We start from the raw sequence: 57,671 nt of genomic DNA, 5'->3' as shown, positions 1-57,671 counted from the left end.
GATGAACCTGCTTTAATCAAAAATGCAGCTACTGGATTGCCTGAACCCCATCCATCATGGTCAATCCAATAACCAATCCCCATTAATATTGCTGCAGCAGGTAACACTGCTACCGGTAACATCAATGATCGACCAATTTTTTGTAAATAAGCCTTCATTTCAACCACTCCCTAAAAAAATTTCTCCCTGCTCGTTGAACACTTGAAAATAACATAATCAGTAAAAGTTCATAAAAACATACTATACTATTTGAAATAGCTTCTTTACTTCTATTTTTTTCGTAATCTCTCAATATGAAGAGCGATATATCCTAACTCTTGCTCAGGTAATTCCACACCATGAATAAGGAATGTTTCCCTTGCCACTTCAGAAGCACAGCTATATGAAAGAGGAAATTTTTTCTTAATCATAGCTAGCATTTCATCATCCATCATATGAAGCTCATAATGATTTAACCTTGATAATGCAAAACGCAAATGTGTTGTTAATCGCTGATAAGAAATATCGTCTTCTTCAAATGTGATGTTAAGAATTCTCTTAATCGATTGCACCATATCTCTTACAATCGTTGTTTCTCTCACAGTTTGATGTAAATCACCTCCTTGAAGCTTCATTGTATGAATATGAAGGGCAATATAAGCCGCTTCATCAACTGACATTTCGACGCCACATTTTTCTTTAATATGTTGAATTGCCCATAAACCAATTTCGAATTCTTTTTTGTACAGTATTTTTATTTCCTGCAATAACTTATTTTTTAATTGAATGCCTTCACGCTCCCTTTCGATTGCAAACGAAAGATGATCGGTTAGTACAATGTGAATATGTTCGTTGAGTTTATTGCCAATTTGACTTTCCGCATATGAAATAATCTCCTCGGAAATTGTAAAATGCTCTTCTGGTATTCTGCTCAACAACTGTTCAAATTTTTTATTCTCCTTCATAACAAAAAGCTTTTCAATTTTGAGTGCACTAACGATATCATTTTTCTTCTTTCCAAAGGCAATTCCGGCTCCAACTGCTATTTGCTCTTGTTGCCCTTCTGTAATTACCACTACAGCATTGTTGTTCAAAATTCTTCTAATCTTCACCAGAACCCATCTCCTTCATCTCAATGATTCGTTATCATTCCTACTTTTGTGAAGCAGAAATCACTACTGTCTGACCAGCAACAGCCTCTTTCTCCCTCGTGAACGTAAGGCTTTTATCACTAGTTTGACTGTTTGTAATAACAATCGGTGTAATAATGCTTTTAGCATGTGTTTGAATATATTCCAAGTCCACATTCATTAATAACTGTCCAGCAGAAACTTTTTCACCAACTTCTACATGTACAGTGAAACCTTCTCCTTTTAGCGCAACTGTCTCTAATCCAACATGGATTAAGATTTCTGTCCCATCCTTAGCCAGAATACCAACGGCATGTTTTGTCGGAGCAATTTGAATAATCTCTCCTTCAACTGGTGATACGACATTACCTTGACTAGGTATAATTGCAATACCTTCCCCCATCATTTTTTGACTAAATACAGGATCTGGAACTTCTTCTATCGGAACAATTACTCCATTCACCGGTGTAAAGATTTCTAGTTTTGCTTTTTTGAATAACTTTCCTAACATTTCTAATCCCCCTATTATTAACCTGATAATTATTAAACATCGGTTATAACATTAAATAAACGAACAAAAGGCATGGGGGCTCAATAGACAGCTATATCCTAGCATCTACTGTACCTCCATGCCTGATCGAATCAGTCACATGTGATCTTTATTTAACTTTGAATTATACTAACATTAATATTTTGTATGTGCAACAATTTTGTTTCGACAATTCGCACTATGTAAATAATGTTTTATATTCATAAAAAATAAGCACTTATTACATTAACTATCATTCCAAAAACATCTTTCAAATTCGTTATGATAGAAAAACTAAATGGCTTATATAACTCATGAACAATAAAGAAATAGATAAATATAAGTATAGCGATATATTTAATACTCTCTTCTGCTAAACTTTCATTTTTATATGAAAACCACATATTTCGCGGACGAAAATTAGAAAATGGTTTAAAAAGCGGTACACTCGATACTGAAAAAAAATCGCCAACAATATGAAATAAGTACCCTAATGATATACCAATAGTGAAATTTGAAGTAAACAATAAACAAATAGCTGTAACGATACACCATGCCATTAATGAATGTGTAAAGCCTCGATGACCAAATAATTTACTAATAATTTTAGCTAATCCTAACGAACGCTGACCTACAAACGATTTTGGTTGGTCCAAGTCAGGCAAAAGACTCCCCAGTGTAATACCCGCTGCATACGTTACTGTAAAAGCAAACGAGCCACTGGCTTGTGTAGCTGCTATACCAGCACCAGCAGCTAAGCCCGTAATAATATGTGTTTTGTACATCATAATGCTATAAACCTTTCATCTTAAATTCTTTTAAGGAAGACGAAGGTTTGAAACTTAACTAATAACAAAAAAGATGAAAAACTTTAGCGAAAGTCTTTCATCCCACACTACAACATGTATTTTAGTAATGATTTCAATACTCTCAGATTCCATATCTGATTATATTAACATTTTTGAAAAAAATAACATTATTTTTGTCTTGAAAACATTATTCTGTCCACACAACACTATCCTGTCTTTTCTCATTTACAACCAATTGAAAAATATCTGGTCTAGCATAATGCCCTACCACATCAAAATCAAAATGACTTTCCGCTATTTTATCAAGATTAATTTCGCTATAAATAATTCGTTCTTCTCCAAATACAGGCTGTGCCAAATAATTGCCTAGCGGATCAACAATACAGCTACCACCACGACTTAATTCATTTGGCAACTGCTTAAACTCTTCTCTTGAAGCAATTTCCTCCGGAAACATCTCCTTCGTCGTATATTGATTACAAGATAGTACGAAGCATCTTCCTTCTACAGCAATATGCTGCATAGTTGCCAGCCATGAGTCACGTGGATCAGCTGTTGGAGCTATATAAATTTGGACACCTTTAGCATACATGGCCGCCCTTGCTAATGGCATATAGTTTTCCCAACAAATCAATGAACCAATTTTTCCATATGGTGTGTCAAAAACAGGAAGAGTACTGCCATCTCCCTCTCCCCAAATTAGTCTTTCTGATCCTGTTGGTTTCAACTTCCGATGCTTTCCAAGCAATTCTCCATTCGGTCCAAAAAACAATGCCGTACAATACAAAGTTCCCTGACTATATTCACTATCTTTTTCGATAACGCCCATCACTACGTATGCACCCGTTTGTTTTACCGCTTTTCCAATTTCCTCTGTTTCTGGACCTGGAACAGTAATTGCATTACGCCAATAATTTAAAAAATCTTTTCTTCCTTCATCCGATCTACTTCCAACAACCGCACCAAATGACATGCCTCTTGGATAGGCTGGAATAAATGCTTCAGGAAAAACAATGATTTTTGCATCTTGTTCTGCTGCTTCTTCTAGCAATCGAATTGTTTTTCTTACGCCTTTTTCTTTATCCATTATTTCAGAGCCAGCTTGTACAACTGCTACTTTAAATCGCTTTACTTTCTCCATAATTCCCATCCTTCCGTTTCTTTTTTAACAATTACTTCGAAAATTGCTTTTCGTATCTGTCTTAAATAAATGTATGATACTCTATACTAAATAAGCATCGTGTAACCGATCTTTCAATTATTAACTTGATTGTAAACGCATTCAATTATGAAGTGAAATATATAATTAGGATAGTAACTATTCCAAAATGGAATAATGAGGAGATAATATGAGTGTTCAATTTAAAGATTTAGAGGTTTTTATGAAAGTAGCTGAATTTCATAGTTTCACAAAGGCAGCCGAATTATTATTTATAGCTCAACCCTCTATTAGTAAATCTGTTCAAAGATTAGAAAGAGAGTTAAATGTCATATTACTTGATCGTTCAAGTAAAAATCTACGTTTAACCGATGCCGGAAAAATCGTTTTTGATAAAAGTAAAGCAATTCTTTTATCTATAGACAATTTATCTGTCTCAATAAATGACTTGTCCAATTTAGTAACAGGACATATTAAAATCGGACTTCCTCAAATTATTGGAGCGGTTTTCTTTCCTAAAATTGCTCAAGCCTTTAGTCACCAATATCCCGGCGTAAAACTAGAAATAAAAGAAGACAGTGGACCAGTTACTGAAAAACTTGTTGAAAAAGGGGGTTTAGATATTGGATTAATTGTGTTACCTATTATGAATGATCAACTAACAGTAACTTCTATTTATCAAGATGAATTTTGTTTATGCGTCTCTTCTACACATCATCTGGCTAACAAACACACTATCTCATTATTAGACTTAAAATATGAATCCTTCATTATGTTCGCGAAATCGTTTGCTTTACACAATTTAATTATGAACGCATGTAAAGACGCTGGATTCAACCCTAACATTGCATTCGAAAGCACTCAATGGGACCTTATTTTAGAACTCGTATCTGCACAACTTGGAATTGCTATTGTTCCACGAATTCTAGCTAGCAAATTAAATCAAGTAGAAATCGTCTCGATTCCAATCAAAAGTCCAATCATTGAATGGAATATTGGCTTCATTACTAGAAGAAACGCCTATCAATCTAATGCACTCAAAGAATTTATTAATACAATTAATACATTATACAATAATAGATGAAGGAGTTCCATCTACTGCACTACGAGAAATCATGCCCAATAAAAAGAGACCAGTTACAACAACTGATCTCTTACCTTACCTGGCAACGTCCTACTCTCACAGGGGGAAACCCCCAACTACCATCGGCGCTGAAGAGCTTAACTTCCGTGTTCGGAATGGGAACGGGTGTGACCTCTTCGCCATCATTACCAGATAAATTGGAGCGGATGAAGGGAATCGAACCCTCATCATCAGCTTGGAAGGCTGAGGTTTTACCACTAAACTACATCCGCATATTAAATTGAGAAAAACTATGGAGGAGGTAGAGGGATTCGAACCCCCGCGAGCCGTTAAGCCCCTGTCGGTTTTCAAGACCGATCCCTTCAGCCGGACTTGGGTATACCTCCATATAGTTATAATAATAAATGGTGCCGAGGACCGGAATCGAACCGGTACGGTAGTCACCTACCGCAGGATTTTAAGTCCTGTGCGTCTGCCAGTTCCGCCACCCCGGCAACATAATTACTTGGAGCGGAAGACGGGATTCGAACCCGCGACCCCAACCTTGGCAAGGTTGTATTCTACCACTGAACTACTTCCGCAAATAAATGTTGCATTTATCAATATAGAAATGGTGGAGGGGGGCAGATTCGAACTGCCGAACCCTAAGGAGCGGATTTACAGTCCGCCGCGTTTAGCCACTTCGCTACCCCTCCAGGCTAATAATACAAATGGTGCCGGCGAAAGGAGTCGAACCCTCGACCTACTGATTACAAGTCAGTTGCTCTACCAACTGAGCTACACCGGCAAAATAAATGGCGGTCCGGACGGGACTCGAACCCGCGACCTCCTGCGTGACAGGCAGGCATTCTAACCAGCTGAACTACCGGACCATTTATAAAACCTTACACCTGCCATGCGGTAGAAATAAATTCAAGAAATCTACTCACTTTGAAAAGGACCGGTGACGGTTTTTCTTTATTGCGGGGACAGGATTTGAACCTGCGACCTTCGGGTTATGAGCCCGACGAGCTACCGAACTGCTCCACCCCGCGACGATATATATGGTGGAGGATGACGGGATCGAACCGCCGACCCCCTGCTTGTAAGGCAGGTGCTCTCCCAGCTGAGCTAATCCTCCATTTTTTTAGCTTATAATTAAAAGTTGATAATGGATAGTTCCAAAAATACGGACTAAAACCTGTATTACCGAGGTAATAAAGGGTCTCCCCAACTACTTGACCAACTGTTCAATATTGTATATTATCAATAAGTTATTTACAACTTTGTAAGTTCGTAACTTATTTAACAACTTAAGGACAATTAATAATATATATGGTTTTATTATATTTTGCAATACCTTTTCTTAAAGTTTTAAAATTCAATCTTTTGCGCAGTCGTTTTCTTTAAAAGTGCTACATAACAAAAGAGATACATATTTTAAACTAATGTATTACTACCGAGGTGAAAAAAATGTTAAAAGACTTAAAGATTGTTTTAATTGGTGGAGATGCTAGACAAATAGAAGTCATTAAAACGCTTTATACATTGGAGGCAAAATTGTTTCTAATTGGCTTCGATAATATATCTCTTCCTTTTGACAATATAACGAGACTGAAATTAGATGAAATGGATTTCAGTTTAGCTGATGTTATTCTTTTTCCTGTACCAGGTATTGATATAAACGGAAAAATAGAAGCATCCTATTCAAACAATGAATTAATCATTTCAAAGGATTTCCTCTCTTCCACAAAAGAGGATTGTCTCATTTTAACGGGAGTGAAAACGCCTTTTATTTCCGAATTACTTTCAGTTAACAAAAGAAAAATGATTGCTCTCTTCGAAAGAGATGATATTGCTATTTTGAATTCCATTCCAACAGCAGAAGGAGCATTAATGCTAGCTATACAACATACAACAAGAACCATTCATGGATCCAAAGTATTAGTGTTAGGTTTCGGAAGGATTGGGTTTACTATAGCACGGATTTTCTCAAGTATCGGCGCAAATGTTAGTGTTATGGCAAGAAAACCAGCCCACCTAGCACGCATAATAGAAATGGGCTATACACCAATTACAGCAGAAACATTACTCGAACAAGTTTCTCAATACGATGTATGCATTAATACAATTCCTTCTTTAGTACTTAACGCCGAAGTGATTACGAACATGAATAAAAATTCACTTATTATTGATCTCGCTTCAAAACCAGGTGGTACAGACTTTGAATTTGCAAACAAACATCATATTAAAGCACTTTGGCCTCTTGGCCTACCGGGTAAGACTGCGCCACAAACTGCCGGAGAAATCTTAGCCCACACCATCATCGAAGTATTGAAAGATGCGGATGTTTACGCTATCCAAAAATGATATATTTTGCGCTCATGATTTAAATTACTCATTCAAAAACATAATACTTTCTATCAGTTTCAATTTTTTATAAAATAATACTACACTAGGTATTTTTTAATGTATTCTCTACCACCGCTTTTTGTTGTAGGGAATACATTTTATATATTCTTCATATAACGCCATAAGGAGATCTGTTTTGAATGCTATAACAATCGGAAATTTCACTTTACAAGTTGAGTTACTAACTTTCTTTATTACTATTTTTGCTGTTTCCTTCATGTACAAAGTCATTATGAAGAAAAGCATAGGTGATTGGTATTTCAATGCGATTATAATTTATATAATCATCTATAAAGGAAGCTATATTATTTTTCAATATGATTTATTTATGAAAACACCTCTATCCATTGTTTATTTTGATGGAGGCTGGAAGGGACAAATATTTGCAATCTTAGGTTTAGCGCTATATATGATGAGGATTACGAACAAAAAAACACATATGCTAAGTATTGACATAGTTCCAGCTTATTTCCTTTTCATCACCATCTATTCAATGATTCAGCAAGCTTTTGCAAGCCATTACATAGCTGCTTTCATTCAAATACTTATTTTAAGTGCATACATATGGATTTATATGAAAGTAAAGCTTGCGCATGAAAATCAAATGTTTATTTTTTTCATTTTAGTACAGGCTATTTTATTAAGCTTTTTTAACGGACTGTCGACTACCGATATTTTGATGCTTTGCTTAGGAGTCGCCCTATTCGTATTAAAGACATTGAAAGTGGAGGAACAATAATCGTGAAAAGAAAAATATTTAATACACTTATTCTCGTTGCTTTCATATTATTGATTGGGATTAACATATGGCAACATAATGGTAAGAACAAAGAAGTAACAGAAAAAGACTCAACCGCTGAAGTATCATCAACACCATCTGCTAAAATTGGAAATGAACAAGGACAAATGGCTCCTGACTTTACTCTAAATACTTTAGATGGGAAAGCCATAAAATTATCTGACTTACGAGGTCAAAAAGTCATTTTAAATTTCTGGGCAACTTGGTGCCCTCCATGTAAAGCTGAAATGCCACATATGCAGAACTTTTATGAAAAAAATAAAGACAAAGATGTTACTCTAATTGCCGTAAATTTAACAAATCAAGATAAAGGCATTGAAACGGTTCATAATTTTGCTAATGATTATAAACTTACATTCCCTATTCTTCTAGATGAACAAGGAGCTGTTGGAAGCACCTACCAAATAATGACCATTCCAACAAGCCTGTTCATTGATGAAAAAGGAAAAATTCAGCAAAAGGTTGTTGGACCAATGGATGAGGAAACCATACAAAAATATTTAAGTAAATTATAAAAAAACGAGCCTAAAATGAGTATCTATTACTCAATTTTGGGCTCGTTTTTTTGTAACAACTACTCTCATTTCATTATTTCGCATTTTTCTAAAAGTTTAAGAAATGCTGTTGTTTTAAATAAGTCTCTTCGATGAATGAAATTTGTTGTAACACAAGCATACTCCTTAGGTAAGTGAATACCACGTAACTCTCCAGTAGCAAGTTTATCTGATACAACAGAATACGGAACAAGAGATATACCCATTCCCGCTGACACACAGCCGATAATAGCATCTAACGATCCAAACTCCATAATTCTTGATGAAACTAAGCCATGATCTAGACACCATTTTTCAAGCTTAGTACGATATGTACATCCATTTCGAAAAACAAGTAGCTTCGTATTTTCATAATCAATCGCTTCACAATGAGCAGCGGAAACAAGCACAAGCTCTTCTTCTACATATGGAATAGCCATTAAATCAGGATGTTGTACATTTCCACCAATAAATGCCCCTTCTAACTCATACGATAATACACTCTCAATCATTTGAGCAGTTGTTCCTGTTTCTAATAAAATCTCTACATTAGGATACTCACGAGAATAACTTGCTAATATACTCGGCAATCTGACTGCAGCTGTCGTTTCCATTGAACCAATACTAACAGAACCTTGTGGAATATCACAATTCTGCACAGCCTTCCTTGCTTCATGCATAAGAAAATGAATTTGTTCCGCGTAGTTTAATAAGGTTAGACCAGATGATGTTAATGTAACGCCTCGGCTATGTCGATGAAATAGCACAGTTTCTAATTCCTCTTCAAGCGCTTTAATTTTTGTCGTAACGTTTGATTGCACATATTGTAATGCTTTAGCCGCCTTTGAAATACTTCCTTCCTTCGCTACTGTTCGAAACACCTCTAAACTTGAAAAATCCATCTTCCCACCGCCTGCTATCAATAATAGTGATAGGTTCTTTCATAATCATTCATTATCCATAATATTCAGTTTACTTTATAATCAATCTTAAGAAAAGGAGAGATTTTCCATGAATAAACAATCATTTTCATATATCATAGGTGGAATATTGTTTCTAATTATCGCGATGGGGATAAGTCGGTTTGCTTACACACCTATACTTCCTTTAATGAAAGATGCGATTGGATTCTCTGCGAGTACTGCAGGTTATCTCGCTTCAAGTAATTATATTGGCTATTTAGCTGGCGCATTACTAGCTGGAATTATTCGAGGTAACAAGAAACATATATTGTTATGGAGTATCATTATTAATATTTTTTCTATTTTATTTATGGGCATGACTGATAATCTTGTAATCTGGTTTATTCTTCGATTTTTGGCTGGTATTTCGAGCGGCTTCATTTTTGTTTTAACTTCAAGTATTATGCTAGATTATTTAGCCTCAAAAAAGCTCGCACATTGGTCTGGTCTTATCTATAGTGGAGTAGGAATAGGTATTGTAATCTCAGGTCTTTCTGTACCACTCTTACACACTTTCTTCGCTTGGAAAGGAACATGGATTGGCTTAGGACTTCTTACAATTTTATTGGGAGCTATCGCCATTTTTCTTTGGAAAAGCTTGCAACCTATTAAGCATTCAGAAAGGATTGTAGATAATCAAGGAACATTGAATAGATACCTTCCATGGCTCATTATCGCTTATGGCTTACAGGGCTTCGGGTACATTGTGACCGCAACATTTATTGTGGAAATTGTTCATAGTATTCCTTCTCTGCAATCTTTCTCATCGTACACATGGGTTTTAGTAGGTATAGCAGCAATTCCATCCACTTTCTTATGGATTTCCATTATGAATAAACACAATGCCGTTTATACCCTTTGCTTTGCTTTCGTACTACAAATCATCGGTGTAGTATTACCTGTTTTCTCACAATCCATATTAAGTATTTTCGTGGCTGCCATTCTATTCGGTTTAACCTTCATGGGAATTACTACAATGAGTACAGCATATGCTCGACAATTATCTCCTACGAATAGTCATAAAGTTATTGGGATTATCACTTCCGTTTACGCCTTCTTCCAAATGATAGGCCCAACAATCGGTGGGAGCCTCGCTTCATACACAGGCAATTTTAAATTGGCTTTATTATTAGCTGGTGGTTTAGAGGTAATGTCAATCATTATATTATTGACTGGGAAATGGTATACTTCTCGTCAAAAACAAGCTGCATTAATTACAAAAACATAGAAATATGCACAAATTAAGGGTGAGCATCTCATGCTCACCCCTCTCTCTTACAGCCTTGGATCAATTTCTTTTTCCTTTTTCGTTTCAAAAAGCATATTTGCCACAACCTGCTTATAGGCTGTGTTATCTACACTAATCTCACTCCATTTATACGACAGCATTTCCTCTGCTAATGCGTACTCTTTTAATGAAGTTCGTAATTTAACTGCCGTGTTTTTTTGTTTAATTAACTTACTATATTTATGCGGTAATTTGTAATCATATCCGTACACTAAAGTTAAATAGTTTTCATTACGCACTTTTAAAAATGGAACTACACCGTTCTTCATAGCTTCAGGCTTGATAACAACACCTTCCATATGACGGTCTACCGTTAACGTTTTGAAGAATTGTAGAGCTTTCTCATAATAGTGCTCATCCTTGAAATCAACTATATGAAAATCATCATTACTAACAAAGGAGAACATTTCTGAAGCTTTTAAAAACGGTCTTTCTTCACTGCCATCCTGTTTAACTATCTTTAAAATAGTAAATGGCTTTAATGTAACCTGACCTTTTTTAGCATAGTAATCCAACTGTTCATTAAAAGTTGTTAATGAATGTACTTGTTCTTCTAAAGCTACATACTGAAAGTCCTTCATGTTTTTATACGTTTGATACATAGGTCCATATTTTTTTACAAGTTCTTTTTTCGATAACTCTTTAGAATCTTGCTCAAAATGACTGTTATGATAACTTGTAGATAATTCTTGCCACTTCATCTCAAAACCAGTGTTTTGTAGAAAAGAAATTTCTGTATCAATAGCTTTACTATAGCTATTAAATTGTTCTTCAATTAAACCCTCGCCTAAAGCACGCCACGGCATTAACTCACAGTCTAACAACATTAGTTCAATATTTTGCTCCTGCATATATGAAATAAATTTATTATGTTGCTCCTGCAAAGCTTGTGTTATATCAATATTATTGATTCTATATCCGTTTCTACTAACCGCATAACTTTGTTCTAAATCTTGATGTAAATAGACATTGCAACGTGATCCCATATATTTCGGCTGCAAAACGACTTGCTCTATGCCTTTCTTTTTAAAATAACGCAATCCTTTTTGCAATGATTCCAAAACATCATTTTCTTCATCCTTATCGGCCGGAGACATCGTACCCGATATATAATTGACTTTATTCTTTAATATATACTCTAATCTTCTTTGATCATTTGCATCTAAAGTTTCAATCGCTACATTCTCTTTTTTAGCAAATAATAAAGGAAGCTCTTTTCTAATAGCTTGCTTTGATTTTACTTGTTTAAATACAGGTCTGTTGTAACGAATCATAACAGAAGATAGCTTATTACCATCTGCGCATCCTGTATCAAGATTGATTTTATTATTTATGGTTACTATTTCTTTACAGGCAACATGACCATATATATGGTATGGAGCATTGGATGACGATTCTTCTTTCATAAATTGTAATTGTGGCTCAAGAGCTTCATCTCGATTTACTCTAAAGTTTCGTTGCTCTCGTAATGAAGTAGCATCCACTTTACCTATATATTTATTCTCACAAGGAGCGTGAGTTGCATAATAGGATGATCGATCGATACCAATATATCGATAAAACTCTCTTGAATTCTCAACTAAAGAATAAAACAGTTTCTTTAATTCTTCATCATCTTCTAGAACTTCAATACTTGTAAAATACTTTTCAATCGTTTCTTGGCCGACCATATTTCCTTTCAATTGACCCTTTAAATATTTATAAACAAAGTTTTCGTGATTTCCTTTTACTAATAAAAAATGCTCTTGATTATGATAAATAAAATCAATCGTCTCTTTCGTACGGCGACCTTTATCAATCCAATCTCCATTAAGAATAATTCGATACTGCTTTGTTTTTTCCGTTCCATGCAACGTCTGTCCATCAATTACATATCCATAGTGTACTAATAACGCTTTTAAATCATCGATGCTCTCATGCACATCACCAATAACAATATAACGATAATCATGATCCAATAAATGAAAAGCATATTGTTCCCAATTACGAATGTCCACCGTGTATAAAGGGTTCGCTTCACGTCGATCCCAATTATAGAAATCCTTTGCTTTAATACGATGAACAGCATTATATTTCTTTCTTGTTAAACTCTTCATCACGTCACGTTTCAACCTTTGAACATGGTTCTCTACAATTTTCTTATCACAATTTGTTGAGAAATAATCTTTATAATCGTCATAGTCAAAAAGGATCACTTCAATATTATAATGATGCTCAAGTGCAACTTGTCTTACTTCTTCTCTGAAGTCATCAGACAAACCTGTCGTATCCACAATGACAAAGTCAGCATTAATAGGAAATGCTGTTACAGCTCGTAATCTTTGGAATAATAATTCAAAGGCTTGCTTACTACTTTCCAGCATAATTTGACTATGTTTGTGATAGTTGTACCCTAATAATTGCTGTCTTATTTCATCTGAAGAGATATACTGTACATTGCTTCGATAATTCTTATTTTCATGCTCCATTTGTAATTGTGGCATTAATATCTCTTTAGCAAAAGTCGTTTTACCCGATTCGGATGCACCTACCATAAGAAAAATAGTATGCATATTCGTTGTAATCATCATTGTGAATCACCTACTTTCTTAATGACAACACCTTGAGTTGTATGAATACCGTTGACACTATCACCAATTTCCAGAAATGACAGTTCTACGTTATATTCTCCTACTATATCTTTAATCCATTGTTGGAATTCAACAGTTGTCATTTCCCACTTATGATCCTCATGTCGGAAGCCTTCTAATTCATAATATGTATTAAATTCACGATTTGGAGTGGTTAAAATAAAACAATCAAAAGTGATCCTTTTAAGTACTTGTTGAACCATTGCCCGAGCTTCCTCCAATTGCATATGTTCAACGACTTCCGTTAATAACACATCAACTTTCTTACTATCATAAGTTTGTAAATAAGAATCCAAAGCAGAGTATGTTGTAATATTGCTAATTCCTTTACGTTTCATTTTCTTTCTTACAATATGTAATAGCTCTTTGTCAATATCAATAGCATGATATTCGTATTGCTCCAGCTTTTGAGCAAATGGAATAGCATAAGCTCCTTCACCACAACCAATGTCCACTATTTCTTTGTTGAAAGATAGCATTTGTTCAATTGCTTGCTTTCTTTGGTCAGCAGTACTTCCATATTGAAATTTCAAAACCCCCTCTGTAGATTGCTCTAATTTATGACGAAGATTTTTAAATTGACGTCGCTCTTTAATAACATTTTTCACAAATAAATAGCGAATAAAATATGGACTATTCAATTCATTCATAATATCAATATACTTATTTGCTAATTCATCTGGCACATCTAAATGCTCTTTGCCCATCATTGCTAAAAAGAGAAAAAATAAAATAGAGTATTGAAGCAAACTATGTAAGCTTTGGTTTGTACTAATTTTTATTTGATAGTTATTTTGACAAATTGGTGTTGCTTCAATATGAAATCCTTGAAAATGTCTCTTAAAAATCTGGAAGTATCTTTCACCTTGCATATACACCATATTGACGCTAAAAGTATGAATATATCCTGATACATCTCGTTCGTCACTCTTTTTCAAAAGATGAGAAAAAAATTCATTAATAGCATTCAAAGGAAATAATGGTGTATTGTATCTTGAAAGATTTAAGTATTCATAGAACTCTTGGTGATATTGCTTAAATGAAATATCATTGTCACCATCTTTGAAATAAATATTATAGGTTTGTTCATCAGAATACCATCCGCAGGCGATGCCTTTTCTTATACCACGCAATGTCATCTCTGCATTTGGATTCTTCTTTATGACAAATGAAAACGATGGGTTTTCAGAAGTTAGACTTACTATTGCCATCTCATATTCCCCCTCATTTTAAGAATTCCATTTTTCTTTTTAGTAACCATTTCGTAGCAAAGTCTACTAATGGTTTTTGTGGAATCAGTCGGCATTCTGCCATACCCACTTTTCCTATGGAAACTGGATAGTTCTTTTCAAATTCAGATCCAATTTCATTGAAGGGTTCCACATCATATATAAAGTCTTCATATTCTTTCCATACACGTACATTATTTTCAATGATGGGTGATCCTTGTTGACAAGAATAACAAGAATCAGCAAAACATTCTGCTAAGTGTAACGATGTATTATTATCATAACCAACACCAATCAATAATATAGAAGCATTAAGATTATATAATTTCTGTAGTGGCGATTCTTCACATAAAGAAAAAGCTAGTGAATGTTCACTAGTTATATAATGACTATGTTTCCCCCAAGCTGCAAAGCTACAGGTTGGATGATAAGATCTCACTACTCCCTCATATGTTCGAAAGCACTCTACGATTTTTCCCATTGCGAGTGTTGGCGTAGTTTGCGGATCAAACGGTGGCATTTCAGCACGTATAGTTTCCCACCATTCTTCAGGAACTGGTGGGTTATCCCAATAAGATGGCTCACTTAAATCCGATGAATGAGTAGGCATAACAATGGTTCCCTCTTCACCAACTACTTCCATAAGTGCCTCTACAACAGCTATAGGACCACCACATACCCATCCTAACGACTTTAAAGAAGAATGAACTATAATGCTCATACCTTTCTTTATTCCTAAGTCACTAAATTCTTTTATTAAACTATGTGTGGTATTTGGAGTTTTCATGGGCTTTATTTGTCTCTTCATCATCTCTGTCCTCCTCCTCACATTCATGGTAAGTATAACATACAAAAAGCCTGCCAAATCACAATGATTCAGCAAGCTTCCGGAAATATTACTATTCTCTTAAAACTCTCACAATTTGCAAATGTCTATTCTTCTGTAAATCTACTATTTGATTATCTTCTAACTTAATTAAAGAGCATATTGGATGATATGGAGAATTTAATATAACTGTACCTACATTACCATCTGTTAACTTTACTTTCTTCCCAATTAATGAATCTAACATTTTCGTTATGAAAACTATTAAAACTTCTGTATCGAAACGCCCGGAAGCCTCATCCTGCATTTTCATAATAACCTGATAAAATGGCATTGCCGGTCGATACGCCCGCTCAGAAGAAAGGGCATGAAACACATCAGCCACTGCTACAATTTTAGCATAAGGATGGATTTGTGAACCATTTAAGCGAAATGGATAGCCGCATCCATCCACTCTTTCATGATGCTGTAAAGCTGTAATGGCTACTCCTTCAGGTAAATGCTTCGTTCTACGTAATAATCCGTAACCATATAAAGTGTGTTTCTTTATTTGTTGAAATTCCACATCATTTAGTGGAGTTTTTTTATGTAATAAATATTGTGGAACTTTTGTTTTTCCGATATCATGAAGCAAGCCCGCCAATTCTATTTCTCTTCGTATTTCTTCACTAATACCTAACCACTTACTAATTAACCCCGCAATCACACCGACACATATATTATGTCTAAAAGTATATTCATCTTTTTGCTGTAATTCATCGAATAAATGAAACACGTGAGGAATATCTGTAGCCATTTCAATCATAGGAACAATTTCTTCTTTGATTTCAGCAATAGGTATCTCATCTCTATTCTTCACAAATTTAAAAATTTCAGACATTTGTAAAGTAGCTTCTTCTACATTTCTAGATATTTCTTCAATCTTCGATGTTTCACTTCTAATAATGTTATCGACTAAATTTGGTTCAAATGGCGGCATAACATAGTCTTCATCCTGATAGTTAAGCAGTAGTTGATCAATTTCTTCATGTGTTAGAGGAGTAATTTTTTTCTCTAATGAAAATTCGTTATTATGTGACATACTATCACACCATTCTTTTTTCTTTTTATACTACCAGTTTTTACCTGACAAACCAATGTTTTTTAGATATTCTGTTATCTGTCACATATATTCAACTTTTGACCAAAGTCTTTCAATCGCTCTCCAACAGTACAGGACGACAAGCAATATTTATGTGCGTATGTTCTACCGTAATCCTTCTTATGATGATTGTAAAGAAAACATCCATTACAATACAATGTTAATGTCTCTTCAATTTGTTGTAAAACTATTTTTCTTTCTTGTTTCCTATTCATGTGTCACCCTTTATTAGTCAAGCTTCATCACACTGTTTATAGAAGTCCCTTCTAATGCTTGTGAAGCCAGTGCATCTGCTTCTTTGTTTTCCTTTCTAGAAATCGGTTCATATATTGGATGAATGCCAAGCTTATTCATTTTCTCTTCAATTCGATCTAGCCATGAATTAAAAAGATCATCAAAACAAGGCCATTCTCCCGAAAGCTGTTGCAACACAACATGTGAGTCGCCTTTAAATGTACATGTTTGATGATGAACCCCCATCTCTTCTAATATACATAAACTTTCATAAAAAGCCGCATATTCAGCTTCATTACTCGATATTAATTGTTCCATACGTTTATTTTGCCTTCTTCGGTACGCCACATTATTTTGGGAGTAATAAATAATTACCCCAAGACCCGCTAATCGTTCATCCTTCATATAACCACCATCAAAGTATACAGCGATATCCTGTGGCTCCTCTTTAATTTCTGTAAGCAGTTTCGTCAATTCTTTCTTATTCCATACCGTTTCTCTTTCATCGTAAAATTCAATTTGATGCGCTCTCCCCGTCTTTTCTAAATCCTCACAAATAATAAGCGCATCTCTTCCACTCAAATAATCTGATTGAAACGTACAGGATGGTTTTTTCGCATGTTTATACGTCCAAGTCATGTATACTTTCATCGTAATTCAGCACCCCTTTCCTCTTTAATGCGTGTATCTTCAAATGATATTATATTTAATTTTACTACAATTGCTGGTTTTATATACTGAAATTAGAAAAACCGGCACCGGTCCTTTTTGATTGGCTCTTACTCCTTGCTTCACTTCCAAGCAAAAAGGAGCCATGCGACAGGCATAAGGCGAGCTGTTCTTGAAAACTCGCTCCTAATTTTCAAAACAGATTGACTTATGGCCCGAGCATGGCAGGTGTAAGGTTAAACATCACGCAAAAAAAGAGCCTCTTATCAAGGCTCACATTCATATATAAGTCATTCTTTTATTTTTTCTCAATAAATCCTTTAATAATATTCTCCAACATCTCTTCATTCATATCCAGAACCGGCTTATTCGCTTGTCTTAGTACATATGCTGTTTTCTCACATGGGAAATAAATATTACGGCCTAAGTAATTAGAGAATACAGATAATGGTTTATTAAATTCACGTTCATCATCTCTTAATTGATGTTCACAATCAGGATGCACAATTCCTAGATTCGGAAGTTCCATGTAACCTTTTACCAACTGTACAACAGCATCTTGTTTTGGTGGATTTGGGTTTGTAATATTTAATATATCACGATTTTCACAATATTGTAGAGCAGCAACTAACACAGAGGATACATAATCTACTGGAACAATATTTGACGCTACTTCACAATCCATAATTAAACGAAATGGTAGCGTTTGTAGTTCTGGTTTTCTGTTTATTTTTCGTTTTAAAACATTTAAACTCTTTAATATACCGTATAAACCAAAGCTCGTTTCCGCTTGGCCTGTAACAGAATCCCCGATGATGATTGCTGGTCTTAAAATAGCAACAGATATTTGATTGCTATAAGAAACTACTAAATGCTCAGCTTCACATTTCGTTCTTTCGTAGCTATTAACAAATTCTCGATTTGGCGAATATAAGGCCTCTGCTCCTTCTGTTTCTTTTCCTATAGTATAAGCTGTACTAACATATAGAAACTTTTCGCATTGCACTCTTACAGCGAAATTGAGAACATGCTTTGTTCCCATAACATTTACTTCATACGTTAATGCTTCATCTTTCTCATCAAATGATAAAAGAGCTGCCATATGATAAATAGCATCTATTTTGCCTTCTAAACTTTGTATCTTTTCCTCAGTTAAACCTAAATTTCCAGATGTTATATAACCTTCAATAATTTGTATATTTGCTTTTTGTTGATCACATATTATGTCTTTCATAAAACGATCTAGTTTTTTCGCATTTCTTACAAGCAATAATAACTCATGACCTTCTTTTAATAGGTCTTTGGCTACTCTCTTACCTAAAAAACCATTCGCTCCTGTCAATAATACACGCATGTTATCTACACTCCTAATAGTGCTAATTTACCACTACTAGTTTACCTTATTTCTACTATCGTTAGGATAGAAATATCGTATATACCCACAGGGAATTATTAGTAACTTCACGTTACAAAGTTCATAATAAAGCCTGATAACTATTCGTTACCAGGCTTTATTCCAATCTATTATCTTACCATCACAAATCCTCTTACGGTTTCTGACTCCTTAATATGAAGTCCTTCAATTACCTTAATAGTTTGATCACCATCAATGAATGCATCCATTTCTTGCTCAGAGGCAAACCATTTATAATAATCTTGACCATCCTTTGAATACGTTAATAAATATGGATTTTTTCTCATAGCATTTCCTCCTAATTTAAATCTTAATTATTTTACTTCCACAAAATCCATAAGAATAAACATATTTACAGAAAACTCATACATTTACACCACACAAGGTAGACATTTTTTCCCACCAATGTTACTATTTTCATTAAAACAATAGGGGAAATAGCATACATATTCTCTAATGAGGTGATCAAAATGAAGTCTATTAAGCATTCTTTAGTCATTCTACTATCCATATTAATTGGAACTTTACTACTAATCAATTTAGCTGTCCTATACTATAATTCATCCATTTCTGTTAAACAAACATTTAAAGAGCAAGGATTATTAAATGCCTCTCGTACTGTAGCAGAGCTTGATTCAAGCCTGTATGAGGATTTTCTAGAAACCCCCGTCACAAACAAGACATACAAGCAGTTTCAGAATGAACTAATTGATTACAAGGTAAAACAAGGTGCGATGTATATGTATACCTTAGCAGTAGAAAACGGAACGATTAAATATATGATTGATGGAGAAGCGAAAGCAGAAGATACTATATCAATTGGAGAAAAGAACACAGTCATATCAATGAAAGATATTGAGCCTGCATTACAAGGTGAACCCAGTAGCACAGATATTATAAATGATGCTGAATTTGGTGACTATATGACATCTTTTGCACCGATTAAAAACAAAGATGGTAAAGTAATCGGCATATTAGGAATCGATACCAAAGCGGAAATTGTCTCTTCTGTAAAAAAAGACGTCTTAAAAAACTCAATTCCTATTATATTTTCGATTTCTATTATTATTACTGCTATTATTCTTGTAATTGTCTATATGTATATTACGAGAAAGCTTAACCCGCTAACTCATCTCACCAATGTTGCCAAAGCCATTACATCTGGCGAGCTCGCCAAAGCAAAGCATATGTTTAAAGAAAATACGTATTCTTCTAAGAATGAAATCGGACAACTCTATACCATTATTCAAAAGATGACACATACATTGGAAACCATTATTAAAGAAATTGTCTCCATGTCTTCCAAATTAAACGAAGAAAGTACTACATTAAATAATACCTTCTGTGAAATAAATGAAGTTACACGCCAAGTATCTATGTCTATGGATGAAATGGCTATGAGTACCGAATCTCAAGCAAATGCATCTACACATATTTCAAATGACATGCATGAATTAACTAGTTTCATAGATGATACAAATAACCAAGGTGACTACTTGCAAAATTTAACGACAGCAGTACTACACAATTCTCATCAAGGAAATGATTTGATTCATTTATACAACAAACAAATGGAAGATATATACAATATTGTTTTGAATTCAGTGGAAGAAGTTAAAAAAGTCGAAGCACAAAATAAAGAAATAACTTCATTGATGTCGCTTATAAGTGATATTGCTGAACAAACTAATCTCCTAGCTTTAAATGCGTCTATTGAAGCTGCTAGAGCTGGTGAACACGGCAAGGGATTTGCAGTTGTTGCAGATGAAGTTAGAAAATTATCAGTCGGAGTCTCTCAATCAGTAAGTGAAATTAACGAAATATTCAAACACGTATATACAAACTCTCAAAGAATGATAACGGTCTTGCAGTCTGGACTACAAACCGTTGATAGTGGCAGAAACACACTTCATCAAACAAATAAAGCATTTGAAGAGATCGCATCTACAATCGATACAATCGATATACATGTTCACTCTATGCAAGAGCAGCTGAAAAAAGTGATACAAAAAGAAAAACAAATAAAAAATACCATTCATGACATTGCAGCAACATCAGAAGAAAATGCAGCAGCAATAGAACAAGTTTCCGCTTCTACTGAAGAAATGAATGCTTCAATGGAAGCGTTACACCAGCTAACATATGATTTATCCTCCGCTTCAGAAGAACTACATGGTATTAGCAGCCAATTTAAAGTTGGAGCTTAAATCAAATAAGAGGTTGTCTCAAAGTGATTGATACCACTTCGAAACAACCTCCTTTCCTATTAATCCTCTATTACAACATACTGCTTATTATAAGGCTCTTGACATCCTTCATCACTTGGGAAACGCCCTTCTTCATCAGGTAGAATTAATCGTAATACCATTCGATCACTTTCCTCAAATAACTTAAATTCCACTTCAATTCCATCAATAACTTGATCAGAGCGTCCTTCTCGATACTTATAGCCCTCCGCGATATTATCAATGACTGTATGAAGTAACATCTCTGCCATCTCTTTATCAAGTTTTAGTACAAGTTGAAGATCAATATGATTTAAGTTCTCTGCTAATCCATGTGTATGTATATTAGCAACCGAGCCATCCAGTTCTTCATATTGATAAAACCAACCTTGCTTATCTAAAAGCGCTTGATTTTCTTCTGAGATAAAATCTTTACTATTTTCATTTTGCATATCCATAAATTCACCTTATCCTTCTTATAACAATAACGGTATTATATCATCTTATTTATGAACAACCTAATGGGAATGTAAACAATACGCTCCCACATTCCATTAATATCCATTTCTAAAACCGGTAAATTCTCTTGAAATCTGTTAACTAAAAAAGAGAACAAAAGTACTAGACTATTGTTCTCTTAAAGCTATTATAATTCTTATTTAAAAACTCTCATTGGCAGAGAAGTCAGAGATTGTCCCGTAGCTGATGAAGTTAAATTATTTTCTAAGTCAAATCCTTCGATTGGTTCAATGTGAGTAAACTTTTGTAAAAATGCTTCTAGCACTATTTTCATTTCTAAACGTGCTAAAGGAGCACCTAGACAAAAATGTGGCCCACTTCCAAAAGTTAAGTGTTTCTTATTATTCGCCCGATGAATATTAAGAGAAAAAGGATTCTCAAACATATCCCCATCCATATTACATGCACTCATCCACGCTATAATAGAGTCACCTTTTTTAAGTTTAACACCAAGTAAATCGTTATCTTGTTTCACTGTGCGATCTCTTCTTGACATATGAAAACGATAACGAAGCATCTCTTCAACTGCGTCAGGTACTAGTTCCAAATTATTTCTTAACTCTTGATAGATTGATGCATCATCATATAGTAAGGAATAGAAAGTGTTTGCAATTGCATGACTAGTTGTCTCTACACCTGCACCTAGTAATAACATGGTTGCTTGAACAATATCCTCATCTGATAATCGTTCACCATCTACTTCTACTTTTATAAGATCAGAAATGATATCATCACTTAGATTTGTACGTTTTTGAACAACAATTGGGTAAAGGAATTGAAAATACTCTTGCGCTGCCTTATCTTTTTGTTGTTCGATTTCTTTTAGTCTATCTTTATCGTATGGTTGAAATAGTATATCTACCCATTGTTTAAACTGCTTTCTATTTTGTACTGGCACACCGAACAAATCAGCAATAACTAAACTAGGGAAAGGAGCCGCAAGTGCTTCAACAATATTCACAACCTCATTTCCGTTTATATGATCTACAAGTTCATTTGCAAGTTGTTGAATACGTGGTTCCCATTCTTTCAAACTACGAGGTGTGAAAGCTGCTGCTAATAACGAGCGACTTTTTCTATGTTGTGGAGGGTCTATAGTTGTAATACTTGTTAAAGGTGATGTTCTTTCATGTTTTTTACTATCACCAACAAAAATTGTAGTTCTATCCCCTTCACTTGAAAAGAATTCATGATTACTTAATACTAGTTTCACATCATCATACTTAAATGCATTCCAAGTATTTGTTTCTTCATGGTAAACCACTGACTTCTTTTGTAACATTTTCTTATACCAACCAATTGGAAAATACTCTTCTGTGCGTGATTGGAATCTGGTGATTTCGTTAACAGGAATAATTTCTTTAATCATACTTTTTATCCTCCCTTTAAATATTAACGTTATCCCTCTTCCAAATCCTATTTACCATATATGTATGATTATGGCTTTTTATATAATTTATAGTACTCTAATTTGAGTAAAATAAAAAGAGTAAAAAAACCTATATTTTCCCCTGACGAAATATGAAATTTGGAGTCTAATTCATACATACTCGTATACTTAATTATAAACAAAAACGAATATTAAGTTAGTAAAAATCTTGAGTAAATAAGGATTACTATCATGATGGAGGAGAATATATAAATCTATACCATTCCAACGCTGAGTACATTTTTTCATTTCACATTTTAAACAATGTTACGCTTCTAATATATACCATAAAAATAATATATTGTTCTTTAATATCTTTTCTATTAATATTGAGTAATGCATATTGAAGCTTGGTAACAATTATTACGTATTTAAGCGTATTTTTTTACTTATTTAGAAGTAAATCTAGTGTAGATTTTACTATATAAAAACAAGTAAAAACCGTATTAATTCAACGTTTGTCTCCATTTTTCAATATGACTTTTAACACCGGGGTTCGTAAACTCCCCCGTTATCAAAACTAGGAGGAAAAACATGTTTAATGAAATTTTTGGTTTATTATTTACCCTTGTAAACTTTACACTAGCTATTTTAATGTATCGTTTCTTTGGTAAGAAGGGTTTATTTGCATGGGTTGGATGCGCAACAATCTTAGCGAATTTACAAGTTGTTAAGACAGTTGAAATTTTCGGTTTAACAGCTACTCTAGGAAATGCTATGTATGCTAGTGCATTTCTAGCAACTGATATCATTAATGAACGATATGGTAAAGAAGAAGCAAAGAAAGCCGTATGGTTAGGTTTCTTCACACTTCTATCGATGACAATTATTATGCAAATGGTATTATTATTCAAACCTCATACAACAGACTTTGCACAAGGATCACTTGAGACAATCTTCGGACTTTTACCACGAGTTGCCCTAGGAAGTTTGGCTGCATTTTTAGTGAGTCAATTTTTAGATGTAAGTATCTTCACATGGCTTCGTAAAAAGTTTCCAACAGACGGTCAATTTTGGATTCGTAACAATGGTAGTACATTAATAAGTCAGTTTGTTGATACTCTTGTATTTACAAGTATCGCGTTCCTTGGTGAGTATGAATTTCACATTTGGATTGAAATCTTCATTACGACATATATATTGAAGTTCATCGTGTCTGTTCTTGATACACCTTTCGGATATATTGCGAAACGATTTAAATTTAAAGACGAGATGAAAGAAGCATAATTCACGTCTATACTATAAAGAACAATAAAAGAAGATAGCATAATTAGTCACCTACTAATCAGCTATCTTTTTTCATACATAAAGTGAAACTTTAATCGGTGGGGGTTTTCCTTGATCCCCCACCGATTATTAGTTGAACCAACCTTAGTTCTTACTGGTGCTTGATCTCCCACTTACTCATCTACGTGCCTTCACTGCCTTGTTGAAGTGGAAGTCTTAGCACCTGTTTGAACTGGATAAATGAAAATATGCAACCAGTGAAAACTATCCATGTACATTCCTTTGAAGGATAATAATGTTTTGTGTTTTTAAAATATACTGATATTATAGATTTGGAGGTTCACACATGATCGAAGTATATATTGATGGAGCAAGTGCGGGTAACCCTGGTCCAAGTGGAGCAGGCATTTTTATTATTGAAAACGGAGTAGTAGAGCGGCATTCCATTCCTTTAGGTATGATGGAAAACCATGAGGCAGAATATTGGGCACTTATTAAAGGTTTAGAAATCTGCGTCGAGAAACAGGCGCAAACTGTTTCATTTCGTACAGATTCCCAAGCCATTTGGTCAGCCATGGAAAAAGAATTTGCGAAGAATAAAAAATATGCCCCTTTATTAGAGCAAGCTGTCAGCTTATCCAAACAAATCCCACTGTTTTTCATTAAGTGGATTCCTAGTTCCCAAAACAAATCAGCAGATGAACTTGCTCGTAAAGCAATAAGGGACATAAAAGGAAGGGAAACAGATTGAATAAATCATTGGTAGCCGATTTAACATTACTCCTAGTTGTTCTCATTTGGGGAGCTACGTTTGTAGTGGTGCAAGATGCGATATCATTTCTAACACCATTTAGCTTTAATGCTGTTCGTTTCTTTATCGCATTTGTAGCTTTAGCTATTTTTTATATTTTTTTTACGAAGAAAAAAGCCAAAACATTTAATAAAGCAACCATTCAAGCAGGAGCTATGTTAGGTTTTTGGCTATTTCTAGCATATGGGCTACAAACATTAGGCTTGTTGTATACAACACCAGCAAAAACAGGCTTTATCACTGGGTTAAGTGTCGTTCTTGTACCAGTCTTTTCGTTCTTTTTATTAAAAATGCGTCCTAATCGAAATGTCATTATCGGAATTATTTGCGCAACAATTGGTTTATACATGATTACCATGCTACAAGCTTCCGCATTTAGTAAAGGTGATTTCTTTGTACTATTAGGAGCCATTTGTTTTGCCATGCATATTATCACTACAAGTAAATATGCTAAAAACTTTCAAGCACTACCGTTAACAATCGTACAGATTCTTACCGTTTCTGTCTTTTCGTTTGTAGTCAGCTTATTTCTGGAAAACCCGAAAGAAATGTATCGCATTGATGTACTATTCCAAAAAGAAGTTATCATGGGATTGCTGATTACTGCCCTATTGGCTACAGCTTTCGCTTTTCTAGCACAAACGTACTTCCAAGCTTACACATCTCCAACTCGTGTTGCTTTAATTTTTGCTATGGAACCAGTTTTCGCAGCAATTACTTCTTATTTTGTTATCAATGAAACATTTACAACCACTATGCTTATCGGTTGTATACTCATTTTTGCAGGTATCATTTTCGCAGAACTACCAGTTAAGAAACAGCCCATTGCCGAAGGATCTTCAATTGAATCATAAGAAAATCGCAAGCGCCCGTTTTGCGACGTATAGATTGGAGCACTTCGACTGAGATAAAGGAAACACGAAGAGGCGGTAGCCTTTTTCGTGTTGACTTATCGTAGGGAGATGGGCGAAATCTACTAGTCGCTGGGCGCTGGAGCTAGACACAGCACAAATTTATATACATTCTTATCTTTTAAAGAAAAACCGTCACCGGTCTTTTTTGATTGACGCTTACGCTCCTTGATATACAGCCAATCAAAAAAGAGACACACGGCAGAAATAAGACGATTCGTTCTTGAAAACCCTCTCTTGGTTTTCAAAACGAATTGGCTTATTTCCGAGTGTGGCAGGTGTAAGGTTAGACACCATACAAAATTCTAAATATCTTATCTTTTAAAACAAGCGCCCTTTAAGTGATTACCATCACCTTTAGGACGCTTTTTTAGATGTTCTCAATCGAACAAAATTTTCCACTTTATATAAGTAACTTCGTTTTCTCCGCGAATTGTAATGCTTGCTTTCGTGATTTGATATTATTTTGCTTTAACGCCTCTAATAGTGAAATATAGAAGCTCCCATCAAATCGCTTCTGAGCTTTTAAGGTTATTTCTATTGCAGCATTCACTAGAGCATCGGTAGCTCCTGTGAGTTCTTTGCCAAAATAAATAAAACCTTGAGCGTCATCTCCAAATGAAAAACCTTTGTATCCTAAATGCTCAATATACTCTTCCACATTCATAATTACAGGCAACCCTTTCATTTGCGTCCGTTTTCCTTCTACTTAAATCGTGAATACAAACTTTTTAATTCGTGCTGTTTTAACATATGAACTACTTTTTCTTCATCGAATTGTAAACGTGCATCCTCTACGTTACATTGTAGTGGGACATCACATTTAATCGATGCTAATTGACGAGACAAGTGTAACATATCTAATGAAGACTCAATTTTAGTACGTTGCGTTTTCGTTAGCATTGGTAAATTAGCTAGAATACCTTCAATAGAGCCATACTGCTGTAGTAGCTTAATGGCAGTTTTTTCTCCAATTCCCTTTACACCAGGATAATTATCTGATGAATCACCCATTAAACCTTTTAAGTCGACCATTTGATCTGGCTTTATACCCTTCCATTCAAAGAAAGTTTCCTCATTATGAATATCGTAATTTCCATATCCTTTTTTTAATAAAATAACAGAAATATTTTCATCAATTAATTGAAGTAAATCTTGATCGCCAGTTAAAACTCCCATATGATAATCTGATTGATGCGCCTTAGCGATAGTACCAATACAATCGTCCGCTTCAAATCCTTCTATACCAAAGCTTGGAATATCAAAAGCTTCCACTGCTTCTCTTGCCAAATCAAACTGCGGAATCATCTCAACAGGTGGAGCACTGCGATTCCCCTTATATTCTTGATACATTTCCGTTCGAAAAGTTTTACTTCCCATATCCCAACATACAGCTACATGATGAGGATTAAAATGATCTACCGCTAACAATAAGTGCTTTAAAAATCCTTGTACACCATTCGTTGGAACACCTTTAGAATTAATCATAAACTGCCCCGTCATACCTGTAGCATAGAAAGCACGAAATAATAACGCCATCCCATCTACTAGCATAAACGAAGATTTATTACTATTATTCAACATTATTTTCACCTCAAAAAAATTCTGTTTTATTATTGTAGCACAGTAAAACTACCTATGCCGAAATAAAGTGAAACTTGCTCGGTGGGGTTTTGTTTCTTTCACCAAACAATAGTAGAGACAATTGGATTCTTACTAGTGTTGTACTTACATCTTAAAGCATGAATCTTAGAGCCGATTTGAACGGAATTAAAAAATTCTATCCTAAACCGATAATAAGAAAAAGGAGGTAATTGTTTTGGATATTGCAGCTCTTTCTATTTCATTAAATCAAGCTCAACTAGCTCAAAATGTTGGCATCGCACTAACTAAGAAAGCAATGGACACTTCTGAACAAAATGTTACCATGCTACTAGAAACAATGACACCACATCCAACGTTAGGAAATAGTATTGATATTAAAGGTTAAGTTAAGAAAAACCGTCACCGGTCTTTTTTGATTGATGTCTACGCTCCTTGATTTACTCCAAATCGAAAAAGAGCTATGCGGCAGAAATAAGACAAGCTGTTCTTGAAAACCCGCTCTTGGTTTTCAAAACGGGTTGGCTTATTTCCGAGCATAGCAGGTGTAAGGTTAGACACTATGCAAAATTTTATCTTTCTTATCTAGTCAAAAAAGGGCATCCTAAAAGTGATTTTCAATCACAATTAGGACAGCCCCTTTTTCATTACGCTTCTTCAACTTCTACAGGATTGTCATCATATGATACCCAATCACTGTAACTACCGATATAAACCTTCACATTTTCAAAACCTGCTTCTTTCAATGCAAAGTAATTCGGAGTCGCTGTTACACCAGAACCACAATAGACGATTATTTCTTTTTTATCATCGAGATTTTGAAAACGTTCTTGTTGCTTTTCCTTACTTAATAAACAACTATTTTCAATACCTTTCATAAATGGATAATTAATCGCATTAGGAATATGCCCTGGTCTCTTATCAATAGGTTCTTCTTTGCCTGCATAACGGTTATAGTCGCGTGAATCAATCAGAATTTTATTATCATTCGGTGATTGTGAATATTCCTTTACCTCTTCATAATGAGCTAAAATTTGTGCTTGAATATTTAATTGATAGCTAGACTCAAGATAAGTTGGCACTGTTTGTTCCGTCGGAAAACCAGCCTCTTTCCATTGATTATAACCACCATTCAATACAAACACTTGCTCATGTCCTACATATTTCATCATCCACATGAAACGTGTGGCAAAGGCTACATCCCCGCCATCGTAAGCAATAATCATATCATCATTCTTTATGCCAGCTTGTTCTAATGTTCTCTTGAAATCTTCTAAATCTGGTAAAGGATGACGTCCACCATGCTCTTTGACTGCGCTCGATAAATCTTTCTCTAAATGAAAATACACAGCTCCAGGAATATGATCTTGATTATATTGTTGTCGCCCTAACTCTTTCTGTTGTAAATGAAAGCGGCAATCTACAATCCGAATTTGTGGATTAGCCAATTGATCTTTTAACCATTCCTTGTCTATAAACATCTGCTAACACTCCCTGTTACAAAACCTATTGTCCACCATCTTATGCTTCTAAATATTTTTTTAATGCATCTTCTTTATTTTGATAGAAGTCTACATCAACTTGCTCTTGTAATACGGACGTATGACTAATATATACGTCTTCTACCGCTTTCTCAACATGTTTCTGCATGTTTTGTAATTCATTTTGCAATATGTCTGAATAATAACCTTTTGCTTTTGAGCCTTCAGCTTGTAAATAATCATGTGCCGGCGTCTGTAAAGCTTCTTGTAAAGCATCAGCCATTTTTTGCTTATCATTTCTTTCAAAGAACGTTTTTGGATTCTTAAATAAAGATAGTTCTTTCTTAAATTCCTGATCTGTTAATTGACCGAACGCTGGATTATACTGAGGCACTTCATTATCGCCAATAGTGTATTCTCCAACTTCTACTGTATTCCACGTTTTAGCAATGATTTTACTCAATTGATCCTGCTTATTTTTTACTAATTTTCTATTTTGATTTTCTAAACGAAGTGATGTAGCGCGCATTTCTTGTGCAAAATCGAAACCGATACTTTCTAATAACTCTCTTAAAGCTATTCGCAATGCTTCTTTTAAATCTCTACCGTCATCTTTAATAACGGCTGGATTAAATGATTCTTTAAAGAAATCAGAAAAACGTAAGAATACACGTTGATTAATATAGTAAATTAATTCATCAGCTTCTTTAATCAACTTTTGTTCCTCGATATCCGAACGACTTGCTTGAAGGTCACTTTGAAGTTGAGCATATTCACTTTGAATTTTTTGTAATCGTTCTTGTTTTTCTTCAACAGAAGCAGTTGCTGCTGTAATGATTTCTTGTAGTAAAGTAGCCGCTCTTCGAATAGCCGATTGAGCGGAAGTACAAGCTAAATCAACTAATTCATGCTGAATAAAGTACGAGAATGCTCGTTGGAAAGCATCCATACCGCTACCTTTTAAGAAAGAATGCTTGAATTCATAGCCTTCTTTTTGTTCTTGAAGTGCTTCTTTACTAGATAATGGATACAATCTAGGGAAACGGATTCCAAAGCCTTCTAATTGCCCTTTAATATATTGTGTTACTTCATAAAGCTCTTCTTCAGTTTGAGCTAAATCAATCGCATTACAAATGAAGAACATTTTATCCATCGCAAAGGAATCCTTTACACGACCTAACTGTATTAAGAACTCACGGTCTGCTTTTGCAAACGGATGATTATAATACGTAACAAATAGAATTGCATCACTATTTTTAATATAATGGAACGCTGCATTTGTATGACGAGCATTAATAGAATCTGCACCTGGAGTGTCTACCAGTACAATGCCTTTCTTCGTTAAATCACAATCGAAGTATAAGACAATTTCATCTACAAAACATGATTTCGATTCATCAGCAGCAAATCCTGTATATTCATCATATTCTACTACAAACTCTTGACCTAATTTATCTTTCAATAATGGATAGCCTTTATGAAATGCCGCAACAAAAGATAAATGTGCTTTTTCTTTTCCATCGCCACTAATTTTGATTTCATGAAGACGGTTTCCAAAATCAAATGCCTCTTCTAAAGTAGCAGGATCAAAGTTTAATTGCTTACAAGCCATGCGCACATCCTCAAGTAACATGTCCACACTTTTTAATTTAATTTTTGCTGTGCGATGCTTTTGATTTTCTCCTGCAGCCATTACTTTATTAATAACAGCTGTCGTAGGATTAGGAGATACCGGTAACACTTTATCTCCAAATAACGCATTTGCAAACGACGATTTCCCAGCACTAAACGCACCAAACAAAGCGATGGTATATGTTTGATTCTTCATTCGTTCTGCTTTTTCTTCAAGCTCATGTACAATAGATGAGAAACCTTTAACATCACGCAATTGCTGTGCTGAAGAAGTTAATCGTTCACTCCATTTTTGTAAGCCTTCTTTTCCTTCAAGTGAAGTTGGTTCAACATCAGACAGTTCCATTAACTCTTCTTGTTGATTTTGCACAGAAGCAGATGACTCTTTCTTAATTTTCGCTTCCATTTGAATTTCACTATTTCTTTCTTCTCTATGAAACTCTTCTAAAAGGGCATTTACACTTTCTTCACTATCTAAGCCATCACCATTCACAATGTCTTTAAATAGCTTGCTTAAACGCTCTTCTTCCTGCTTTACACCTTGTAAAAATGATAAAGCAGTTTCAAAATGCTTTAATCGATTGATTTCCGCTTGAACCTCTTCAAGGCTTTCTTGTTGCTGATCAATAATATACGGCTTCACTTCATCAAAAAATTGAAGCATTTGATCTTTTGCTTTTTTATTCATTAAATCAGCTACTCGTTGACTAAAAAGGAGCACATATTCACCTGATATATCACTATGATTCATCACCATTTGTTTAATTTCATCAATATCTACTAGTACATTAAATTCTTGTGCTTTCGTTTCTAGTTCGTGTGAATCAATTTTTGCATCTTTTAAACATTTCGCAGCAAATACCTTCACATGCCAGTCTAATTGCGTTTTCGTTCTTTCCTGTAATTCCTTTAACAGTTGGTTAGCTCTTGCAGTACGTTCGGCTTCTGTTTTATTCTTCGCAAAAAACATACCTACCTTAAAATTAGCCTGCTGCGATTCTAAGAAAATACGAATTGTTTCACGATTATCTGCCGTAAGTAAATAAACACTCTTTAAAAGCTCATTTAATTCTGAAATCATTTGTAAGTGATATTCATCAGGAAATGCTTTAAGTTCAGCTTGCTTTTCTTCACTATTTCGTAACTCTTGAACAATAGCTAATCGTTCACTTTCATCTAATGGTGCAAGAACTTCTTCAGCCTGTTCAATCTCTTCTTCACGTTGCTGCTGTAAATATAGAAGATGGTCTTTAATTAACTGCTCCGCTGACTGAAGAATAGACTCATTTAAATGTGCTCTTTCATATTTAATACGTTCATGAATATATTCTTTAACTTCTTCAATTTGATTGTTTGGTAAGTCTAGCTGACGTAATGATGTATAGAAAATCCCTTCAATTTCAATGTTCCATTGTGCAAACGAATTCGCTACTGAATCTTGAAACGCTTCAAAGCTTAATTCAGAAGCATCATGCTTATCAATCATGTTAACTACTAAATATAACTTCTTGCCAGCTTCATTCATCTTCTTCGCAAACATGAAATTTTCTTGTGATTGCACATGGTTATAATCCATCACATACAACACGATATCCGCTAAATGTAGCGTAGACTCGGTTGAAACTCGGTGAGCATCATCTGTTGAATCAATACCCGGTGTATCTAATACGGCACAATCTTCTGGCAATGGAAATTGCTCCGAATAGATATGTATTGACTTGATTTGCTCTCCTTCTTTACAGTATGCTTTGATGTCTTTCATATCATGTTGCCCTTCAAAAATCGAATGCTTTCCATCAAAGAAATGAACCTTTACTGCTTCTTTCCCCTTTTTAACCTTTACAATATTAGCACTTGTTGGAATCGGACTAGAAGGTAATATTTGACTTCCCATTAGGTAATTAATCATACTCGATTTACCAGCTGAAAAATGACCACAGAACGCTAATTGTACTTCTTGCTCTTCTGCTTTTTTGATGAGCTGCTTCATCTTTTCCATATGATCGGTATCTTTATTCTTTCCGAAAGTTTTGTAAATTTCAGTTAGAATAGATAATACTCCTGTCTGATTCGTTGGTGTTTTAATCATGAATCAATCCCCTTGTTCCCCAATTATTTTTCTCTTATTGTAAAACATTTTTCATTTCTTTCCTATCTTTATGCCAAATATTTTATTGTATATCTTTCTGAATTAACCTCATTCTCCATCCAATAGATGAGAAATCCATGAAAAAATGATTACTATAACAAGCAAAAAAAGCCAAGTACATACTTACTTGGCTTTATCTTAAATATTTAAAAATTATTCTAAAATTTAATATATATAGTTCATTTAACCATATGTAAATTTTCTTATTGATGATCTACTGTTACATGAGCAGGTTTGCCAACATTTTTCAATACATATACCATTACACCAGAATATACACCAACAGTTAAAGCAACAAAAACCGTAACCATGAAAATCACCTTCCTATTTTCTCATTGATAGTCATTATCATTTCGATGTCTTTATCATAACAAAAATGATAATCATTATCAACCACAAAATGAAATTTAATTTCGTTATTTTTTCAGAAATTTTAGTGTTATTTTATACTCATTTGTTTTATGATAAATAAGACCTATAAAAAATGTATTAATTGTTATTATTAGTAATTTATTAGTTATATATTTTTATCATTGTGAAAAAAAATACACACGGAGGAATAAGATGACAATCAATACAAGTATCACAATTGTATTAAATGGTACAATAGAATCCGTTAAATCCGTTATTCCTGTCTCAATAGGAATTGATAAACCATCTGTTATTCAACAGCCGTTTACGCGAACAGATAAAGGAGTATTAATTGGAATAACAGGCAGCTTACAAGGGCGTCTTATCATAGAAGGAAATGAAGATGTATTTAGTAAGATTGGTGAAGCAATGTTTGGTATGTCTTTAGAAGGAGAAATGTTGGACTCTTTTACAGGTGAACTAGGTAATATGATAGCTGGTAATTTAGCTACATCCATTGCAAATACAGGAATGGACATGGATATCACGCCACCATCATTACTCATTGATCAAAATCAAATAATCCAATTTGATAAAGGCCTTTCCCTTCCCATTCATCTAACTTCAGTAGGTAGCTTTACCATCATTTTAATGGTTGAAAAACGCTAGTCAGGGCATTCCCAAATTATAAAATATCATCACTAACCACTAATTTCGCTCCAAAGCAATGCAAAAACAACAAAAAGTAGTACAAACCAATGCTATGGTTTGTACTACTTTTTTAATAACAGCATAATGAAAAGCGCCACAAATCAGCTTTGTACTCCAGTAGATAAAATGGGATTGAATCACAAACGATTCATTTCTAAAAAAGAAAAACGTAAAATGGCTGTCCTAAAGTGATTAAAAATGCTTTTAGGACAGCTTCAGCCTCGTTTTCATTAGTAGACTAGCCCATCAATTAATCCATATCCATTTTTAATTTTCAAAGCTACTTTTATATTACCTTGTTGTGCGTGATTTTCGATTTCTTTCCCTGTATTCTCTTCCACATAATATCGATCAATTCCATAATCAACATAAAGGTTCTGTTGATCATATTGTAAAATGTACGAATTTATTTTCCCTTTTAAATATAAACCATTCTTCGGCTTATCTAAAGATACTGCCTTCGCCCTGTATATATCTCCTTTTTTCTCAAGAGCGGTATAAACCGGTATTGTCTTAGAAAACAACGAATACTCATCACTTCTATGGCTAATTAGCTCTTTCATTAACGATTCTGATAGTAGCTCTTTTGGAACTTCACTTATTTTCAATTGTAATGACATATAATCACCGTAAAATAGACTGGTAGGATCTACAGGTATTGTTTCCAACACTATTCTCTCACCAAACATATAAGCAGAAACAGGTTTGATAACCATACCTAGAAGAATTAATAAAGGCACGATTAGGATTAACAAAAACTTTTTTAGACTTGGCTTCATGCTTTTGTCTCTCCTCTCCGACTTCTTTCAAACCAGATTCCGAATATGATTAGTAAGGCTCCTCCCAAAATAAAAAATAAACTTTTTGGCAAAAAGTCATACGATATATCAATATAGAAGCGAGTAATTAATCCACATAAAATTACAATAGGAAGCAATATTCCTTTTCGTATTAATAGAATTATAGAAAGCCCATATATAATGGCAAATATAATGGCTAAGATTTGTGAAACAGCAGGAGAGAATACATATTCCCACACAGAAGGCATCGTTAACACAATTCCATAAACACCATGTAGAATATATCCAAACGTTGACATAGCTTCTTTATAGGCTGCAAATGCACGCCAACAGATGATAATTCCTAACACAAATAACAAGAGCACTATAACGAATTGATTTACGCCGAAGTGCCATAATGCAGAATGTAGAAAATGTGTAAGTAATATAGAATTTAAAAAGAATAACGCCGAAGATTTGTACATAGTTGTATGATTGATGTAATAAATAAGCGGGACAATGACAAGTAATGCAAGAGGTAATTCTCCTTGTCCATATATTTGCAAGCTATAAAATAGTAAAAATATGATGGCTAAACCTAGTACAACTCGATCTTTTAAATAATAAGCTAACGGAATAATCCCTACTGCCCAAAATAGAAAAGCCGTATAAACAGCTCCACCTAGATGAAATGTCTGACCAACCAAGAAGATGCCTGCACCAAATAAAAAGCCCCCCAAATAATAGAAGCTCCTAGCCGTTCTCGGCAGACTGTTCTCTGTTCCACGTCCTGCTACATAGAAACCTATTACACCAAAGAAAATAAATAAGTATTTTACTAAAGCTGATAAAGCCGACCAGTTAGACGCAATGAATGTTAAAAAACCAATTCCCACAAGAACAGCGCCAATCCATAGAAAAGTATGCCAAGATACTTGTTTTTGCTGATTTTCAACAACATAATACTGTTCCAATGAATCCATCTCAATTGTTGCATGTTGATCTTTTAAATATTGCAATTCTCTTTCAAGAAATTCTTTTTGTGAATGACTGATTTTTCTCTTCAGAGCGTCTTCCCTCCCTTACCACACTTCATACCAAAATACCCCGCTTTCAATATAGATAACATTCAAACTTTTCCCAATAGAATCGTTTTATTCTGAGAAATTTTCATTTGAAGGGTTACGTTTAAATTGCTTGGAAGATTGTACTGAAATAACTATTGCTTGAAAATCTGTCTTTCCACAACCATCACAAACTTGCCCTTCTATTGACAGTCTTCTACAATGTGTACAATATTTTTTTTCCATAATAACATCATTCCTTTTCTATAACTTGATACAGTGTATTCTTACAAATATTCAAAGGTTAAAGAATTTAGACCTTTTTTCTATTTCAAACCGTTAGTATGAATCCTACTTTAAAATAAAGGCGAAATATAGGCGTTTATTTGGAGATTAAGTGAATAATCAAAAATACGCTCGTTAGCTGAATTTTTGAGCCTAAAAATAATCCGTCCACATCGAGTAAGATTTCACTTTATTGTAAGAACAGCAATAATTTTGTAAATATAGTAATTACATACCCTAACAAATGACAATGAAACCTATTTTATTAAGTTTTACACTGTAATCCCTATATTTAAAAAACTAATAAGAAAAGCGCAAGCACCCTGTTTAGCTCCGTATGTGCTGGAGCCCACTTCCTTTAGATAAAGGAAACACGAAGAGACGCAAGTCGATTCGATGTTGACTTATCGTAGGGAGGAAAACCGTAAGCACACTAGGAGCTGGGCGCTGAAGCTAGATAATAAAAAACTAGCTACCCATATAACATGAATAGCTAGTTTTTTTATATTTTAGCTCCAGTACGCTAAAGAACGTTTTTGTAGCATATTTCGGTTTTGTTCAGTTGATTTTTCAAGTGCTTTATTTGTTGCTAAATCAATAATAACTCCATATTTACGAATAAGATCAAGCTGATCAATGCTACCGTTATTGTACTGTTCCATAACTGTGTCTACATCTTCTGATAACCAGCCTACACGAGCGTTACGGATAAATTCTCTTTCAACTTGGGTAGCCTGCTCATCGATTTCGAATAAATCTATTTCTCTATCAATTTCATTAATAACTACACCATAATCTTTCTTTGCACGTTCAATTGAAACATATTCATCAATTACATCTTCTAATACATCTTTCGGATCACGTTCAAGTGGATCACCAAGTCCACCACCACCAGCAGATGGTCTTGTAAACGAATCGCCTTGCTTCAATTTAATATTAGAGAAGATAGTTCCCAAGAATTGCTCTTCTTCACTATCTTTATTTAACCATGCACCATGTGGAGTAGAAGGTAATCCTCCAAAGATGCCCCATGTTACAGAACGAGAACGGTCACAGCAGTAAGACATAACTGTTTCCTTCGCATTTGTTAATATACCACCTTTTTCAATACCACAGCCTCCACGGAATTTACCAGGACCCGCTGAATCCGTTACAATTTCATGCTTTGTTGTAATAACAGGAGACAAACGTTCTTGCCCTTCACATGGTTGAATGCTTAAGCCAACTCCGAATACTGGAGATAACGCATTCGCACCATCTTGATTACTACGACCACCATGACCGCCAGCCATCCAGTCATACCACATGAAATAATTATCGTATCCAGGGCGCTTATCATGACCACCAATTAACAAGTATTCGAGATTGAAAGAACAAGCTAGTGCTCTTTCCGGCATTACGTGCGACCATAATTCAAAACAAGCATTCATAATTTTCTCATATGAACCTGAACAGAAACCTGTTACGGCAACTGGCCATGGCGCATTTACAACTGAATTTTCCGGCAGTTCAACATGAACAACACGGTAGAATCCAGAGTTTAATGGGATATCCGGAGAAAACGTTTTTGTTCCGGCGTAAACCGCAGACAGTGATGAACCGAATGCTGAATTCAAGAAACAGCCAATGTATTCATGAGAACCACTCAAATCGTAGAAGATTTCATCGCCCTTGATTTCCATTTTTACATTAATAGGAATTAAACCATCACCAAGCTCTGGGTCCATATCAATATAATCTGTTGTTTCCCATACACCGTCAGGAAGTGCCGCTACTTTCGCACGAGTTAATCTTTCCACATAATCTTGTACTTCGGCAAAAGCCGTTAAGATTGTATCTATACCGTATTTCTCAATAAGAGCGATTAATTGTGTTTCTCCCACTTTAGCCGCTTCTGCTTGAGCACGAAGATCACCTAAACGCTCTTCTGGAAGACGCATATTGGAAACAAGCACATTCGCAACATCATGTAAATATGTTCCTTTACTCCAAATACGTAGTGGTGGAATTCTCATTCCTTCTCCATAATGATCTTTCGAATTAACATCAAATGAACCTGGTACAGAACCACCCATATCAGCCCAATGTCCATTCAATTGCATGAATGCGATTAATTTATTATCGTAGAATACTGGACGAAGAACACGTGTATCACTAAAATGTGTACCACCACGATATGGATCATTAATAATGAATACATCTCCAGGATGAATATCATCACCGAAATCTTCTAAAATCGCTTTTGCTGTTAAATGTAGCGTACCAACGTGAACGGAAATATCTTGTGTTCCTTGCATAACTGTATTACCTTCTGCATCACATAACGCCACACTGAAATCACGGTTATAAATTACGAAAGAATAACAAGTTCGTAAAATTTGCTCGGACATTTGGTCTACTAAATTAACAAAACCATTCTTCAATACTTCAAATGTTACTGGATCTAATTTACTTTCAAATACATTACTCATCGCTTCCACCTCTTTTAATTTTGAATTGTATAGAATTAGTTAGACACTACTGTTTCCGCTTTTGTTTCTTTCTGTACTGGTTTGTATTCTTTATCAAAAGTCATAATAATGTTGCGATATTCATCAATTCTCACTTTAAAATCAGGTGGAACTACAGTAGTAGAATCCAATTGGTCTAGAATAGCTGGTCCATTAAATTCAGCTAACACCGGTAATTTCGCACGATCGTACACAGGAGTTTCAATAAATCCACCAGCTTCTTCAAAATATACATCTCTTGTTTCTTTCAATGCACCTTCAACAGTTCCTACTGGCTCTTCTTTAGTAAACTCAGGTTTTTTAACAGTTCCTACTGCTTCAACTCGTAAACCATAAATCTCAATCTCTGTTTCACGATCAGAGAAAGCGAATTCACGTTCATGTTCTTGATGGAACTTCTCAATTGCTTGCTCTAATGATTCAATTGGACGACCTACTGAAACAGATAGCGTTCTCCATTGACCTAAATAGCGCATGTCAACAAATCGCATTAAGTTCATATTTTCTGGCTTGATATTCTCTTCTTCAAGTAATGAAATACCCTCTTTTTCCATTTCGATGAATTCTTTTTCTAACTCATCAGCCGTAATAGATTTCACATTAGCTAAGTATGTTTTTGTAACATCATGACGCACATCAACAAGTAAACAACCCATTGCAGCAGCTACACCTGGGTGAGCTGGAACAATTACATTAGGAATTTCCATTTCTTTTGCTAAATGAGCACCGTGAAGAGCACCTGCTCCACCTAGAGCTACAAGAGCGAAATCACGTGGATCATAACCACGACGTACAGAGATTAAACGAAGTGCATCACACATATTCGCATTTGCTACTTTAATAATCGCATCAGCCGCTTCGTGTACATTGTAATCAAACTTACTACAAACATGTTCCTCAATTGAAGCCTTCGCTGCTTCTAAGTTTAGTGTCATTTGACCATCTAATATTTTGGTACCTAATCGACCAAGTACAATATTTGCATCTGTATTTGTCGGCTGAGTACCACCACGCTCATAACATACTGGGCCTGGAACGGCTCCTGCACTTTGTGGTCCGTTACGTAATGAACCACCCTCATCCGTCCAAGTTAAGCTACCACCACCAGCACCAATTGTTAAGATTTCAATACTTGGGAAACCAATTGGATAACCGTATTCAATATACCAATCTTTCGTAATACGAAGATCATTATCATACATTAAGGAGATGTCTGTACTCGTACCACCCATATCTAAACCAATCGCATTCTTAAAACCACACATATTAGCAATATGCTTACTTGCGATTGCGCCCGCAGCAATTCCTGAACTTGCTAAACGCGCCGCATATCGTGGTACAGTCTCTGAAGTCATAACTCCTCCACCTGAATGTAAAACAAGAATGTCGCCATCATAACCAATTTCTTTCATTTCGCCTTCAAGCACTTTAATATAGTTACTTACTGTTGGTCCTAATACTGCATTCACAATCGTCGTGCTCATACGTTCATGCTCGAAAATTTCTGGTAATGTTTCTGAAGATGTACAAACATAAACGCCAGGAAGTTCTTCTTTAATAATATCCTTCACGCGTTTCTCGTTATCTCCATTCACATACGCATTCATGAAACAGATAGCAATAGATTCAACTTGACGTCTTTTTAACGTTTTTGCCAATGCACGAACTTCGTCTTCATTAATACCTTCCAAAATTTCACCTGTATAATCAACTCGCTCTGATACTTCAAAGCGATCTCTACGTTTAATATAAGGTGGGGCTACATCCTTATAGGCATCCCATAAATCTAATTTCGTACCGCGACGAATTTCCGTTACATCACGGAAACCTTTTGTTGTGATTAAAGCGGTTTTTGGTAGTTTTCTTTCAATAAGTGCATTTGTTCCTACTGTTGTACCATGCGAAAACATTGCAATTTGATCACCTGTAAGATTCGCTTTCTTAAGACCATCCATCATACCTTTTTCAGGATTTGCTGGCGTAGAAGAAGTTTTTGTTACATAAATTTCTCCTGTCTCCTCATTAAATACGAATACATCCGTAAAAGTTCCACCAACGTCAATTGCTACAGAATACTTACTCATCAAATCGCCTCCAAATTTTTTATTTCATTAACTATATCAACTATTAAAGATTTGCTAATAGCAAAGTAATGACTGTAATCATACACATCCTTTTGTAGCATCACCCCCTTAAAATAACTGAATATTCAGAGTTTAACTTCCACAGAATGCCTGAAGGCGCACTTTACTGACCATAAAGTGCTGTATCAGGCCAAACTGCTGCTTTTAATTTTTGCATTTGAAATTCTTTTTCTTTCCTTATCTGAAGTGCTTGATCTACCGTACTTGCGTGAAATCGAACAACGGAAGATGGTCTAGCTTGATATAATAAAGATATATCTGAACTAATAACCGTACCTATGGTTACAAATCCTCCTCCACCTGTTCCATCATTTAAAAGCACAATTACTTCTTCTTCATTCGGTATAATAATGGCACCGACCGGATATGGTATATCGACTATATTTCCTGGATTATTTCCTGAACCAAATGGTGGAGCCTGTTTACTATACTCCACTCTACCTCCCTTTAATCGGTATGCATCTCGATTAGAATTATAATGAATCTTCCATTCACTTTCGAGAAAACCATTAAGCCCTTCATCACTGATTCGATCACATGTAATTCCCATAACTACATGAACATCAAGCTCTTCGGAAAAAGTAGGATAAAATGATTTGGGTAATTTTTTACCTGCCTGTTTCAAAACACCAGGCAATGGCTCATTTAGTGGAATCATGTCTCCTGCTTCCATTACTTTTCCTAAAAGACCCTCAAAATCACTCACCAGACAGGTCGAATAACTATTAAGAAGTGGTGCTATAGCAATACCTCCAGAGATACAAAGATACGTATAAACACCTTTTCGAATATTTTTTATTTGAAGAATATCTCCAGATTGAATGGTAACAGTTTGCCACATAGGAATGGCTATACCATTTAACCATACATCGGCAGGAGCACCTACAACCGTTATCACTGTTTGTTTTCGAAATTCAAAAGTAGCTCCATTTATCATCATTTCAATAACAGGATAATATTTAGGGTTACCTAGTAAAATATTACCTATTAAATAACTATTCTTATCTGCTGCTCCAGATGGTGGTACTCCTAAGTGATACGAACCAAATCTCCCCATATCTTGAATAGTCGTTTTCAATCCTGGTTCAATAACATGTATCAAGGGTAAAATCCCTCCATTAAGTTAGCAATATATTCTTTCGGTTTTCTTTCATACTCTTCTACTATAAACTGCGTAGATTTAACTTTATACTGATACGTCCCCTGTTTTACTTCTTCTCGAATACGATTGAACTCTACCTCATCCACAGGGCGATACTTCCAAAGATCTCCTGGTTGAGCTAAAAAAAATGAATCTTTGAATATATCAAGTGATTGAGTTGGATCATATACCGGTACTGCAGCAATACCAATTAGTTGATAGCTACCAGTTGATTGAGTTGGATAAATGACGGTAAATGCTCCACCTACTCCAACGGCTTCCTTTATAGTACTAGTGCGTGGACTTTTATACTTTTCAGCTTGAATAATCTTTTCCCTCTCCACCCCAATCGGGAATCCCCAGCCTAAACCGGGCTTAAACCCTAAAGAAGTAATAAAATAAGGAGATGAAGAGTGTGCTTCAATGAATGTTTCTTTATCAGTGTAGCCATTCGCTCTCATCACGAACTCAAAGTTAGAGATGCTAGGGTCTTGATGGAATTTATTATATTGCTCTCTTAATTCCTCTGATATACTATCGTACAAAACAGGAATATCTATAATACGACTCTCAAATACTATTTCAGAGCTTCTACTTTTCAAACGATCTATTTCTTGCAAATAATCGCGTAAATCATGCGGAGATATAATATTAGGATTATAGCGAATTAAGTAAGAAACATTCGCTGGATAAATCTCGATAATACCAGGAATATCACGACTTCTTAGCTCATTTGTAATAGAAATAGCCTTAAAATTGCTTTCAATCCTCATCTCTTTCGAAATCTCTGCGTAGATATATTCATCACCACATAGATCAAATCTTGTTTCGGGAAATGACAACAAATAGACCACTCCTTTACTTTCTTACTTTATTCATTCTCCGACTAATTGTAGAAGCGCTCACACCGAGAACTTCTGAGGCTTTCGCAGCTGTTCCATACTTCATGACAGCAAGTTCAATTAACTGCTTCTCAACTTCTTCTACCGCTTCCTTCAACGGCATGATTTCTTGAACAATTAACTGACTTTGTTCCTCCATATCGCTTTCATACAGAATTTGAAAAACTCGTTTTTCTGTAATCCATTCAGTTCTCTCAGTCACTACTAAACGTTCCATTACATTTTGTAGCTCGCGAATATTTCCAGGCCAATAATAGTTTTCTAATATTTCTAAGCCCTCTCTAGAAATATGTTTTTCCTTGCGATACGTTTCATTAAATACTTCTAAGAAATGCAATGCTAAAGCTACAACATCTTCCTTTCGTTTACGTAAAGGTGGAATATGTAAAGGAATTACATGTAGTCGGTAATATAAATCCTCACGAAACTGATTACTTTGAATCATCTTTTTCATATTTCGGTTAGTGGCGGCGACGATACGAACGTCTACTTTAATAGGAGTGATTCCACCGACTCGTACGATTTCATGTTCTTGCAAAACTCGTAATAATTTTACTTGCATATGCATTGGCATTTCTGTTATTTCATCTAAAAAGATAGTGCCACCATTCGCGACTTCAAATAGTCCTTTTTTTCGGTCAACTGCACTTGTAAATGCCCCTTTTTCATAGCCAAACAGTTCACTTTCCAATAAATTTTCTGGTATAGCACCACAGTTTACTGTGACAAATGGCTCTGCCGACCTTGAACTATAATGATGAATATGTCTAGCGATGACTTCTTTACCAACCCCTGATTCACCAGTAATTAATACTCGCGAATGAACAGTCGCTACTTCTTTCATCTCTTCAACTAAATCCGTCATAGTTTTAGATCGATACACTAGTTTTTTATCTGCTGCAGAATCTTCTATAATGTCACCTATGATTCTGTTAACTGATATATCCGTAGTAACATCACGAGATAGTACAACTACCTTTTCTAATATATGATCTTTAAATATTGGCGTTGCCGTTGACCAGATCTTCACATTATTTTTACTAACTTGTGTCATACTTATTTTTTGTTGCTCTTTCATACACATTTCAACGATATTAGGCTTTATTTGTTCTAAAGCTACTATGTCGTTCACATTTTGCCCTATGAGCATTTCTTTTGAATAATCACCCCAAAAGTTCTCAAAGAATGCTCCAGCTAATCGAATGATCTTACCGAATGAATCAACAACAATAATTTGTTCATTGGAAGCTTGATATATAGCATGAAACTCTTCATTTTGGTGGCGAATTACTTGTAGCTCACTTATTGCTTCATCCACTTGTTTTTGTAAATAGAAAACGTGAACAATTCCATTGATGGTATCATCTTGATATATAGGAGAAAGTTGTCCTGTAATCTCTTTATAATTAAATGAACTTGCGACGCCAAAAATTTGCTCACCCGCTAATACTTGGCTGATATCTAGTTCACTTTTTAAAATCTTTTTGTAATTCCTACCTAATAAAACGGAGCGGGATAAGCCTAAAATTGCCTCTGCAGTCTCATTCATAAAATTAATTTCTAATAACTCATTAGTTGTAATGACACCCATTTGTGCACTATCTATACTATGATTTAATTGCTCTAACTGAATTTGAGCAATTATTTCTCTAGCTTCTGCAATAGTTATATAGCTTGTTACCTTATGATTTTCATCTACTCCAACTACCATTGAGCAATTATGATAAAACTCTCCCCATCCTCGCTCACGTACATAAACAAACTGATTATTGAATTCAATTAGATTTAATAAAGAATTGTTCGCCACTTGTTTGAGTAATGATTCAAGATCTAAATAACCAACTAGCTCATCCTCATCAAAAACAAAGCCAATGGTTAACTGCTTCTCTGTAAATATAGAAACCGCTTCATGAACCCTTGTTTGTTTAGTTATGGCGATGGGCAAGGGTTTTAATACATCTTGCCATTTCCATCTCATTCAACCACCCCTTCAACAAACAATATTAGCTGTGTTCGAAAACAACTCGTTTATTTTCATGTTTGCTAATACTATTTTGCAATTACTGTGCCAAATATTTAAATTTTCAGATAAATGTGACAGAATTCTGTCTAAAACACTTATTTACAAACAATTTACATAAGAATCTTTTTTAATTCCCTACTTTTTTATTATATGGATTAAAATACAATTATCAGAAAAATATTTCAAATTTGCAAGCTGTATTTGCATATATGAAATATTTTTTGCGATAAAATGACAAAAACGAACATTTTTAGCAGAAATGTTCGTTTAACATTCAATATAGCAAGTTGCATTTTCATTCTTGTTATCTTTACTTTCAAATCCTAAATAAAACTTACCAAACAACTAGCTAAATTAATTATACGTTTCAACAAAATATCCTATAACATCCGTTTTGATATATGCTTCATACACTTCAAAGGGACGTTCTTCCCCATTCTTCAAACAATACGAAGTAACATTTAATTTTAATAAAGGATAACCTTGTTTCGTTTGTAAAAGTGTATAAATTTGTTCATTTCCTAAAACAGCTTCAATATATTGTGATGCCTTGGACATTTCAAGCTTATAAAATTCTTTTAATATTTCATATAAGGAATTCTTTCCACAATCGAAATAATCGAGTTTAGGAAACATCACGCATGGAAGAATAGATTTATTAATACATAAAGGCATATCATCAGCTAAATATAAGCATTCAATTTCATATACATCATCGTCTTCGTTTATTTTTAATCGATTGGCAATTTTTTTAGATGGTTTTTTTACTTGTTGAGTAATGAGTACTTTTTTTGCTGTTTTTCCTTGTAACGTAATTAATTCTGTATAACTATGAATTCTACTTATTCCTAACGGAAAATCCTTCGAGCTTACGAAACTTCCTTTTCCTCGTTTCTTATATATATACGATTCCTTTACAAGTTCATCAATCGCCTTCCTAACAGTTACTCTGCTAACGTGATACATCTCACTCAATTCATTTTCTGAAGGAATCACTTGGTGTGGCTGTAATTCATTATTGTTTATCTTATTAATCAAATCCAATTTAATCATTTCATATTTCGGAATACTTTTTCCCATATAGTTAACCCCTACAAAAAGAATATATACTAACAAAATTATACCAACAGATGATTCTAATTAATATATTGACATAATTTTAGCAAACGCATACAATATGAATCAAGTTGTTAATACAAGTTGTATTAAATCTGTTTTTTGAGGTGAAATAATGAACAACAAGATTGCTGGTACTATATACGGAATGGCTCTAGGAGACGCGATGGGAATGCCGTCAGAACTTTGGGGACGCCAAAGAGTGCGAAATTATTTCGGGAAAATTAAAGGCTTTTTAGATGGGCCTAAAGAAAATGAAGTAGCCTGCAACTATACAAAGGGACAATTTACTGACGATACAGGACAAGCTCTTGTTATTTTAGATTCTTTAATTGAAACAAATTTCAAACCAGAAGCTGCGAATATCGCTCATAAATTATTAGAATGGGCAGATAAAGAAAACGCTTTCGAAAATAATATATTAGGTCCAACTTCAAAAGTTGCCTTACAAAATTTCAGAGAAAATATTGATGCTAAGAAATTTACTGATCAAGCTCTTTCTAACGGTTCAGCAATGAGAATAGCCCCAATTGGCTGCTTATTTCACGCATATGAAAAAGAAAAATTAGCAAACTATGTATATGAAGTTTCACAAGTGACACATACGAGTGATATTACAATTGCTGGAGCAGCGATGATTGCGATGGCTGTAAGTTCTGCTATGGAAAATGATGATTTTCACCAAGTTTTGAAAGATGTCTATGAAATGGAAACAATCTCAAGAGTATTAGGAGCTGAAACATATAGCCCTTGTTTAACAGCAAGAACACAAATTGGTGTGGAATTAGCTGATAAACACCGAGGAAACGACGAAGCTTTCCTAGATAGTATTTATGATATTATTGGTGCCGGCGTTAATATTAGTGAATCTGTACCCTCTGCTCTTGCTATTGCTTATTATGCACAGGATCCTAATAAATGCTCACTATTATGTGCAAACCTTGCAGGTGATACAGATACAATTGGTGCCATGGCGACAGCAATATGCGGTGCGTTTAAAGGCTTTAATAAAATTAACCCACAATATATCGAAGTTTTAAATAAAGAAAATGATACAGACTTCTTGCATTATATTGACCAATTAGCACTTGCTAGGGGGAAGTAATATGAAATCTTTACTCGTAGGTGCGGCTATAGTAGATATTATCATGCGTATTCCTACATTACCGAAAAAGGGTGAAGATATATATTGTAACGAAAGAACTGTTACAGTTGGTGGCTGCGCTTACAACGTAGCAAATACACTAAAAAACTTTAATGTAGATTACAGCCTTCTCGTACCTGTAGGAAAAGGAATGAACGCTACTATTATTGAAGATGCTTTACTAACAAATCAGCACGAAATTCTTATTCGTGATTCAAAACAAGATAATGGTCATTGTCTTTGCTTAGTAGAAGATGACGGAGAAAGAACATTTATCACTCAAATTGGCTTAGAAGGACATTTTCAAGATGAATGGTTTAACACAATAGATATTAACCAATACGACAATATATATATTGATGGTTATCAATTATGTAGTGAAAGTGGAAATGTTATTGTTAATTGGCTTGAGAAGCATAGTGATAAAAATATTTATTTCGCACCAGGTCCTGTTATCAAATCAATTGAACAACATGTATGGGAGAAACTATGTAAGATAAAGCCTATTGTACATTTAAATGAAATGGAAGCTACCACTTTCACAGGCGAAAATGATATACACAATGCAATACAACAGCTATATAACATAACGAACAATCATATTTTCATTACATTAGGACCAAAGGGTACTTTATTCTTTGACGGAAATGAAATTGTTTTAATAGAAGGTGAAAAGGCGGAAGTAGTCGATACAATCGGAGCTGGCGATAGCCATATTGCAAGCATTATCGCTGCTGTTTCATTAGGACATAACTATATAGAGGCATGTAAAATCGCTAATAAAGTAGCTGCACAAATGGTACAAGTTCAAGGTCCAAAAATGGAAAAAGAACTCTTTACAACAATAAACTTTAATTGATAAAGTGAAACTTTGCTCGGTGAAGGTTTTTGTTCATCCTCCACCGAGCATTAGTTGAACCAATCGAGTTCTTACTGTTACTTAATCTCCAACTTAAATGTCCCCTACGCTTCCGTTTTGAAGTGGGAGTCTTGGCGCTAGTTTGAACGTGATAAAACAAATCCCGCTTATCAGTTGCTGATAAGCGGGATTTAATAATGTTATTACATCTAAGCTTTTCTTGGCTTCAATTCAACATGATAGCGTGAATTTTTCTTAAAATCCTCGAAAATACCAATAATATCATTTAACACAATATGATCATCTATTCTAATCACATTATTATTAGCTGCTTTTAAATGCTTTACCAATTTATCAAGATCTTCATTACTCGAAATCATAATTTGATGAATATCATCTAATATTAGTTTGACTGTTACATCATCAATTTTATTTCGTTGAATACGTAAAAACAGCTCATAGATACCATTATTCAATTTTCTTTGCTTCTCTAAAAATTGCGCTGAATGCTTTAATTCCATCGTTTCATTATTTAATATTATACGGTCTTCAATAAACGAAGTGATGGCAAATAAGTTGTTAATACTATGTGAATTAGCTTTATTATCAAAGTATTTATATACTTCTTCCATCAGATTTTTTGATGTATCTTTATACATTTGCACAAGAGCTGTTGTTCCTTTTTGGATACTATGTGGAAATATTGTGCGATTAGCAATCATTCCGATTACAACACCTATCAATACATATAAAACCCTTTCTATCGTAACGATATTCGGATCGCTTACTAACGCAGCCGTTCCCAAAGCACAAACAGTGACAGTAATAACAATATTTCGATAAGCTACAGCATAACTATTTAAGTAGCCGAATACTAAAATAAGCATTGAACGACTTGTAGCATCGGTAAATATACTGAACAATATACCAAATATAACTGCTCCTATTAATGTCCCAATAACCCTTTCAGAGAATCGATACTTTGCTTGCTCTGAATATGGTTGCGTTACTGAAAATAACGTAAAAATCATCCATCGTCCTAGTTCTAGCTGAAAATAGTCTGTGATAAAAGCTGCAAGTGTAATCATTATTCCGAGGCGCATTGCATAGGTAAACCTTACTGAATTTTTGTTAAAGTTTACAAAGTGATTGTAAGAGCTTTTAAAATTAGTTGGTATTTCTACAATTTGTTCTACTTTATTTAAATCTTTTTTATCTGTAGCTTGTACTTCATATATTAAATCGTAAAGTAATTCAAATGTATTTACAATTTCATTGATATATAAGCTTTTTGTTTTTGCTCCTAATTCACGCAGATCTTGAAGAGAGGTAGACGCAACTGGTTTCTTTTCCATCAATTGCTTTACATTCTCTAACTCTTCTTTACAAGCTGTAATCACTTCGGACTTATATTCAACTTCATCAAAACGATTTAATATCATGTACATTTTCTCTAAACAAGCCGAGATTTTTAACTTTAAACGACCTTCTTGTGAAAGATAATAACCTTCAAATCGTCTATAATAGATAATTTTTCTCAGTTCTTTAATAGCTATTTCAATAGATTTGTTAACTTCTGAGCAATCTTTTCCAACCATAATACAGTCTAGTTTCTCATTTAACTTATTACATGTTGTTATTAAATGTTTATTTCCTGCTTTTGAGAGTTTATCTTTATTTACTATGAATTGAGTAAGCATAACAATCACCGCACCTGAAGCCAGTGCTAATAGACGGAGTGGTAAATCACTTGTAGCAATTGGTGTTGTTAAAATAAACAAATACTGTAATCCAAAAGCTATATAGAGTGGTTTCTTCAAATTAAATGAAAAAAAGTATCCCACTATAAACATGGATATGAAGTTTAGTGGTATGGCAACCCATAAATTCATTGTGGATAAGTGGCCAAATATACCTTGAAGTAAATTGATACCTAATAGGAAGAAAAAATTTTTCCACGGATTAACCGTTAAATCTCTTTCTAGGTACATTAGCATTGCTATCACTATCGTTACACCTATGAGGGAATTTTCAGTTCCAAACACACTATTAAATCCCATTATAAAAACAATTATAAATAGAAAAAGAAGTGTTTTAGAAATTATAAGCTTTTTCATATTTAACCTACCTTATTGTAAATATCAAATTCACTATTTTTAGATAGTGTTGAGGAGTATACCATATATAAATAAGTTCTAAAAGATAAAGTTTTGTTTTGCATAATATTGATAGTGTTTACTAGTACTATCATGCATTAAATTTCATATTTCATTCAAAATTTTTCAATTCTCACCAACTTCGAACCTATTATCTAAAGATAATATTCTAGTGCCCGTTTAAACAGAAAAAAATCCATCAGCAGAGTTTTCTACTTCTACCACTAATGGATTCTCAATAAGTATTCGTAATTTAAAGCATTATGTTCTCTTTATATTCTTCACTATAACAAAAACTTTTGTTTAAATTTTAAGCGATATATTCTTCAGACGATATATCCTGAGCTTGCTTCTTACTATAATATTTTCCTTTTGTCGCAATCGCTATAACAATTGTTAAAATAAATGCAAGCACCGCCGCAAAGAAAGCCGCTACGTTTTGCAAAAACACACCCATATATCCAAAAGCTGCGATTGAACCTACAACGCTAGCGATAATTAACGAGACAACGCCAACTGGATTCCATGCATATAAATATTCTTGCCTATGCTCAAAATATCTTGGCCCAATTTTCAACATTTTCTTAACTACTAGCGCATCACTTAATAATATGGCAGCCCATGAAAGAAGGAAAACACCTTGAAACGTTAACAAACTACCAAGGTGATCCATTACACCACCAAGCATTAATATAATAGCTGCGATAGACGTAAATGCAACCCAAAAATTCCGTCCCGGTTTAAACTTAAATACATTTTCGAAAAAATTAGCTAATGATAATGATCCACTATATAAGTTCGTAATGTTTATTCGTAATTGAGTAAGAATTGTAAACAATGCTCCCCCAATGCCTAATATTTGAACAAAGAAAATACCTGGATTAGCTTCTCCCATATGAACACCAAACCAAATTCCTATAATACCCATAATTAAAAAACATACTACTTGAGGAATAAATCCAACTGCAAAAACACCAATTTTAAATTCTTCTTTTTTAATAAACCGTGCATAATCTGATACAAGAAGTGCCATAATGCCAACCAAACCATTCATGATGCCAATACAAGCCAACAATGAGACACCACCAATTTCCACACCCTCAGGTAAATATGCCCATACATTTCCTTCAAATGTAGATTGGTTCAATACAATAAAGAAAGCAATGGATAACAGGATAATAAAAATAGGCATTGACCATTTTTGTAATTTATCTAATTGTTTAATACCAAACCAATTTAACGGAATAACAGCTAAGCCAAAGAAAATCATTAAACCCCAAACAGGTACAAAAGAAATATACTCATGAACAGCTGATGCCATAATTGCACCTTCGATGGCACAATACATAATAAAGTTTAATGCATATATAAGGGATGTAATAGAAGCTCCAAAATATCCAAAGCCTCCTCCCCTCGCCATTAAATTAACATTTAAACCCGTCTTTGCTGCCAAATAGCAAATTCCTACACCTAAAATCCCTGCTACAACAGTCGCATAAACCGCTGCTAATAATGCATTTACTGCTCCAAAGCTCATTGCCATCAAGCTACCCATCTGGATAAAAAGCATTGCAGTGGCTACACCTAAAGTAACGTTAGTGATACTAATCCAGCTCATTGTCCGTCCTTCTGTTGGTACTTTCTCAAGTGCAAAATCATCTTTTCTTTCATCATTTTGTTGCCCTTCTACTTTTGGTTGAAGAATCTCTACCATATCCACATCCCCTTTAATAAATTTTTCACTTAAAAATCAAACACATTTAATTTCTGTCTCTAAATTATCCGGTAAGTATTTTGAATTTTCTGTATTTAACGTAAGCAACTTTCATGCCAAAAGTGATTTTTTGGTAGATTGAATGCTGTATTTTTTTTCAATCCTTATTCTGACTAGCTTTTTAACTTTTTTAACCTTTGAAAAATTGATGATAGATGTTTTTTTTGAAGAAAAAAAATAATAAAGCTCTCAAAACTGCAATTCTACTTGCAGTTTTGAGAGCTTTTTTCTATATTGATTCATTTAGAGAACAGTGACGAGTTTTACTACTCCATTACACTTCTGTTGGATTTACATACTTTAATTGTTTACTTTTATAAACTATTTTTGCTAAGAAAATACTAATTTCGAAAATAATGATTAATGGTATCGATACAGAAATATGAGATATAAATTCCGGTGGCGATATAAGACACGCAATAATAATTAAAATAAAATACGCATATTTTCTAAGTTTAACAATTTCATATGGATTAATTAATCCTATTGACGTTAATAACATCATGACTAGCGGTAATTCAAACGCAAGCCCAAATGGAAGTGTCAAATTTAATAAAAAAGAAAAATATTTTTCAGTGGTAAAAGAAAACGTCACTAAATCTTTCCCTAATCCTGTTACGAAATGCATAATATTCGGGAAAATAAAAAAATAACCAAATGCTAATCCAAGAAAAAACAAAATATACATAGAAGGAAGATATGCTAAAATGACTTTTCTTTCCTTTTTACTCAAAGCTGGGCGAATAAATAACCATAGCTGATGAGTAATTATTGGTAAAGTAACAGCAATGGCAAATACAGCTGCAATTCTAAAATATATCCAAATAATATCTCCAGGTCCTAGTACAACTAACTTATAATTCAAGTGAACTGTAAAAAAAAGATATATGTCTTTCACAAAAAACATCCCAAAGCAAAGAGCAACAAAGAAAATAAGCACAGATATAATAATTCTTTTCCTTAATTCTTCCAAATGTTCAGTTAAATAAAGATCTTTATCATTCATAATTAACAACCAGCACCTTTCAAAAAACTATGAACCAAACCACCTTATCAACAAACTATACTACCCTCAATTGTTTTACAGTCACATAAACTTCCTAAATACATATAGTAAAAATGTCTAAAAGCTTTAATCAATGTAAATTTATTCATTTCCCTCTTAATCTTTAATTCCGTATCATTTTAATGTTGGACTTGTGAACTTCAATTTAAACGAGATCCATTTTACAGGAGGATTTTATTATGCATATAATTACCATCATTCTCGTTGGTCTTGCAGCGAACCTAGATAACTTAGGAATTGGTCTTGCATATGGAATAAAGAAAACCAAAATACCCTTACTCTCTAATATAGTAATTGCTGTTATTTCAATGATTGTGACATATATTGCTGTTATCACTGGAAATACAATTACACATTATATTTCCACAACTACCGCTAATCTATTAGGAAGTATTTTGTTATGTATCATTGGTATTTGGACTATTTTGGCTCCGGTATTTTCCAAACCTACACCTTTTGAAAATCCAGAATATATTGATTGGGATCAAAATCAAATTATTTCAGCCAAGGAAGCTATTTATTTAGGATTTACATTATCACTTAATTGTTTAGCAACTGGTATTGCCATCGGAGCAAATAATATCTCTCCACTCTGGACTGTCGTATCAATTGGATTATTCTCCTTAATCACTATTGGAATTGGTAGTAAATTCGGCTATATTCTTGCGAAAACAGTGTTTGGGAAGCATTCCACAACAATATCAGGTGTATTCCTTATTCTCATAGGCTTGTATGAAATTTTTGTATAATATATCCGTATCGACTGAATAGAAATACGATTTATATTTATAAATTCGCTACTTTAATGTTGTTATATATAACATTTTTATATTAACTCCATTTAAAAATATTATGAAAAAAATTTCATATAGGAAAATGTGTTACTAAATAAATGTAGAAAACCAGTGATAAATTGCACTGGTTTTCTACATTTATTCTGAACTATACTTGTTTTCCGAAATGTCACTGAATCAAAATGAAATATATAGTAAGAAACCTTTGTAACCTGTAATTTTGCAGATTGCTGCTAAGTCCGCCACTACAATTCCACTGTTCGTTATGATGAAAAAATCAGGAAATAAACTTCTTTATAAATCAAGTGCATAAATACCCCTTGCCTTTTTTCAAATGTTACAATATAATGAATAAACAACATCGGAATAGTATAAACATTCTGAATATTATAATTACTATGTTTTCAAATGTTGATTTATCAACATAAATAAATCTCTGAGGTGATCATATGAACAGTTTATTAAACCCATCCATTATTCTTTGCCTTGCAGCAATACTTCTTATTGGCTATACGATAGGGATAAAGAAGAAGCATAAAATCACAACTATTATCATTTCAAGATTATTTTTATTACTAGGAACTGTCATTTTTGCAGATGACTTCATTATTGGTGATTATCAAAATGTAAATATCATAGAATCTGGTGCAATATACTTTGAATTAGGATTAGCAACACTACTAATTGCTCCTTTCTTACTTACTTCTCGCAAAAAGAAAAATATAATGGAATCAAAATAAAAAATAGGGAGTATTCAGAAAGTTATCTCAAACACACTTTCTGGATACTCCCTTTCTATTCAAAATAGCCGTCCTTTTAAGAAACCTTCTTAGCCTGATTTTCTTCTAGCAAAACATTTTTATTAAACATATACCTCAGAGCTGTACCATAAATAAATATATACTAAACCGCAAATATCCCCAGTTTAGATATTAATACACAACTTAATATTAATACGAAAATCAAACCTATTAACCGCTGCATTTAATGTTTCTAATTTGTTACAACCTATTTTATTCCCATATCGATTTAATTAGAATCTATTGATTATCTATTATACCCCATGTATGGTCAAATGCCCGTTTATAAACGCTACAATATTGTTAAACTACCAGGTGCCGAATGGCTTGGAGATTATAATATTACATTGCTAATGCATTATGTAGCTGGTATCCTCCTCATTTTTGTTTTTTTTATCACATGTTTGTCCACTTTTTCAACAAGGAGTTTGATGCACTCCCTAAACGTGGAGATGTAAAGGAATCTTGGAAAATCATAAAAGCAATGATGACTAATGGAGAAGAACCTCCAAGTGAAAAATATCTTGCCGTACAGAGACTTGCTTATATAGCTATAGCAGTAACAGTCTTATCACTGGTCATAACTGGATTAATCAAAGTGGTAAAAAATGTATCCGACTTATCCATACCAAATTCAATTGTATCTATTTCTACTGCCATTCATAATATCGCTACAGTTGCCCTTGTTGTACTTCTTGTGGCTCATCTTGCAGCTTTTATCATAAAAGCAAATCGGAAGCTTCTTCCAGGTATGTTTACTGGTTATGTTGACGAAGAATATGTAAAGCATAGGCACATATTATGGTATAAAAAGATTAAAGATAAGCAAAAGTAAAATTAAATTAAAATCTCACTTTAGATAAACTTGATACTTGTTTTTATTTATATATCTTGTTATTATACCTATAGGGGTATCAAAATCCCTATACTTATAAAAAGTTACACGAAAAAAATTAAATCAATATTATACTTAAAAAGGTATAAATGGGAGGATAAAATAATGAACGATATTACTGTATATTCAACAAATACTTGCCCTTATTGTACAATGATGAAAAATTTTCTTGATGATAAAGGGTTAGCCTATAAAGAAGTTAATGTTCAATTAGATCAACAAGCTGCACAAAAGTTAGTTGAAGAAACAGGACAAATGGGAGTACCGCAAACTAAGATTAATGGTAACTGGGTATTAGGATTTGATCCAGAAAGCTTGCTTTCTTTTGTTAAATAATATGATTATTTAACAAGCAGTCTTTATGTATTTAATATGTAAAATAAACAAGGAACTCCCAAAATTAAAACAGGAGTTCCTTGTTTATTTATGTCCCCTTTTTTACTTAATTAGGCCTGAAAACCTAGGCGATGTTCTTACGTTTTTTGCGTTCCAGAATGTTGGACATATGAGTTCTAATTAGTTTGTTAAGAAACCTTCTTAGCTTGATTTTCTTCTAGCATAGCTTTCTTTTTACCAGGAATCATATTAAACAAGATATTTAAAAAGATTGCTGATAAGCTCCCCATTACAATTCCACTATTTGTTATAATAGCAAGGTTTGAAGGTAAACTTTTAAATAAATCTGGTACAACTGTTACACCTAATCCCAAACCAATTGAGATGGCAATAATGAACATGTTTTCTTGTCTATCAAAGTTTACTCGGCTTAGCATTTTAATTCCCGCAGTTGCAACCATACCGAACATCGCAACCATCGCACCGCCTAATACAGATGTAGGAATAATAGTAGCTAATGCCCCCATCTTTGGAATAAGACCTAAAATCACTAAGAACATGACTGCTGCATAAATTACTTTTTTTGATTTAACTCCTGTAATTTGTAATAAACCTACATTCTGTGAAAAAGTAGTATATGGAAATGCATTAAATAATCCTCCGATTACACTTGCAAGTCCTTCCGCACGATAACCTTTTACTAGATCTTTTTCTTTAATTTCTTTATCACAAATATCTCCAAGAGCAAAGTAAACACCTGTTGATTCTACTAAACTTACAATTGCCACAAGCGTCATGATGATAATCGGTGTTATCTCAAATGTTGGAACACCAAAGTAAAATGGCTTTGGAAGATGGAACCAATCTGCATTAGTCATCTCAGTAAAATCAAGCATCCCCATAAAATAAGCAGCCACTGTACCAACAATAATACCTATTAAAACAGAAATAGCACGTAAGAAGCCACTTGAAAATTTATATAATAAAATAATAATTAATAAAGTTCCAAATCCTAAAAGAATGTTTTGTGAAGATGCAAAATCAGGTGCACCTTGATCGCCGCCAGCTAAATTATTAATAGCAACTGGAATTAAGGTAATCCCAATAATTGTAACAACTGAACCTGTTACAACAGGTGGAAAGAAGCGAACAAGCTTTCCAAAAAAAGTACTAATAAGCACAACAATAATACCAGAAACAATAATAGAACCATAAATACTTGAAATGCCGTATTCTCCACCAATTGAAATCATTGGAGGTACTGCCGTAAATGTACAACCAAGCATAATAGGAAGTCCGATTCCAGTAAATTTATTACTATATACTTGTAGTAATGTTGCGATTCCACTCGTTAATATATCGATAGATACTAAATATGTTAATTGTTCTCCATCAAGTCCCAAAGCACCACCAACAATTAATGGCACAAGAATAGCTCCTGCATACATAGCTAGTACATGTTGAATCCCTAACGAGCCAATCTTAAAAATATTGCTATTACTTTTCACCAATTTTACCCCCGTATAATTAATCTACAAATTCTACTTTGCCATCTTTCAATGAGGCAATTCTTGCTAGTGATTCAACTTGTACTCCAGTGTCTTTAACGAGTTGATGTCCATTTTGGAAAGACTTCTCAATAACGATTCCCACCCCAACAGGAATAGCTCCAGCTTGCTTTACAATATCAATTAAACCAAGAGCCGCTTGTCCATTTGCTAAGAAATCATCAATGATTAGTACACGATCGCCTTCTTGAATATAATTGCTAGAAATCGTTACTTCATTTGATTCTTGCTTTGTAAATGAATAAACCGTCGCAGTTATTAAACCTTCTTTTAAAGTTAATGATTTACGTTTACGAGCAAATACCATCGGTACCTTTAATTCTAATGCGGCCATTAATCCAGGTCCAATACCCGAAGATTCAATCGTAAGAACCTTTGTGATGCCTTTATCTTGAAACCTTGTCGCAAATTCCTCTCCTATTTGTTTCATTAGAAAAGGATCCATTTGATGATTAATGAAA

At 34.1% G+C, this 57,671-nt stretch carries 50 protein-coding genes, 9 tRNA genes and 1 rRNA gene (2 of these 60 only partly in view); 17 read left to right on the top strand and 43 right to left on the bottom strand.

What is annotated here, in order from left to right:
* From nagE to TX86_RS04315, 5 genes are all read right to left on the bottom strand, one after another.
* Positions 1-158, bottom strand: the beginning of a protein-coding gene (nagE, locus tag TX86_RS04335) for an N-acetylglucosamine-specific PTS transporter subunit IIBC (RefSeq protein ID WP_042346574.1). The gene continues 1,303 nt to the left of window position 1, outside the view; 158 of the gene's 1,461 nt are visible here — the first part of the coding sequence; it begins with the start codon at positions 156-158; its stop codon lies off the left edge, out of view.
* Positions 159-269: 111 nt separating this feature from the next.
* Positions 270-1,091 carry a PRD domain-containing protein gene (locus TX86_RS04330; RefSeq protein WP_042346572.1) on the bottom strand — a complete coding sequence of 274 codons (822 nt, stop codon included), beginning with the start codon at positions 1,089-1,091 and terminating at the stop codon, positions 270-272.
* Between the two features lie 40 nt (positions 1,092-1,131).
* Positions 1,132-1,620, bottom strand: coding sequence for a PTS sugar transporter subunit IIA (locus tag TX86_RS04325; protein WP_042346569.1), 489 nt, complete (start codon positions 1,618-1,620; stop codon positions 1,132-1,134).
* A gap of 239 nt (positions 1,621-1,859) precedes the next feature.
* Complete coding sequence (locus TX86_RS04320; protein WP_042346567.1) at positions 1,860-2,426, bottom strand: metal-dependent hydrolase; 567 nt, start codon at positions 2,424-2,426, stop codon at positions 1,860-1,862.
* A gap of 208 nt (positions 2,427-2,634) precedes the next feature.
* Positions 2,635-3,588 (bottom strand): carbon-nitrogen hydrolase family protein, encoded by a 954-nt coding sequence (locus TX86_RS04315; protein ID WP_154663046.1) that lies wholly within the window; start codon positions 3,586-3,588, stop codon positions 2,635-2,637.
* A 208-nt stretch (positions 3,589-3,796) separates the two neighbouring features.
* Here TX86_RS04315 and TX86_RS04310 point away from each other — a divergent pair, with 208 nt between their 5' ends.
* Positions 3,797-4,690 (top strand): LysR family transcriptional regulator, encoded by an 894-nt coding sequence (locus TX86_RS04310; protein WP_042346564.1) that lies wholly within the window; start codon positions 3,797-3,799, stop codon positions 4,688-4,690.
* A gap of 77 nt (positions 4,691-4,767) precedes the next feature.
* Here TX86_RS04310 and rrf read toward each other — a convergent pair.
* From rrf to TX86_RS04260, 10 genes are all read right to left on the bottom strand, one after another.
* Positions 4,768-4,883, bottom strand: a 5S ribosomal RNA gene (rrf, locus tag TX86_RS04305).
* Positions 4,884-4,888: 5 nt separating this feature from the next.
* A tRNA-Gly gene (locus tag TX86_RS04300) sits at positions 4,889-4,962 on the bottom strand.
* 21 nt (positions 4,963-4,983) lie between these two features.
* A tRNA-Ser gene (locus tag TX86_RS04295) sits at positions 4,984-5,076 on the bottom strand.
* A gap of 19 nt (positions 5,077-5,095) precedes the next feature.
* Positions 5,096-5,184 (bottom strand) — tRNA-Leu (locus tag TX86_RS04290).
* Between the two features lie 12 nt (positions 5,185-5,196).
* A tRNA-Gly gene (locus TX86_RS04285) sits at positions 5,197-5,271 on the bottom strand.
* Between the two features lie 30 nt (positions 5,272-5,301).
* A tRNA-Tyr gene (locus tag TX86_RS04280) sits at positions 5,302-5,385 on the bottom strand.
* Positions 5,386-5,401: 16 nt separating this feature from the next.
* A tRNA-Thr gene (locus tag TX86_RS04275) sits at positions 5,402-5,477 on the bottom strand.
* A gap of 8 nt (positions 5,478-5,485) precedes the next feature.
* Positions 5,486-5,562 (bottom strand) — tRNA-Asp (locus tag TX86_RS04270).
* A gap of 88 nt (positions 5,563-5,650) precedes the next feature.
* Positions 5,651-5,724: transfer RNA gene (locus tag TX86_RS04265), tRNA-Met, on the bottom strand.
* 10 nt (positions 5,725-5,734) lie between these two features.
* Positions 5,735-5,810, bottom strand: a tRNA-Val gene (locus TX86_RS04260).
* A 332-nt stretch (positions 5,811-6,142) separates the two neighbouring features.
* Here TX86_RS04260 and dpsA point away from each other — a divergent pair.
* From dpsA to TX86_RS04245, 3 genes are all read left to right on the top strand, one after another.
* Positions 6,143-7,039 (top strand): dipicolinate synthase subunit DpsA, encoded by an 897-nt coding sequence (dpsA, locus tag TX86_RS04255; protein ID WP_042346563.1) that lies wholly within the window; start codon positions 6,143-6,145, stop codon positions 7,037-7,039.
* A 178-nt stretch (positions 7,040-7,217) separates the two neighbouring features.
* Positions 7,218-7,820, top strand: coding sequence for a hypothetical protein (locus tag TX86_RS04250; RefSeq protein WP_042346562.1), 603 nt, complete (start codon positions 7,218-7,220; stop codon positions 7,818-7,820).
* Between the two features lie 2 nt (positions 7,821-7,822).
* Positions 7,823-8,395, top strand: a complete 573-nt coding sequence (locus TX86_RS04245; RefSeq protein ID WP_042346560.1) for a redoxin domain-containing protein — start codon at positions 7,823-7,825, stop codon at positions 8,393-8,395.
* Between the two features lie 65 nt (positions 8,396-8,460).
* Here TX86_RS04245 and TX86_RS04240 read toward each other — a convergent pair whose 3' ends face one another.
* Positions 8,461-9,315 (bottom strand): LysR family transcriptional regulator, encoded by an 855-nt coding sequence (locus TX86_RS04240; protein ID WP_042346558.1) that lies wholly within the window; start codon positions 9,313-9,315, stop codon positions 8,461-8,463.
* Positions 9,316-9,424: 109 nt separating this feature from the next.
* Between TX86_RS04240 and TX86_RS04235 the strand changes: the two genes are divergently transcribed.
* On the top strand, positions 9,425-10,603 hold the full coding sequence (locus TX86_RS04235) for a YbfB/YjiJ family MFS transporter (protein WP_042346556.1): 1,179 nt from the start codon (positions 9,425-9,427) through the stop codon (positions 10,601-10,603).
* Between the two features lie 47 nt (positions 10,604-10,650).
* Here TX86_RS04235 and TX86_RS04230 read toward each other — a convergent pair whose 3' ends face one another.
* The 8 genes from TX86_RS04230 to TX86_RS26580 form a co-directional block, all read right to left on the bottom strand.
* Positions 10,651-13,233 (bottom strand): AAA family ATPase, encoded by a 2,583-nt coding sequence (locus tag TX86_RS04230; RefSeq protein ID WP_042346555.1) that lies wholly within the window; start codon positions 13,231-13,233, stop codon positions 10,651-10,653.
* On the bottom strand, positions 13,230-14,504 hold the full coding sequence (locus tag TX86_RS04225) for a class I SAM-dependent methyltransferase (protein ID WP_042346553.1): 1,275 nt from the start codon (positions 14,502-14,504) through the stop codon (positions 13,230-13,232). Before TX86_RS04225 ends, TX86_RS04230 begins: the two co-directional genes overlap by 4 nt.
* Before the next feature lie 13 nt (positions 14,505-14,517).
* Entirely contained in the window at positions 14,518-15,330 is an 813-nt protein-coding gene (locus TX86_RS04220) for an AAC(3) family N-acetyltransferase (RefSeq protein ID WP_042350154.1), read from the bottom strand.
* 91 nt (positions 15,331-15,421) lie between these two features.
* Positions 15,422-16,429 carry an HD-GYP domain-containing protein gene (locus tag TX86_RS04215; protein WP_042346551.1) on the bottom strand — a complete coding sequence of 336 codons (1,008 nt, stop codon included), beginning with the start codon at positions 16,427-16,429 and terminating at the stop codon, positions 15,422-15,424.
* 74 nt (positions 16,430-16,503) lie between these two features.
* The gene (locus TX86_RS26090; RefSeq protein ID WP_081707555.1) at positions 16,504-16,704 is read right to left on the bottom strand and encodes a zinc-finger domain-containing protein; all 201 of its coding nucleotides are present in this window, start codon (positions 16,702-16,704) and stop codon (positions 16,504-16,506) included.
* Positions 16,705-16,717: 13 nt separating this feature from the next.
* The gene (locus TX86_RS04210) at positions 16,718-17,374 is read right to left on the bottom strand and encodes a ribonuclease H family protein (protein WP_042346549.1); all 657 of its coding nucleotides are present in this window, start codon (positions 17,372-17,374) and stop codon (positions 16,718-16,720) included.
* A 316-nt stretch (positions 17,375-17,690) separates the two neighbouring features.
* The gene (locus TX86_RS04205; protein WP_042346546.1) at positions 17,691-18,746 is read right to left on the bottom strand and encodes an SDR family oxidoreductase; all 1,056 of its coding nucleotides are present in this window, start codon (positions 18,744-18,746) and stop codon (positions 17,691-17,693) included.
* A gap of 170 nt (positions 18,747-18,916) precedes the next feature.
* Entirely contained in the window at positions 18,917-19,093 is a 177-nt protein-coding gene (locus tag TX86_RS26580) for a hypothetical protein (RefSeq protein ID WP_154663045.1), read from the bottom strand.
* A 183-nt stretch (positions 19,094-19,276) separates the two neighbouring features.
* Between TX86_RS26580 and TX86_RS04200 the strand changes: the two genes are divergently transcribed.
* Complete coding sequence (locus TX86_RS04200) at positions 19,277-21,013, top strand: methyl-accepting chemotaxis protein (RefSeq protein ID WP_042346542.1); 1,737 nt, start codon at positions 19,277-19,279, stop codon at positions 21,011-21,013.
* 59 nt (positions 21,014-21,072) lie between these two features.
* On the opposite strand, the gene TX86_RS04195 is transcribed toward TX86_RS04200, so the two are convergent.
* Positions 21,073-21,489, bottom strand: coding sequence for a DUF4262 domain-containing protein (locus TX86_RS04195; protein ID WP_052343529.1), 417 nt, complete (start codon positions 21,487-21,489; stop codon positions 21,073-21,075).
* A 197-nt stretch (positions 21,490-21,686) separates the two neighbouring features.
* Positions 21,687-22,919, bottom strand: a complete 1,233-nt coding sequence (locus TX86_RS04190) for a cytochrome P450 (RefSeq protein WP_042346539.1) — start codon at positions 22,917-22,919, stop codon at positions 21,687-21,689.
* A 594-nt stretch (positions 22,920-23,513) separates the two neighbouring features.
* Here TX86_RS04190 and TX86_RS04185 point away from each other — a divergent pair.
* The 3 genes from TX86_RS04185 (at position 23,514) to TX86_RS04175 (ending at position 25,871) form a co-directional block, all read left to right on the top strand.
* Positions 23,514-24,206 (top strand): queuosine precursor transporter, encoded by a 693-nt coding sequence (locus tag TX86_RS04185; RefSeq protein WP_042346536.1) that lies wholly within the window; start codon positions 23,514-23,516, stop codon positions 24,204-24,206.
* A 346-nt stretch (positions 24,207-24,552) separates the two neighbouring features.
* Positions 24,553-24,957 carry a reverse transcriptase-like protein gene (locus TX86_RS04180; protein ID WP_042346534.1) on the top strand — a complete coding sequence of 135 codons (405 nt, stop codon included), beginning with the start codon at positions 24,553-24,555 and terminating at the stop codon, positions 24,955-24,957.
* Positions 24,954-25,871 carry a DMT family transporter gene (locus tag TX86_RS04175; protein WP_042346532.1) on the top strand — a complete coding sequence of 306 codons (918 nt, stop codon included), beginning with the start codon at positions 24,954-24,956 and terminating at the stop codon, positions 25,869-25,871. The genes TX86_RS04180 and TX86_RS04175 overlap by 4 nt, the downstream gene beginning before the upstream one ends.
* Before the next feature lie 460 nt (positions 25,872-26,331).
* On the opposite strand, the gene TX86_RS04170 is transcribed toward TX86_RS04175, so the two are convergent.
* On the bottom strand, positions 26,332-26,616 hold the full coding sequence (locus TX86_RS04170) for a DUF6123 family protein (RefSeq protein ID WP_195892858.1): 285 nt from the start codon (positions 26,614-26,616) through the stop codon (positions 26,332-26,334).
* A 17-nt stretch (positions 26,617-26,633) separates the two neighbouring features.
* Positions 26,634-27,512: a 5'-3' exonuclease gene (locus TX86_RS04165; RefSeq protein WP_042346529.1), complete on the bottom strand. Its 879-nt coding sequence runs from the start codon at positions 27,510-27,512 to the stop codon at positions 26,634-26,636.
* Between the two features lie 235 nt (positions 27,513-27,747).
* Between TX86_RS04165 and TX86_RS26085 the strand changes: the two genes are divergently transcribed.
* Positions 27,748-27,918, top strand: a complete 171-nt coding sequence (locus tag TX86_RS26085) for a YjfB family protein (RefSeq protein ID WP_081707554.1) — start codon at positions 27,748-27,750, stop codon at positions 27,916-27,918.
* Between the two features lie 259 nt (positions 27,919-28,177).
* Here TX86_RS26085 and TX86_RS04160 read toward each other — a convergent pair whose 3' ends face one another.
* Both TX86_RS04160 and TX86_RS04155 read right to left on the bottom strand, forming a co-directional pair.
* Positions 28,178-29,011 (bottom strand): sulfurtransferase, encoded by an 834-nt coding sequence (locus TX86_RS04160; protein WP_042346526.1) that lies wholly within the window; start codon positions 29,009-29,011, stop codon positions 28,178-28,180.
* 40 nt (positions 29,012-29,051) lie between these two features.
* Positions 29,052-32,732, bottom strand: coding sequence for a dynamin family protein (locus TX86_RS04155; RefSeq protein WP_042346524.1), 3,681 nt, complete (start codon positions 32,730-32,732; stop codon positions 29,052-29,054).
* Positions 32,733-33,356: 624 nt separating this feature from the next.
* On the opposite strand from TX86_RS04155, the gene TX86_RS04150 reads away from it, so the two are divergent.
* Complete coding sequence (locus TX86_RS04150) at positions 33,357-33,812, top strand: chemotaxis protein CheX (protein WP_042346522.1); 456 nt, start codon at positions 33,357-33,359, stop codon at positions 33,810-33,812.
* A gap of 272 nt (positions 33,813-34,084) precedes the next feature.
* Here the strand turns inward: TX86_RS04150 and TX86_RS04145 are convergent, their stop codons facing one another.
* The 8 genes from TX86_RS04145 to TX86_RS04110 form a co-directional block, all read right to left on the bottom strand.
* Positions 34,085-34,633, bottom strand: a complete 549-nt coding sequence (locus tag TX86_RS04145; RefSeq protein WP_042346520.1) for a GDYXXLXY domain-containing protein — start codon at positions 34,631-34,633, stop codon at positions 34,085-34,087.
* The gene (locus TX86_RS04140) at positions 34,630-35,652 is read right to left on the bottom strand and encodes a DUF2157 domain-containing protein (protein WP_042346518.1); all 1,023 of its coding nucleotides are present in this window, start codon (positions 35,650-35,652) and stop codon (positions 34,630-34,632) included. Before TX86_RS04140 ends, TX86_RS04145 begins: the two co-directional genes overlap by 4 nt.
* Before the next feature lie 839 nt (positions 35,653-36,491).
* Positions 36,492-38,453 (bottom strand): hydantoinase B/oxoprolinase family protein, encoded by a 1,962-nt coding sequence (locus TX86_RS04135; protein ID WP_042346515.1) that lies wholly within the window; start codon positions 38,451-38,453, stop codon positions 36,492-36,494.
* A 35-nt stretch (positions 38,454-38,488) separates the two neighbouring features.
* A complete protein-coding gene (locus tag TX86_RS04130; protein WP_042346513.1) occupies positions 38,489-40,576 on the bottom strand; it encodes a hydantoinase/oxoprolinase family protein in 2,088 nt (695 codons plus the stop codon).
* Between the two features lie 163 nt (positions 40,577-40,739).
* Complete coding sequence (locus tag TX86_RS04125; RefSeq protein WP_042346510.1) at positions 40,740-41,738, bottom strand: 5-oxoprolinase subunit C family protein; 999 nt, start codon at positions 41,736-41,738, stop codon at positions 40,740-40,742.
* Positions 41,735-42,619, bottom strand: a complete 885-nt coding sequence (locus tag TX86_RS04120) for a 5-oxoprolinase subunit B family protein (RefSeq protein ID WP_230203562.1) — start codon at positions 42,617-42,619, stop codon at positions 41,735-41,737. The genes TX86_RS04125 and TX86_RS04120 overlap by 4 nt, the downstream gene beginning before the upstream one ends.
* A 16-nt stretch (positions 42,620-42,635) precedes the next feature.
* Positions 42,636-44,657 (bottom strand): sigma 54-interacting transcriptional regulator, encoded by a 2,022-nt coding sequence (locus tag TX86_RS04115; protein ID WP_052343528.1) that lies wholly within the window; start codon positions 44,655-44,657, stop codon positions 42,636-42,638.
* Positions 44,658-45,056: 399 nt separating this feature from the next.
* Complete coding sequence (locus tag TX86_RS04110; RefSeq protein ID WP_042346506.1) at positions 45,057-45,782, bottom strand: GntR family transcriptional regulator; 726 nt, start codon at positions 45,780-45,782, stop codon at positions 45,057-45,059.
* 151 nt (positions 45,783-45,933) lie between these two features.
* Here TX86_RS04110 and TX86_RS04105 point away from each other — a divergent pair, with 151 nt between their 5' ends.
* Positions 45,934-46,923, top strand: coding sequence for an ADP-ribosylglycohydrolase family protein (locus TX86_RS04105; RefSeq protein ID WP_042346504.1), 990 nt, complete (start codon positions 45,934-45,936; stop codon positions 46,921-46,923).
* Between the two features lies 1 nt (position 46,924).
* A complete protein-coding gene (locus tag TX86_RS04100; protein ID WP_042346503.1) occupies positions 46,925-47,821 on the top strand; it encodes a PfkB family carbohydrate kinase in 897 nt (298 codons plus the stop codon).
* A 209-nt stretch (positions 47,822-48,030) separates the two neighbouring features.
* Here TX86_RS04100 and TX86_RS04095 read toward each other — a convergent pair whose 3' ends face one another.
* The 3 genes from TX86_RS04095 to tatC form a co-directional block, all read right to left on the bottom strand.
* The gene (locus TX86_RS04095; protein WP_230203635.1) at positions 48,031-49,818 is read right to left on the bottom strand and encodes an FUSC family protein; all 1,788 of its coding nucleotides are present in this window, start codon (positions 49,816-49,818) and stop codon (positions 48,031-48,033) included.
* 469 nt (positions 49,819-50,287) lie between these two features.
* On the bottom strand, positions 50,288-51,691 hold the full coding sequence (locus TX86_RS04090) for a purine-cytosine permease family protein (protein ID WP_042346499.1): 1,404 nt from the start codon (positions 51,689-51,691) through the stop codon (positions 50,288-50,290).
* 334 nt (positions 51,692-52,025) lie between these two features.
* Positions 52,026-52,757, bottom strand: a complete 732-nt coding sequence (gene tatC, locus TX86_RS04085) for a twin-arginine translocase subunit TatC (RefSeq protein WP_042350147.1) — start codon at positions 52,755-52,757, stop codon at positions 52,026-52,028.
* Between the two features lie 239 nt (positions 52,758-52,996).
* Here tatC and TX86_RS04080 point away from each other — a divergent pair, with 239 nt between their 5' ends.
* From TX86_RS04080 to TX86_RS04065, 4 genes are all read left to right on the top strand, one after another.
* Entirely contained in the window at positions 52,997-53,566 is a 570-nt protein-coding gene (locus TX86_RS04080; RefSeq protein WP_042346497.1) for a manganese efflux pump, read from the top strand.
* Between the two features lie 494 nt (positions 53,567-54,060).
* On the top strand, positions 54,061-54,351 hold the full coding sequence (locus TX86_RS04075) for a hypothetical protein (RefSeq protein ID WP_042346496.1): 291 nt from the start codon (positions 54,061-54,063) through the stop codon (positions 54,349-54,351).
* A 460-nt stretch (positions 54,352-54,811) separates the two neighbouring features.
* Positions 54,812-55,246, top strand: coding sequence for a cytochrome b/b6 domain-containing protein (locus TX86_RS04070; protein ID WP_052343527.1), 435 nt, complete (start codon positions 54,812-54,814; stop codon positions 55,244-55,246).
* Positions 55,247-55,411: 165 nt separating this feature from the next.
* The gene (locus TX86_RS04065) at positions 55,412-55,642 is read left to right on the top strand and encodes a glutaredoxin family protein (protein WP_042346494.1); all 231 of its coding nucleotides are present in this window, start codon (positions 55,412-55,414) and stop codon (positions 55,640-55,642) included.
* Positions 55,643-55,830: 188 nt separating this feature from the next.
* Here the strand turns inward: TX86_RS04065 and TX86_RS04060 are convergent, their stop codons facing one another.
* Both TX86_RS04060 and TX86_RS04055 read right to left on the bottom strand, forming a co-directional pair.
* Positions 55,831-57,150 carry a nucleobase:cation symporter-2 family protein gene (locus TX86_RS04060; protein ID WP_268258239.1) on the bottom strand — a complete coding sequence of 440 codons (1,320 nt, stop codon included), beginning with the start codon at positions 57,148-57,150 and terminating at the stop codon, positions 55,831-55,833.
* A gap of 19 nt (positions 57,151-57,169) precedes the next feature.
* On the bottom strand, positions 57,170-57,671 hold the 3' portion of the coding sequence (locus TX86_RS04055; RefSeq protein WP_042346491.1) for a xanthine phosphoribosyltransferase. Its footprint extends 71 nt past the window's final position; 502 of the gene's 573 nt are visible here — the last part of the coding sequence; its start codon lies beyond the right edge, outside the window; it ends in the stop codon at positions 57,170-57,172.

It is taken from the genome of Bacillus massiliigorillae (assembly GCF_000380245.2).
Classification (GTDB): Bacteria; Bacillota; Bacilli; order Bacillales; family DSM-1321; genus Bacillus_AD; species Bacillus_AD massiliigorillae.
Note: the sequence above shows the minus strand (reverse complement) of the source record. Positions and strands in the feature narration are given on the sequence as shown.

Excerpts from the sequence above, each read along its gene's own strand:
- TX86_RS04160 (WP_042346526.1), bottom strand. The coding sequence starts at position 29,011 with ATGTTTATAGACAAGGAATGGTTAAAAGATCAATTGGCTAATCCACAA.
- TX86_RS26580 (WP_154663045.1), bottom strand. The coding sequence starts at position 19,093 with ATGAGAAAAAATCCATATTTATTAACGTATTCAAAGGATGGTCAAGAT.
- TX86_RS04225 (WP_042346553.1), bottom strand. The coding sequence starts at position 14,504 with ATGGCAATAGTAAGTCTAACTTCTGAAAACCCATCGTTTTCATTTGTC.
- TX86_RS04325 (WP_042346569.1), bottom strand. The coding sequence starts at position 1,620 with ATGTTAGGAAAGTTATTCAAAAAAGCAAAACTAGAAATCTTTACACCG.
- TX86_RS04190 (WP_042346539.1), bottom strand. The coding sequence starts at position 22,919 with ATGATTAAAGAAATTATTCCTGTTAACGAAATCACCAGATTCCAATCA.
- tatC (WP_042350147.1), bottom strand. The coding sequence starts at position 52,757 with ATGAATGATAAAGATCTTTATTTAACTGAACATTTGGAAGAATTAAGG.
- TX86_RS04155 (WP_042346524.1), bottom strand. The coding sequence starts at position 32,732 with ATGATTAAAACACCAACGAATCAGACAGGAGTATTATCTATTCTAACT.
- TX86_RS04130 (WP_042346513.1), bottom strand. The coding sequence starts at position 40,576 with ATGAGTAAGTATTCTGTAGCAATTGACGTTGGTGGAACTTTTACGGAT.
- TX86_RS04090 (WP_042346499.1), bottom strand. The coding sequence starts at position 51,691 with ATGGTAGAGATTCTTCAACCAAAAGTAGAAGGGCAACAAAATGATGAA.
- TX86_RS04195 (WP_052343529.1), bottom strand. The coding sequence starts at position 21,489 with ATGGATATGCAAAATGAAAATAGTAAAGATTTTATCTCAGAAGAAAAT.
- TX86_RS04310 (WP_042346564.1), top strand. The coding sequence starts at position 3,797 with ATGAGTGTTCAATTTAAAGATTTAGAGGTTTTTATGAAAGTAGCTGAA.
- TX86_RS04220 (WP_042350154.1), bottom strand. The coding sequence starts at position 15,330 with ATGAAGAGACAAATAAAGCCCATGAAAACTCCAAATACCACACATAGT.
- TX86_RS04215 (WP_042346551.1), bottom strand. The coding sequence starts at position 16,429 with ATGTCACATAATAACGAATTTTCATTAGAGAAAAAAATTACTCCTCTA.
- TX86_RS04200 (WP_042346542.1), top strand. The coding sequence starts at position 19,277 with ATGAAGTCTATTAAGCATTCTTTAGTCATTCTACTATCCATATTAATT.
- TX86_RS04065 (WP_042346494.1), top strand. The coding sequence starts at position 55,412 with ATGAACGATATTACTGTATATTCAACAAATACTTGCCCTTATTGTACA.
- TX86_RS04235 (WP_042346556.1), top strand. The coding sequence starts at position 9,425 with ATGAATAAACAATCATTTTCATATATCATAGGTGGAATATTGTTTCTA.
- TX86_RS04165 (WP_042346529.1), bottom strand. The coding sequence starts at position 27,512 with ATGTTGAATAATAGTAATAAATCTTCGTTTATGCTAGTAGATGGGATG.
- TX86_RS04110 (WP_042346506.1), bottom strand. The coding sequence starts at position 45,782 with ATGGGAAAAAGTATTCCGAAATATGAAATGATTAAATTGGATTTGATT.
- TX86_RS04315 (WP_154663046.1), bottom strand. The coding sequence starts at position 3,588 with ATGGAGAAAGTAAAGCGATTTAAAGTAGCAGTTGTACAAGCTGGCTCT.
- TX86_RS04240 (WP_042346558.1), bottom strand. The coding sequence starts at position 9,315 with ATGGATTTTTCAAGTTTAGAGGTGTTTCGAACAGTAGCGAAGGAAGGA.
- TX86_RS04100 (WP_042346503.1), top strand. The coding sequence starts at position 46,925 with ATGAAATCTTTACTCGTAGGTGCGGCTATAGTAGATATTATCATGCGT.
- TX86_RS04080 (WP_042346497.1), top strand. The coding sequence starts at position 52,997 with ATGCATATAATTACCATCATTCTCGTTGGTCTTGCAGCGAACCTAGAT.
- TX86_RS04180 (WP_042346534.1), top strand. The coding sequence starts at position 24,553 with ATGATCGAAGTATATATTGATGGAGCAAGTGCGGGTAACCCTGGTCCA.
- TX86_RS04070 (WP_052343527.1), top strand. The coding sequence starts at position 54,812 with ATGTTTGTCCACTTTTTCAACAAGGAGTTTGATGCACTCCCTAAACGT.
- TX86_RS04210 (WP_042346549.1), bottom strand. The coding sequence starts at position 17,374 with ATGAAAGTATACATGACTTGGACGTATAAACATGCGAAAAAACCATCC.
- TX86_RS04135 (WP_042346515.1), bottom strand. The coding sequence starts at position 38,453 with ATGAGTAATGTATTTGAAAGTAAATTAGATCCAGTAACATTTGAAGTA.
- TX86_RS04205 (WP_042346546.1), bottom strand. The coding sequence starts at position 18,746 with ATGCGTGTATTATTGACAGGAGCGAATGGTTTTTTAGGTAAGAGAGTA.
- TX86_RS04320 (WP_042346567.1), bottom strand. The coding sequence starts at position 2,426 with ATGATGTACAAAACACATATTATTACGGGCTTAGCTGCTGGTGCTGGT.
- TX86_RS04145 (WP_042346520.1), bottom strand. The coding sequence starts at position 34,633 with ATGAAGCCAAGTCTAAAAAAGTTTTTGTTAATCCTAATCGTGCCTTTA.
- dpsA (WP_042346563.1), top strand. The coding sequence starts at position 6,143 with ATGTTAAAAGACTTAAAGATTGTTTTAATTGGTGGAGATGCTAGACAA.
- TX86_RS04075 (WP_042346496.1), top strand. The coding sequence starts at position 54,061 with ATGAACAGTTTATTAAACCCATCCATTATTCTTTGCCTTGCAGCAATA.
- TX86_RS04115 (WP_052343528.1), bottom strand. The coding sequence starts at position 44,657 with ATGAGATGGAAATGGCAAGATGTATTAAAACCCTTGCCCATCGCCATA.
- TX86_RS26090 (WP_081707555.1), bottom strand. The coding sequence starts at position 16,704 with ATGAATAGGAAACAAGAAAGAAAAATAGTTTTACAACAAATTGAAGAG.
- TX86_RS04105 (WP_042346504.1), top strand. The coding sequence starts at position 45,934 with ATGAACAACAAGATTGCTGGTACTATATACGGAATGGCTCTAGGAGAC.
- TX86_RS04185 (WP_042346536.1), top strand. The coding sequence starts at position 23,514 with ATGTTTAATGAAATTTTTGGTTTATTATTTACCCTTGTAAACTTTACA.
- TX86_RS04095 (WP_230203635.1), bottom strand. The coding sequence starts at position 49,818 with ATGCTAATGTACCTAGAAAGAGATTTAACGGTTAATCCGTGGAAAAAT.
- TX86_RS04170 (WP_195892858.1), bottom strand. The coding sequence starts at position 26,616 with ATGAAAGGGTTGCCTGTAATTATGAATGTGGAAGAGTATATTGAGCAT.
- TX86_RS04150 (WP_042346522.1), top strand. The coding sequence starts at position 33,357 with ATGACAATCAATACAAGTATCACAATTGTATTAAATGGTACAATAGAA.
- TX86_RS04230 (WP_042346555.1), bottom strand. The coding sequence starts at position 13,233 with ATGATGATTACAACGAATATGCATACTATTTTTCTTATGGTAGGTGCA.